This is a genomic window from Nonomuraea sp. NPDC050310 (assembly GCF_040655795.1).
Taxonomy (GTDB): Bacteria; Actinomycetota; Actinomycetes; order Streptosporangiales; family Streptosporangiaceae; genus Nonomuraea.
This window is the reverse complement of the sequence record NZ_JBFAKP010000013.1, coordinates 163,755-220,063: the sequence shown is the minus strand read 5'-3', so window position 1 is coordinate 220,063 and position 56,309 is coordinate 163,755. Positions and strand designations below refer to the sequence as shown.

The window sequence follows — 56,309 nt, the reverse complement described above, 5'->3', positions numbered from 1 at the left end:
CGTCCTCGGCGGTCGCCCGATCGCCGACCATCATCAGCGCGAGCCGTACGAGACCCAGCTGATGCTCGGCGAACAGGCTCGCCACGTCCACGGGCTCCTGGCGCTCGGCACGGGAGAGTAGTGCTTCGGCTTCCACAGGACAGAGACGTCCGGCGGCGTCATCTGCTGCTTCCCCCGGCAAGAAAAGACGAGAGATGCTTCCGGTCAGCGCGGGGCGCGCAGGGACAGGGTCATGGCCTCGACCGCGATCTGCGGGTTGACGTTCGCCTCCAGGCGCTCGCGGCACTGCATGATCGCCTCGATCCGCAGCAGCGTCTCGTCGGGTGTGGAGGCACGGGCCAGCCGGTCGAGGTCGAAGCGGTGGTCGTCGTTGGCCAGCTCGACGGGCGCGCCGAACTGCATGGCCAGCACGTCACGGTAGAACCCGGCCAGCTCCAGCAACGCGGCGTCCAAGGTGTCGCGCTTGATGCGCGTGGCCCGGGACTTCTGCCGGTCCTCCAACTCCTTGAGCGCGCCCGCGCCGCCCCGCACGAGCCCGCGGTTGAGGCCCTTGCCGGTGGAACCCTCGCCGTACAGCCGGCGCAGGTCGGAGGTCTCCGACTCGTTGAGCGTGGTGGTGGCCGCCGTGGCCTCCTCCTCGGCCGTCTTGACCAGGCGTTCGGCGGCGGTGACGCACTCGCCCACGCCGGTGAGCGTGGCGGGGATGCTCAGCACGGCCTCACGACGCTGCCGTACCCCCTCGTCGAGCGCGAGCTGGCGGGCACGGTCGAGGTCGCCCTGCGAGGCCCGCGCGGCGAAGCGGGCGGTGGCCTCGGGGACGTTGTCCCGGGTGGCCAGCTCGTGGGCGACGGCCTCGGTGGACGGGATGACCAGGGTGACCACGCGGCAGCGGGAGCGGATGGTGATCAGCAGGTCGTCGGCGGAGGGCGCGCACAGCAGCCAGACCGTGCGCGGCGGCGGCTCCTCGATGGCCTTGAGCAGCGCGTTGGCCGCGGCCTCGGTGAGGCGATCGCCGCCCTCGAACAACATCACCCGCCAGCGGCCCTGGGTCGGGGCTCCGGCCGCGCGCAGGATGAGCTCGCGGGCCTGCTTGATGCCGTAGGACAGGCCGGACGGGCGCACGTGCTCCAGGTCGGGGTGGGAGCCGACGAAGACCTGGTGGCACTGGTCGCAGTGGCCGCAACCGCCCTGCGCGCACATCAGCGCGGCGGCGAAGGCCCGCGCCGCGTTCTCGCGGCCCGCACCGGGCGGGCCGGTGAACAACCAGGCATGGGTCATGCCCGCGCCCCGCCCGCCGGCGACGACCTCCGCGGCGGCCGCGGAGGCGCGTTGCAGCACGGCTGTCGCGCGATCCTGGCCGACGAGATCATCGAATACGCCCACGCGACAAGGCTAGCCGCCCGCTCCGACGCTTTGGCCCAGGTGACCGGATAACCCGGAGGGCTCTAGTCGCGGATCGCGGGCATCGTGCCGGTGGCGTCCTCGGACTCCTCCGGCACCGGGTCGGGCAGGATCTCCCGGATGCGGTCCTGGATGGCCCGGGTGATGTCGTCCGGCGCCCACGTGCCGTCCACGACCAGGTAGCGCTCGGGGGCGGCCGCCGCCAGCGCCCGGAACTCGCGCCGCACCTTCTCGTGGAACTCCAGCGGCTCGGCCTCGATGCGGTCGGCGGCTCCGCCGAGCCGGCGCAGTCCGACCTCGGGCGGGGTGTCGATCAGCACGGTGAGGTGCGGCACCAGCCCGCCGGTCGCCCAGGCGTTGACCTTGGAGACGTCGGCGGGGTCGAGCGCCCGCCCGGCGCCCTGGTAGGCCAGCGAGGAGTCGACATACCGGTCGGTGACCACGACGGCGCCGCGGTGCAGTGCCGGCCGGATGACCTTCTCGACGTGCTCGGCCCGGTCGGCGGCGTAGAGCAGGGCCTCGGCCCGCGCCGACAGCCCCTTCTCCGCGGCGTCGAGCAGGATCGCGCGAAGCCGCATGCCGACCTTGGTCGCGCCGGGCTCGCGGGTCTGCACGACGTCGAAGCCCTGGTCACGCAGCCAGATCGCGATCATGCGGGACTGCGTGGTCTTCCCCGAGCCCTCGCCGCCCTCGAAGGCCACGAAGAGCCCGGGCACCTGCTCCTCGGGCTCGTCGGAGTACGCCTCGCCGCGCACCGCCGCGATCAGGTCGGCGGACAGCGAAACGCCGCGCCGGTCATCCATGTGCCGCAATCCGACTATCCCCACAACAATCGCGAGTGCCCCGCCGAGGGACAGGACCAGGTTCGCACCGTCGAACTCGTAGCTCAGCGCGCCGGCCTGGATCGCATGCGAGCCGAACAGCGCGGCGAGCGGGCTGGCCACGGCCACCACGAGCAACAACGTCACCCGAGCGGTGGACTGCAGGAAGGAGAAGGTGCGCCCCCGGATCGAGTCCTCGACCTCCAGACCGATAAGGGTATACCCGATGGTCCAGGCGATCCCCGCGCACGCGCCGAGCGCCACGGTCAGCATGACCACGATGACCAGGTTGTGGATGAGCGCGATGGCGACCAGCACGACGCCGGCGGCGATGATCGACAGCCCGAAGAGCCGCCGCCGCGACAGCTCGCGCAGGAAGCGCGGCCCGAAGAACATGCCCAGGGCCATGCCGACGAAGACCGCGCCGAAGACCACGCCGTAGGCCGCGTCGCCGCCGTCGAGCGCGGTCACGTAGGTCTTGGCGACGCCCACCACCGCGCCGCCCGCGGCGAAGGCGCCGAGCATGCCGATGATCAGACCGCGCACCAGCCGGTTGCCGCCGACGAAGCGCCAGCCCTCGACGATCTGCTTGAGCACCGAGGGCGGGGCGAGCGAGCCGGCCAGCCGCGGGATGTCGTGGAGCCCGAAGATCAGGAAGGCCGAGACCAGGAAGGCGAGCGCGTTGATCAGCAGCGCGAGCTCGCCCGAGACCAGCCGCGAGCCGTCGCCGAAGAAGTCGCCGAGCAGCGAGAGCGCGGCGAACAGCGCCGCGGCCAGCGGAGCGGTGCCGTAGGTGACCAGGAGGTTGAGCTGGTTGGCCTGCTCCAGTTGCTCCTTGCCCACCAGGTTGGGCACGGTCGCTTCCTTGGCCGGCACCCAGAACAGGTTGACGCACTCGATCAGCAACGTCGCGACGATCATCCACTGGTAGGCCGCGCCGGGAGCCAGCCAGACCACGGCCGCGATCGACAGCACCAGCGCGGCCCGGGTCAGGTCGGCGACGACCATCGTGGTGCGCCGGTCGAACCGGTCGGCGAAAGCGCCCGCCACCGGGCCGAGGACGATCGCGGGCAACATCTTGGCGATGAAGACGCCGCCCACCGCCAGCGACTGCGCGCGGAAGTCGCCGGGGGCCATCAGGTTTCCGGCCAGCGCGGTCAGCGCCAGAATGTTGAGCCAGTCGCCCAGGCTGCAGACCGACATGGCCAGCCACAGCCTGCGGTAGGGGGCGTTCGCCAGCACGTGCGCCGGCTTCCGGGCGGTCATGGTGTCAGCGTATCCAGATGCTCACAGGGCCAGATGTCAAATGAACGCGCCGGATATGCCCGGCTTGACGCTGAGGCTAATACGTCCGCTATCCGCCCGCCCCTATTTCGAGCAGGGTGATCTCAGGCGGTGCGCCGACCCGGACCGGAGGTCCCCAGAAGCCTGCCCCTCGGGTGACATAGACCTGGACGCCGTCGACAGCCTCCAGGCCGGAGACGACCGGTTGCTGCATCGGCACCACCAGGTTGAAGGGCACCATCTGGCCGCCGTGCGTGTGCCCGGACAACTGCAGGTCCACGCCGTACTGCGCGGCCTGCCGTACCTGCACGGGCTGGTGGGCCAGGAGCACGGTCGAGCGGCCCGGCGCGCGCCCGCCCAGGGCGGCCTCGAAGTCGGGCCCGTCGTCGTACTCGGTGCCGTTGACGTCGTTGACCCCGGCCAGGTCGAGGACGGCCCCGCCGTGCCGGATCTCCACGCGGGAGTTGCGCAGCGAGCGCACCCCCAGGCTGTCGAGCTCGTCGATCCACTCCTGCGGGCCGTTGGCGGTGTAGTACTCGTGGTTGCCGGTGACGAAGTAGGAGCCGTAGCGCGACTCCAGCCGCGACAGCGGCTTGGCCAGCCGGCCCAGCTCCGCCACGCTGCCGTCGACCAGGTCGCCCACGATCGCCACGACGTCGGCCTCGAGCTCGTTGATCATGCGCACGATGCGCTCGGAGTGGCCGATGCCGGTGAGCGGGCCGAGATGGATGTCGCTCACGACCGCGAAGCGCAGGCCGTTGAGCCGGGGGTCGAGCTTGGGCAGCAGCACCTTGACCGGCTCGATCACCGGGTCGCCGAGCGCGGTCCGCACGCCGTACCCGACGGTGCTCAGCGCGCCGGCCCCGGCGACCAGGGCGGCGGTGCGGCCGATGAGCAGCCTGCGGGTCATCGGCACCGGTTCGGGAGCGGGAGCAGGCGCCTCGACGGGGGTCTCGGGGACGGTCACGGGCACCGCCACCGGCGCGGGGTCACGCAGCAGGCGCCCGGCCACGAAACGCGGGATCTCCAGCACCACCAGGAAGACGACCAGGTAGAACATGATCGCCACCCACATGTACCCCGGCCAGGCCACCCAGTGCCCGCCCTCGGTGCGCGACGCGACGAAGGTCACCGGCACGAGCACGGCGAGCCCGGCCATCGTCCAGGTCAGGACCCGCCGGGCGCGGCCCGGCCGGGTGGTGTTCCTGACCAGGCGCAGCCAGAGGTAGAAGTGCACGCCAGCGACCACGACGAGGATCGTCGCGAAGAAACCGAGAATCACGGGCACATGCTACGAGGCGGGTGCTGAGAAGCCGCTCAGGAAGGTCCCTCCTGTGGACAACCCCGCACCCGCCCGCCCAGCCTGAGGACGACCGCTACGACTTGGCGGCCGGCGCCTTCTTGGCCGCGGTCGTGGTCTTCTTCGCGGTCGTGGCCTTCTTGGCCGCGGGAGCCTTCTTGGCCGGGGCCTTCTTCGGCGGCGGCGCCTTCTCGCGCCGCTCCGCCAGCAGCTCGGCCGCCCGCTCGATGGTGATGTCCTCCACCGTGTCGCCCTTGCGGAGCGAGGCGTTGGTCTCCCCGTCGGTCACGTAGGGGCCGAAACGCCCCTCCTTGACGACCACCGGCTTCTTCGAGTTGGGGTCGTCGCCCAGCTCACGCAGCGGCGCCGCGGCCGCGGCCCGCCGTCCACGCGTCTTGGGCTGCGCGAACAACGCCTGCGCCTGCTCGATGGTGACGGTGAACAGCTCCTCCTCCGAGGCCAGCGAGCGCGAGTCGGTGCCCTTCTTGATGTAGGGCCCGAACTTGCCGTTGAACGCCTGGACCTCCTCGCCGTCGAGCACGCCGACCACCCGCGGGATGGACAGCAGCTTGAGCGCGTCCTCCAGCGTGACCGTGTCGAGGGCCATCGTCTTGAACAGCGACGCGGTGCGGGGCTTGGCCGCATCGGCCTTGCGCGTCCGCTTCTTCGGCGTCTCCTCGGCGGGCGGCTCCGGCAGGATCTCCGTGACATACGGGCCGTACCGCCCGTCCTTGGCCACGATGGTGTTGCCGCTGACCGGGTCGGTGCCGAGCACGTGGTCGCCGCTGGGCCGGGAGAACAGCTCCTCGGCCTTCTCCGCGGTCAGCTCGTCGGGCGCCATGTCCTCGGGCACGTTGACCCGCGCGCCGTCGCGGTCGAGGTAGGGGCCGTAGCGGCCCACCCGCAGCACGATGTCGGTGCCGCGGATCGGGAAGGAGCTGATCTCCTTGGCGTCGATCTCGCCTAGGTCGGTGACCATCTCCTTGAGGCCCTCTTCGCCCTCGGAGTCGCCGTAGTAGAACTTCCGCAGCTCGGGCACCCGCTCGGCGCGGTCGTTGGCGATGTCGTCGAGGACCTTCTCCATGGTCGCGGTGAAGTCGTAGTCGACCAGGTTGCCGAAGTGCTGCTCCAGCAGGTTGACCACCGCGAAGGCCAGGAACGAGGGCACCAGCGCGGTGCCCTTCTTGAAGACGTAGCCCCGGTCGAGGATGGTGCCGATGATCGAGGCGTACGTCGACGGCCGGCCGATCTCGCGGTCTTCGAGCTCCTTGACCAGCGACGCCTCGGTGTAGCGCGCCGGCGGCTTGGTCGCGTGCGCCGCGACGTCCAGCCGGGAGAGGTCGAGCGGGTCGCCCTCGACCAGGTTGGGCAGCCGCTTCTCGGAGTCGTCGCGGTCGGTCGCCGGGTCGTCGGCGCCCTCGACGTAGGCCTTGAGGAAGCCGTAGAAGGTGATCGTGCGGCCGGACGCGGCGAACTCGACGTCGTCCCCGGCCACTCGCACGCTGACCGACTCGCCGACCGCGTCCTTCATCTGCGAGGAGACGGTGCGCTGCCAGATCAGCTCGTAGAGGCGGAACATGTCGCCGGACAGGCCGGTCTCGCCCGGCGTGCGGAACTCCTCGCCGGACGGGCGGATCGCCTCGTGGGCCTCCTGCGCGTTCTTCACCTTCGAGGCGTAGACGCGCGGCTTGTCGGGCACGTAGGCCGCGCCGTACAGCTTGATCGCCTGGGAGCGCGCGGCGGCGACGGCGGTCTCCGACAGCGTGATGCTGTCGGTACGCATGTAGGTGATGAAGCCGTTCTCGTAGAGCCGCTGCGCCACCTGCATCGTGTACTTCGCGGAGAAGCCCAGCTTCCGGCTGGCCTCCTGCTGCAGCGTGGTCGTCCGGAACGGGGCGTACGGCTTGCGCGTGTACGGCTTGCGCTCGACGGACTTGACGCGGAAGGCGGTGCTGCCCAGCCGGGCCTTGAGCGCCTGGGCGGCGTCCTCCGACAGGTGCAGCACGTCGCTCTTGAGCCGGCCGTCCGCGCCGAAGTCACGGCCCTGGGCGACCCGCTTGCCGCCCACGCTGACCAGCGTGGCGGTGAAGTCGCGCGGCGACTCCTCGGGCTTGTTGGTGTCGAACAGCGCCTGCAGGTCCCAGTAGGACGCGGCGGTGAACGCCAGCCGGTCGCGCTCGCGCTCGACCACCAGGCGCGTGGCCACGGACTGCACGCGGCCCGCGGACAGACGCGGCTTGACCTTCTTCCACAGCACCGGGCTGACCTCGTAGCCGACCAGGCGGTCGAGGATGCGGCGCGTCTCCTGGGCGTCGACCAGGCGCAGGTTGAGGCTGCGCGGGTTGGCGACGGCGTCCTGGATGGCCTGCGGGGTGATCTCGTGGAAGACCATGCGGTGCACGGGCACCTTGGGCTTGAGGACCTCCTGGAGGTGCCAGGCGATCGCCTCGCCCTCCCGGTCCTCGTCAGTGGCGAGGTAGAGCTCGTCGGCGTCCTTGAGGAGCTGCTTGAGCTTGGCCACCTGCGAGCGCTTGTCGGCGTTGACGACGTAGAGCGGCTCGAAGTCGTGGTCGACGTTCACGCCAAGCCGCGCCCACGGCTCCCCCTTGAACTTCTCGGGGATGTCGTCGGCCCGCTCCGGCAGGTCACGGATATGACCGATGCTGGACTCGACGGTGAACCCGCGCCCGAGGTACTCGGCGATCTTCTTCGCCTTGGTCGGCGACTCGACGATCACCAGGCGGGTTCCGCTGCCGTTCTTGGCTGGCACGCTGCTTCCTACCTCGCTGTTCGCTTCGTTCTACATCCCCACCCGATTTGGGCACAGATTTGAAAGGTAACCCGGATCCCCCCGAATTGCCTTCCCCCCGGGGCTACCCACTCGCTTTCGGGTCCACCCACAAGCACGCAGAATAAGGCCCACGGAGCGGCGTCTCGCCCTGACTCACCCAGGAGACTAATCGTTGTGCCCGACTACACCTACATGGATGTGTACATCCCCCGTGGTGTCTCGCGCGAAGCAGCACGTCAACTGCTGACCGAGCATGCCGAACACGGACACTGGGAACTGGCCCGGGTCAGGATCTATTCCGACGGAAGCCGCCGCGTACGGCTGCGCAGAAGGATCATCAGGGTCAGGAGCACGCTGTAAACAGGGCTTTGCCCGCCCCGGGCCATCGCCCCCGGAACGGGCAAAGCGTCTGTCAGCGCACTGCTTACTTCTTGCCGAAGCGCAGGCGGCGGGTGGTGGCGAAGAGCGTCGCGGAAGCGGCGAACATCGCGCCCAGCACCAGCGCCAGCAGCGAGCTGGAGTTCATCCCGGTGACACCGGCCGGCTGAGCGGCGCTCATCAGGCCGAGGTCGCCGACGGGCAGCGTGCCCGCGGCCTGGCCGACGGCGCCGCCGACCGGGGTAGCGGAGACGAGCGAGGTCGCCGGGCCGAGCGCCGAGAGCGGGCTGGACGACTTGGTGGTGGCGGCGGCCCTGCCCTGCTGACCGGGTACGGCAGGCGCACCGGGCAGCCCGGGCAGCCCCGGCAGCGCGGGCAGGCCCAGCATGCCGGGCACGTCACCCACGACCGGCACGGCCGGCAGCCCCGCGCCGCGCATGGGCTGGGTCATGTTGCCGACGTCCTTGAGGCTGGAGACCGCGGGAACGACGGGAAGCGCGGGCAGCAGGCCGCTGGCCTGGGCCTTCTTGCCGGTGCTGGCCTGAGCCCAGTGGTCGTAGCCGTCGGGGTGCTCGTCGACCGGCTTGCCGACGCGCGAGCCGCCGAGGCAGCCGGCGGCGGCGTCGCCCAGGACGGCCACCGCGTTGCCGCAGACGTTGACCGGCGCGGTGATCGGCGCGATCACCTGGTTACCGGCCAGGACGCCGGAGCGACCCGAGGTACGGTTGCCGCCGGCCTTGAGCCCGTCGTGCGGCGAGACGCTGGCACCGCCCTTGCAGTGGGCCTCGGACAGGCCCAGCGCCGCGATGGCGTTGCCGCAGGCGTTGATCGGAGCCGTGATCGGAGCGACGACCTGGTTGCCGGCGCCGACGCCCGACTGGCCGGAGGTGTGGTTGCCGCCGGCGCCCTTGCCGCCGTTGCGGACCGAGGCGCCGCCCTTGCACCCGGCGAAGGCCTGGCCGAAGACGGCCACGGCGTTGCCGCAGACGTTGACCGGCGCGGTGATCGGCGCGACCACCTGGTTACCCGCGAGGACACCGGAACGACCGGACGTGGTGTTGCCGCCGGCACCGGAGCCGGCCGTGGTGTTCTCGACCGAGCTGCCGCCCTTGCATCCGGCGGGGGCGTTGCCGACCGCGTTGCCGCAGGCGGTGATCGGCAGGCTGATCGGCGCGATCACCTGGTTGCCCGAGCCGGCGCCGAAGCGGCCGTCGGTGTCGTTGCCCTTGGAGCCGTGCGGCCACCCACCGGCGTGGTAGTCGTGGGCGGGCTTGCCCCCGCCGCCGGCGTTGGTGACCGACGAGCCGCCCTTGCAGCCGGCGAAGGCGTCGCCGAAGACCGCCACGGCGTTGCCGCAGATGTTGACCGGGCCGCTGATCGGCGCGATGACCTGGTTGCCGCCCAGGACCGAGCTGCGACCGGAGGTGGTGTTGCCGCCGGCGCCGGTGCCGATGTTCTTGACCGACGAGCCGCCCTTGCAGCCCGCGGTGGCGTCGCCGAAGATGGCCAGCGCGTTGCCGCAGGCGTTGATCGGCGCGCTGATCGGCGCGGTGACCTGGTTGCCGCCCAGCACGCTGCTGTCGCCGCTGGTCTTGTTGCCGCCCGCGCCGCCCTTGCCCGAGGACTTGACGCTCGCGCCGCCCTTGCAGCCGGCGTCGGAGTTGCCGAAGAGCGAGACGGCGTTGCCACAGGCGTTGATCGGGGCGCTGATCGGGGCGTTGACCTGGTTGCCGCCCAGGACGCTGCTGTTGCCCGAGGTCTTGTTCTGGATCCCGGACGGGCCGGTGTTCTCCACCGACGCGCCGCCCTGGGAGGAGGCGTTGGACTCGCCGGCGATGCCGGCCGAGTTGCCGCTGATGTCGATCGGCAGCGAGATCGGCAGGTTGACCTGGTTGCCGCCGCCGACGGAGGAGTCGCCGGAGGTGTCGGCGACAGCCGTACCGCTGCCGAACGACATGACCGCGGCGGCGAGCAGAGCCGCCGGGGCGGATGCCTTGGCCCACGTACGCATGAAGATGCTCCTAGTGGTTCTTGGGGGGATACCTGACGGTTCGCGGGCATGCCGAGGCCGATCAGCCGACTTTTCGGGTACGGCACAGCGGGACCTCGGACGCGGGACGCGAACCAGGAAGACTGACCTGCGGGGGGCCTTGAGCCTCGCTCCGCGTTCCGGCTGGTTCGCCCAGGTTCTGACTTGCCTGGGGGACGTGCCGGGCACTGACGCGCACGGTCATCGGGACCGGCGCTCGCCGCTGAGGTGAACTCAGGCGGGCTCGGTCATGCTCGGTCAGTCAGGTGAGAAAGAAGGGTCGTCCGCCGCTGTGCGGACGACGGGGGGCAGCACGCACGCCAGGGGGGCGCGCTGTGCCAGCAGCCGCGGGTCGAAAGCGAACCTCGCGACGTCCCCCATGCCAGGCCCGAACGGGCCGCTGCCACCGCCGTTGGGCACCAGGCCGTTGGGGCCCGAGGTGTCGCCGGCGGTGGAAGGTGTTGGGAGGCCGGGCTTCGACTGGCTGGTCAGCCCGTCGACATGGAGCCCGGCCATCGCCTCGGTGTTGTCCGGCACCGACGCGGTTGTGGTGTCGACCGTGGGGAATCCGGTGACCCCCTGAGAGGCTTCGTGCGTCCGAGCCTGGGTCTGAGCGGCTTCGGCGTTGGCCGGAGCCGCTCCGAAGAGCAGTGCGAGCAACCAACCGGCGACCATCAGGCCGCCTACCGTGAGTGCTCTAGAGAGGACCGTGCGGGCGCCGGCCGCGAACCGCGCCATCCGGACTGCCTGGGCGGTCCTCTCCCGGTGGTCGGCTCGCTCGGGGAAAGCAGCCACGGGCACGCGCCGAGCAGCGAGGGAAGACTCCCTCACCTGCTGCTGCGGCATGCGTGCCACGTGACCTCCCGAGCTCCAGAACCGGCCCCTTGACGGGGCCGGTCCTCGGACTCACCCCTCAACGGTCCGTAACCGTAGCAGCACCCAACGTGCTCGCAAAGGGTTTTCAGGCGAGATCCAGGAATCGGTCAAGAACTCTGGTCCCAAACCGGAGCGAATCGACCGGGACCCGCTCGTCCACCCCATGGAACATCCCCGAGAAGTCCAGGTCCGCCGGCAGCTTCAGGGGCGCGAAACCGTAGCCCCTGATCCCCAGCGTGCTGAACGCCTTGAGGTCGGTCCCGCCACTCAGCGTGTACGGCAGCGCCGTACCCTCCGGGTCCTCCTGGGCCAGCGACTCGACCATCGCGCTCACCAGCCCGCCCTGGAAGGCGAACTCCAGCGCGGCCTGGTTCTGAATGAACTCCCGCTGCACGTTCGGCCCGAGCAGCTCGTCGATCGTGGCGAAGAACTCCTCCTCGTACCCCGGCAGGAACCGCCCGTCGATGACCGCCTCGGCCGACTGCGGGATCACGTTGGCCTTGTAGCCCGAGCTGAACATGGTCGGGTTGGCGGTGTTGCGCAGCACCGCGCCGATCATCTTCGACAGCGAGCCGAGCTCCTTGACGATCTCCTCCGGGTCCTTGCCCGGGCCGATCTCGTCGAACAGCGCCTTCATCGTCGGCGTCAGCCGTACCGGCCACTCGTGCCGGCCGATCCGCGCCACCGCCTCCGCCAGCTCGGTCACCGCGTTCTCGTTGTTGAGCATGCTCCCGTGCCCGGCGCGGCCCTTGGCCGTCAGCCGCATCCAGGCCATGCCCTTCTCCGCGGCCTCGATCAGGTACAGCCGGCGGTTGTCGTGGGTCACGCTGAACCCGCCGACCTCCCCGATCGCCTCCGTGACGCCCTCGAACACCTCGGGATGCTTGTCGACCAGGAACTTCGCCCCGTAGTCGCCGCCCGCCTCCTCGTCCGCGGTGAAAATCAGGACCACGTCACGCGGCGGCTTCCGCTTCTCCGCCACCCGCTGCCTGGCCACCGCCAGGATCATCGCGTCCATGTCCTTCATGTCGACCGCGCCGCGGCCCCACACGCACCCCTCGGCCACCTCGCCCGACAGCGGATGCACCTTCCAGTCGCCCGCGTCGAACGGGACCACGTCCAGGTGCCCGTGCAGCAGGAGCGCCTCCCTGGACGGGTCGCTGCCCTCGATCCTCGCGACGACGTTCGCCCGCTTCGTGTCGCTCTCCAGGATCCGCGCCTCCAGCCCCACCTCCGCGAGCTTCCCCGCCACGTACTCCGCGGCCTCGCGCTCACCTGGACCCGCGTTGTCGCCGGCGTTCCTCGAGTCGATCCGGATCAGGTCACGGCACAGGTCTACGACCTCGTCCTCGCCCATCATCGCTCCTTGGTTTCTCACGATTTGTGACCTCCATCCTGCCGCTGCGGGAATCTCGGTATGACTCACCCCCGAGAGTTTGCTAACCTAGCTTTCGCCGACGCGGGATGACGGTCCCGCGTGCAGGCACCAAGTCCGGGTGGCGGAATAGGCAGACGCGCTAGCTTGAGGTGCTAGTGCCCGTTAAGGGCATGGGGGTTCAAGTCCCCCCTCGGACACGCATCCTTTCACTATGTGAGGGCTGAGGATCACCTCGGCCCTCACTTTTGTTTCCTGGGGCAGGTAGGTGAGCTTGAGCCCGAGGCGCTGGTAGACCGGCGCTTTCAGGTCTGACGGGCGCCCCCGATGGCCCTGGCCATGTCGCCGATCTCGGTCACGGCGGTGGCGATCTCTTCTCTGGTCATCTTCGCTCTCCTTGTGGCGGTGCAGAGCTCAGCTTCAAGCCCGAGGCGCTCGGCCTTGGCTTCGGCTATCCATTTACTGATCTCTTCGAGGTCGCCACCCGCTTCGATGGCGGCTCGGTAACGGGCCATCTTGGACTCGACCTGCGCCACCTTGACCCGGATGATCTCGGTCCTGGCGTCGTGGGTCTCATCGAGCTGGTCGGCGTACATCTCGTCGATTGTCTGGGCAACCCGGTGCGGCGCCAACGCCTTGCACAGCCATCGGTCAACCTTCGGGAGGATGGCGTCCTCGCGCAGGTAGACGTTGCGGGGGTGGTCGAGCTTGTTGCTGATCGCGTACTCGCGAGGGAAGGTGCAGCGGTAGTACGGGGCGTTGCTGACCCACTGGCTCTGCATCTTGCGCTCGCAGATTCCACAGAACATCCGCCCTTTGAACGCGTAGGGATGCTGCGTCCGGTGCTCCTTGCCCTGGGTGGTAGCACCGCGGCCGGCGAGGATGCTCTGGACGTCGTGGAAGGTCTCGTCGTCCACAAGCTGGGGATAGACGATCTGCTCCGAGAAGATCCACTTGTCGTTGTCGTTCCAGCGGAGCTTGGTCGTGTGGCCGAGGGTCACGTCTTCGACGTCGAGCAGGACCTCATCCTTTCGCTGGCGATTCCAGACCTGGCGGCCGGTGTAGCGGGGTTCGTGAAGATGGCACGGACTGCGCTCTTGGACCAGGCGATACCGGACCTGTGCCGGTTGCGCTTCGGATCGTGGGCCGAAGGGCTGGGGATTCCGTCGCGGGTCAGCCCTTCTGCGATGGCGAACAGGCCCATGCCTTCCAAGAACTCCTGGAAGATCCGCTGGACGACGGGGGCGGCGTACGGGTCGAGATCCAGGCCCCGCAGCCGTTTACCGTCTGCGGCTTTCGCAGGGTTGGGGTGCGGTCCGAGATCGATCACAAGGTATCCGTACGGCGGGCGTCCACCGAGGTAGCGGCCCTCAATCTCGGCCATGGCCGCCATCGCGGTCTTCACGCGAACCTTGATGCGGTTGCGCGCCCTTACTGACCCCGCCGAACATGAGCATGATCAGCTCGTGGGCCTCGTTGCTCGGATCGATGGGGCCACCGACTTCGGGCACCCACAGTGGCACTCGGTAGTGATTGAACAGCTCGAAGGTGTTCCCGAACTGGTTGCCGTAGAAGGCGCGCTGGGGTTCGCCCACCGCAACGGCTTCGAAGTCGCGGTTCGGGGATTTCAGTTGTTGGGTCAGTAGCGCGCTCGCCTCTGGACGACGCTGGGGCGGGATCGAGCGGGACTTCTCCACGTCGAAGAACTCGGACACGATCTCGTCGCCCCGTGGTTCGATGAGCATCCGGGCGCGCGTAGCTGCCAGGCCCGAGATGCTCCGGGATCTTGCCTGTCCTCTGTCGAAACCCCGCCCCAGAAGGCGAACGCCGTCACCCTGACCTCCCGTCCTCCGGAATGCGAACCCCTATGTCCGCGAAGATACGGAGGTCACAGCCTCTTGGAAGGTCCAGGAAGGTCGGGTGTGGCCTAAAGGGAGGCCACACCCGCCTCGGACATACTCTCTAATTTCGCAATGTTTCCCGAAAGTGTGTCGGGCGGCGCATGTAGCCTTCTGCCAACACGCGAGAGGAAGGCCCAGTATGGCCAACGCGAAATTCTCTGAGCTGCACGAGCCGCTGGTGGAGTGGGTCTACGACCAGACGATCAACACTCCTCTGCTCGACGCGGAGATACGCCCGTTCTGCGCCGAGCGGGGGCTGAACCCGAACGATGATTGGGGACTGCTCGGTTACGCCAAGTCCATGGGGCTCCTGGACGACAAACACAGCGGGATGGGTGCACCCTCAGCGAACATCACCTCAGCGGGCATTCGATGGGTCGAAGAGCGTCGGCGGCGACGCGCCGACCCCAGGTTGAGAGCCGCAGCCGCCAGGACTGGCCTGCTGACCTGGTTGTGGAACCAGAAGCAGCAGGGTGACCACATGCCGGTCGTTACTCAGTTCCTGGCAGCCGGCGAAGCCTCATTCGAAGGCGGACCGTTCCACGAGGACGAGATCCAGCGTGCTGCCGAGTATCTTCACCGCGCTGGTCTGATCGACGGACCCACCGTCGCCCAGGAGCGAGGTCCTGTTCGAGCCGAACCCACCAAGGAGGGTGACTACTGCGTGGAACACCACGGAGGCGACGTGAGCGAGTACGAGCGTCAACGAAGGGCAGGGAGCGGCTCCGTCTTCCACATCGGGACGAACACCGGCAACATCGCCGCCAACAGCCGCGACTTCACGATGAATGCCACCACCACCAACGGCGTGAATCCGGCCGACCTCGTCCTGCTCGCCCGCGCCTTGCGCCAGGCGATCCCTGTTCTCGATCTTCCGGTCCCGGATGCCGAGGAGTTGGAGTCCATTGCGGACCGGATCGAGGAGGAGGCCGCCGGGGGCCAGCCCGACCAGGGGCGCATTCGACGGTGGGGGAACGCCGTGGTCGGCATCTTGAACGCTCCAGTCGTCAGCGGAGCTCTCGGCCCCGTCTTGGCTGCGTCTGCCCAGACCATGTTGGGGCTTCCTCCCTCCAGCGGCTGATCACACGACCCCGCTAAGACGCAGTTCGATCCGGCTCTTTGCAATCCGTCCTGGCCGTCTGCTCGCTCTGCGACGCGGCCGACTCGTCCACGCTGCGACCGTTAGAGCGAAGGCGCCTGACGAGCGCAGCGCTGTGCTGAATCCTCGCCTTCAATGCGGTCTTGCCATCGGACCGTGCTTGGTTCAGGGACCGCTGAAGACTGCCCTCTACCAGTTCAGGACGGCTGTCGCGGATCCTCCAGCCAGTCGTACACCTTGCTCAACCACTTCGAGCGTCGAGGCTTCGGCGTGGGTCCACCTGTACCCTGCCGCATCACGGGGTCTGGTACAGGAGGCGAGAGCGGCGTCATGGCAGAGGCCGACGACGGGGGAGCGTCAGACTCGCGAGCGCGCGCTTCGGTCAGCCGTTGGCTGGCCAGCCCGCTCCGCTCATGCCACTCAGGTGGCGGTGCCAAGGTGACGCCAGTCTTGGTGAGGATGTTCAGGTCCAGACTCCACTTAATCGCCGAGCGCGTGCGCCATAGCGAAAACGCTGAGTCGATGTGTGCACGAGCCTGGCTGGTCGTCATACCGGTGACATCACACAGGTGCGCGGTGGCTCGTGAGCTCTTACCTTGGATCTGGGCAAGGCCCATGTGGGTCGCGGTGTGGCAATCGGTGCATAGGCACACGAGCCGCTTGAGGATCTGGACCCGCGCCGTTTGGTCATAGTCCCAGCGTTCGTGGGCCTCCAGCCAGCGCTGCTCGTCTCGGTCTTCGCCCCGGCCACACGCTTCGCACCGGCGACCGGCCCGATTGGTGATCATACGTCGAAGCCGTTCCCAGTCGCGCTGGTCGACGCAGGAACGGACATTGGTGAACCAGCACGAGGAGGGCACCAAGTCGACGAACAAGCCTGAGCCGAAAGTACGGTCCTCGCCGGGTAGCAGGTCGGGGATGTCAGGCAGAGGTGCCCAGGGTGCCAGAGCGGCCATGCCAGCACGCGGCGCGTACCAGCGTTTCACAGAGGGGTCCCAGCGCGCGCCGAGCGCCTTGGCCCGACCTTTCTCCGCATACGGCACATCCAGCCACAGCCGATCGGCCATTGTCAGCTCTCCTATCCAAGCGGGGGGTTGCAGGAGGTGGAGCTCTAGCCATCGTGCCCCAAGCCACTGACATTCAGCCCCTCACTAAGGACGCAATGGCCCCATGGCTGTGGCAGCCCAGTTCTCCGGCAAGAACCGCCTTCTTGATCCATCGCCCCAGCGGGCGCTACGCGCGAACTGGCCCGCGATCGCCTTTCCGGACGGTAGAGCGCCATCCGGAAGACGGTTCGCCTGCGCCCAGCGCCATGCGGTCCGGTGAAGATCCACGACATCGTGATCACGTGATCTTGCGCGATCCGCAGGCGGGTCGAGGTCATCAACGCCTTCGTTCTCGTCCGTCGTGGGTGCCTCCGCCTCCGCTGAGGGCGGGACTCGGCGGATCTGCGCCATGAGCAACTCGTAGCTGTCGATCAGTGCGGCCGAAGGCCACGCGGCGATGAGGCGGCAGATCGCGCTGAGCTCGGCAACCGCGACGTTCACACCAAGGCTGGTGGCCTTGTAGCCCCTTTAGCTTGCGGTCGCACTCAGTTACCCGGCTCCGAGCTTCAGCAGCCAGGACTGGGTCCTGGCTCTGCTTGGAAGCCGCCTGAGCGAGAGCGTCGAGTGTTTGGTCGATCCTCGTGGGGCCGTACTCGCCGGCGAGCCAGCGGTCCAGGCGGGGCAGCACGGCGTCTTCCCTGATACAGACGTTGCGGGGATGCCCAGCCACGGCGTAGGTCTGGGGCAGATGGCAACGGTAGTACGGCATCTGATTGGCCCAATCCTGCATTGGAAGCCGACGGGCACGAGCCATTGGCCGGAGCGTTCGACCACCTCGATGATCTTCTTATGAGCGCCGAGTCAGGAGCCGGTCAGGCGTAGCTCGCCTCGACTCGCCTTGAGGTAGTTTTCGACGTCTACAAGTCCTCGACTCGCTGGCCTTCGCCGACGCCAGTGTTGGTGACACCAGGGACGGCCGAATGCTCGGTAGTGAGCACGATCGTGTTGCGTGTGGTCACGAGCTCGGGAGGAACATCATTGTCGGCCACGATCAGTTGGACCCGCCCCTTGTATGCCTCCACGAGGGTGGCCAGACGAGCATAGATACGACGGCCGAGTTCACGGTCCCGATCCACGGTTCCGATCGCTTTGCGCGGAGAGTCGATGATCAGCAAGCTCGGTAGCAGAACGTTAGGGTCGTTGAGCGCGGTGATGAGTAGGGTCAGGTGGTAGGCGATGTTGAGTGCAGTGCTGGCACCGCCGCCACTGGCCTGCAGGTCTTCGAAAGCGGTGTCCCCCACCAACGGCAGGAATGTGTCCGGGTCGATGCGGGCGGTGCCGTCGGTGGGGATGCCGATCAGGTTGACCTCATCGGTGAACGCCGCGCTGATTTCATCCAGCTGAGCACCTCGGGCGCGGAGGGCTCTCTCTCTTTCGGTGATATCGACCTTGAGCTGCCGATCGGTCTTCCGATAGGCAGCGGCCTGGGCGCGAACCTCTTCGAGCCGCCGCCACATCTCTATGTGCTGGCCAGCCTCGTCGATGCCGTGCCGCAGGGATTCCGCGTACCGACTCAGCTGGGCAACCGCCTCTATCCGCGGGGAGGTCGTATTGGCCGTTGCCTGGTCGTACTCGCGATGCAGGGTGTCTAGGCGCAGGTCCATGTGACGGGCCGACAGCCGGGCGTGTTCGAGCGCAGCCGTGTCGGCGCGAAGCAGGGCTTCGGTTTCGACGATTTGTTCCTGGATCCGATCGGCGTTCTGGTCGGAGGCGCGGACATCTTCAACGTCGACCGGAGCCAGCGGCTGGCAGCACAGGCGGCAGGTTGTCCCCTCGACCTCGCGATCGTCGAGGTCCTGCATACACCGTGGGCAGGTGACGAACTCGAAGGGCGCGAGCAGCCCGATTGCTGTACTGCGGCGTTCGGCTTTGGCCAGGTCAAGGCGCAACTGAGCGAGAGTGGCCTCGCGACCGCGAACGGTGACCGCGAGCAGGTCGGCTTCCTCGTGCCGCTTCTTCGATGCGGTCAGGGCTTCGGACAATTCAGCGCGGCGGTCCTCTTCAGCGCCAATCAGCGCAGCGACTTCGTCTCGGGTTGCCTGCAGCTTGTCCTCGGCAGCCGCGAGCTGCTGTGCCAGATCCATGCGCCGAGTCCGAAGCTGCTCGACATCAGCGATACCGGCGTCACGGATGAACCGGTCGATCGCAGCAGCATCCTTGTCCAGCTGTTTGGCGCGGTCACGGGCGATCCCTCGCTGGCGTTTCAGTTCAACAAGTTCCGGGTCGGTGAGGCCGAACATCAACTCAAACGCGGCGATGCGTTTCGGGTTGGTGCTCGCGAGATCGAGATGCCCAACGACCGATCGGTCGATCTCCTTGGCCTGCAGGAAGCAGTACCGGAAGATGTCGTTGAAGGTCAGCGCGACGGTGCGGGAATTGATGCCAGCCCGGGACGTCGGCACCCGTTCGACCGGGATGCCCAGCTCCTCTAGCATGAACCGGGAGATGGACGGCCCATCGGCGGGCTTGGGGGTGACCGCCCAGGTGTGTTGTACCAGGTTCGAGCCCGGTTCGATCACCTCTACCACGCCCGAGTCGGCACCGATTCTGCGGCGCAGGATCAGCGACGACTCCCCCGCCCGGATGGCGAGGTCGACATGAGTAACATGCTGGACCACTGCGGGAGTTAGGGCAGCGTTACCGCCGAACGCGTGCTTGATCAGCATCAGCAGCGTCGATTTTCCCTTTGTCGTCGTGCCGGTCACGAACGTCAACGGGGCGCTGAAGTCAAACGCGTGCGACGCGCGGTTGGTAGACACGGTCAGGGACCGGATACGCAGGTTCGTGGCCATCTAAATCTCGCTTCTGAGCGGGAGCGCAACGACGTCCGGCAACCGTTCGTAGATCAAGGCTTTGAGATCCCGGCCGGGCAGGTCGAAGTGTCCGCGTAGGAATCTGGCCCGCTCGGCCACGACCGCCCACGGGTTGGTACTTTCCAAGGCCATGCCGAGGTTGCGTCCGTCTTCGGTCAGGGTGATTTCGGTGGAGCCGTCGACCCGGGCGAACGTCGCGAGGCGTTTGCCGACGAGCGCGCCCAGGATGGGGTAGTAGCGGTCGTCCCACGGTCCATACTTGTAGCGGATCATGCGGCTCTCCACTGCCTGTCGCTCGTCGTCGGTCGGCGCAACGCCCGGCCACGCGGCACCGGCCGGAAGAAGGCGTTCGGTCATGACGGGATACCGGAGCAGGAAATCGATCTTTGCTAATTTGGTCAGGCCGCGGAATGGTTCGCCCGGCCGGGTGAACTGGCAGAGGAGAATGAGGACTCGGGCCTCGTGATAGAGGCTCTCCTGGCGGATCGCCAGGACAGCGGCAGCGGGCAGCGGAGCGGCCATCATCCGCCCGCCGGTCGCGAGAACCCGAACTTGCAGATGTCACTCAACTCGTACGCATAACCGAGGATGTGGAAGTCGTCGAGTGGCACGCCGATCTTCTGGCTGAGCTCTGCCTTGCGCAGCTCAGCATGGAGCAGTGCCTGGAATTGGATGCCATAGTGGCCGTCTTTGCCGGCCAGCTGAGCACGGACCCGGCGGACGATGTCGAGGATCTCCATCTCCAGTCGGAACTGTGCCTCGATGTCCTCCGGGAATCCTGTCCTGATCTGTGGCCAGATGTGCAGCCACAGGTCTCGCAAGCTCAGGGCGTTGTCCCTTTCGTCATCACCCATCAGGGCATCGCGCATCTTCTCGGTGAGGCGGTGGCCACCAGGGGCGCGTGGCGGCGTATGGCCAGACCGCAATAGCGGCACTGGGTCGCCAATGGCGCGCCGCGCGCCTAGCCGGATCGCGTCCAGGACTGCGTCCCGGGAAACGGTACGCCGCTGGACCGTCAATGCGATCTCCGACTGCGGGTCGTAGGCGCCGGGGTTAGTCAGATATTGGGCCAAGTCGATGGGACGGCCACTGTCATCCCGGCTCGCCTCCGCGACGAGATCGACGACTGCCTTGTAGACGTCAGCGGCTGCCGATAGCGCGAAGCCAAGCCTGTTGGCCGCCGGTTCCACAATCTGCCGGATGTTGACGTCGCGGATGTCCCGCTTTGCTGGTCGCTCGCAGTCGAACCTGCAGTTGCGCACGAACCGCAGGAGCATCTCGAACAGCCCTGTCGGCAGGCCAGCTGGGTCGTGTCGGTTCGGTTTCGGTGGGACCGGTGCAGTGGGTTTGGGGATGTTGGTCAGAGTGGTGGACTTCGCCGCCATTTCCATCAAGGCCCACGCCAGGTGCGCGATCAGCGCGGTCCCCCTTTGCGTTTCCAACTCACCCGCCCTGCACACATCCAGGAGAGCCCGCGGCGTGTAGTCACTTGGTCTACCGCCCAGACGCGTGTTGCTGGCCAGCCGTACAACCGGCCGACTGGTGTAGCCGAGCCATCGGTCGAACAGGTGCGCAATTCCGCCGTGGTCGCACAGCGACTTCATCGTGGTGTACAGCATCTGGTCGTGGTGCTTAACCGACACCAGCTCCAGGGCCGGGGGGCGGTCTCGCACGATGATGAAGTCTTCCTGCCACTCACAGATGATTTTCACAATGGACGTGTCGGTGTGCAGGCTCAGGCAGTACGAGGCGATGATCTCGGTCTGGTAGTGGTAATTGCCCTGGGTCGGCGCGCCCGCGTCCTCGGCTGGCCGCCGAAAGAGGTCAAGCTCGACCTGACCGCTCGGGTCGACGTCTGCGAAGAGCCCGTATTCCTGCCCGACTCCTGGAGCAGCGTCGCCTCCCACGACAAGGGTCCACCTTCCTTGCGATTGATAAGCGCATACTCACGGAGAGTGAACCCGATCACGATGCGGTAATCAATAGCCCTCTCGGCTCAAAGATGACTTGTCGTGCGAACCGCCACACGTTGCGCTGCAGCAATAGCGATTCGGCAGTTCGTTTGTAATCCCTGCGAGGGCCGAGAACGACGCCCAGGCATCGTGGAGATGCCGGCGAACTCTGACCGCCATCTGGCAACGTCACCCAAGCTCACCGGCAAGGCCCGCCTTCTTGATCCGCGCCCCAACCGAGCGCTACGTTCGAACCGCTCGGCGATCGCCTTGCCCGCAGGAAGGGCCCCGTCGGGGTAACGGTTCACCTGGGCCCATCTCCACGCGGCTCGATGCAGATCGACGACCTCATCGTCACGAGAGCGAGTCGGGGTATCGATGAGAGCGGCATCTATCTGCTGCCGGCCGGGGGGAGCTCCTCAGTCTTCTGTCCCTCCTGCGCTGTGGGGGCAAGCGCTTCGGTCGACTGTCGCGTAGCGACGCGACGGACTTGGGACATCAGGAGTTCGTAACTGCCGATCAGAGCCGCTGAGGGCCAGGCAGCGGTGATGCGGCCGATCAAGCTGGGTTCGGCAACAGCAACGTTGGTGCCGAGGCTGGCCAGGCTTCCGACGATCAGCAGGGTCCAGGCGAGCGCACCGCTGCGGGAGCCGTACCGGTTGGCGAGGAGGATCGACATTGAGGCGACCACAATGGTGCCATCGACGGCGAGCGGGATGAGGATGGCCGCGAGATGGCCTTCACCATGTCTCAGACGGAGCTCGTGCATGTGGCGGAAGGAAACGACAGCGGCGATCCCTGCCAGGATCGCAACCCCTGCGATGGTTGTCGCCTGGATGTGCCTGACAGATGCTGGACTAGGAAGCATGCTCACTCTCCGTCCAGACCGATGTCTTCACAGGTCAAGCGGCCATAGTGTTTAGGTTCAAGTCCCCCTCGGACACCAACGAAGTGCACATGTGGAGGTTCGGGGAGATCCGGGCCTCCACAAGTCGTTTCTGGGGCCTTTAGAGCAGGCTGAGCCCGATGTTCGCGTAGACCTCGGCCGTGTCGGCTGGGTCAGCGTGCTTGATGACCTGGGCGATGTCGCCGAGAGCATCGATCATGCGGTGAATCTCCTCCTCTGTCATGAGCCGTCCTCCTTCGGATTGGCGGAGCTGGGCCATGGCGGCTACGTGTTGTGTCTGGGTCTTGGACATCCACTGGGTGACCAGGACGGCATCGGGAGATGCTCGATCCTCGGTGCGTCTCCGCCACCTGCGCTTCAGGCCCGCTGCTGAGCAGGCCGCTGACCAGCTCCGCCCCTTCGGGTGTGTGCGCTACGCGTCGGCGAGCACGCCGCATTTTCGCGACGGCTAGGAGCTGTTCGAGGTTCCGTGGCGGCGATCGGGCTGCTGCGCCGGCGGGCGCGGGATCAGTTCAAAGGGATCCTGTGGTGCTTTCGCACCGTCTCGGGGTGGAGCGATGTGCCGGGATGGACGATGGGGGCCCTGGTCCACGCTCTACTCCCGGTTCAACGGCAGGGCCAGAGCGAGTCCCGCGAAGGGTTCGTCTACGTCTCAGCTGACCGCAAGAGCATCACCGTGTGCACCTGAGCGACGACAACAGGCGTGTCGACGCCGAGTACGCCACCTCCATGTTCGGCATCTACAAAGGTGCCCGACGAATCAGACCCAGGTCCGGATGCGGAACCGACAGCACACTCGTCTCCCGCATCGATGTCTTCAAGATGTAGGTCACCGCCGGCCTGAACCGGACGTGCCACAACCCCCGTATGGATCAACGGCGGGAGGTGAGCTCCCAGGCCGAGGTCTACGCAGCCCCCTCTCCGGCTGTGCGGCACAGATCAGGAAGTCCCGGCCCATGGTGAGTACCGAAAGGCTTCTCGCGTTCGCCGCCTTGCGCCGAGATGAGATCACCTCCGCGGATGGACAGGCGAGGCCCCGTCTTCCGCCGAGGGCCTCGCCTTCCAGCCGAGGGCCCTCACCGTGCCGGGTGAGGGCCCTCGGCCGGGGCGAGCCTGCCTTGCTAACTGGTGGAGGCGTTGGAGTTGCCGGCGAGCTTGGTGCTGGCCAGGTCTCTGGCCAGGATCGCCGTCTCCACCGCTGCCACCGAGGACGACGAGCTCACCCCGGGCAGGGTGGCGGTGTCCAGGGCATACAGGGTGAACTCGTACTTGTGGGTGGACCCTCCAGGGCATGGGCCGAAGTACTGCAGCGACTTGTTCCCGCTGCTCATCGCCTTCTGCTTGGCCGGTGACTGGTTCGGCACGCTGTACCCCAGGCCGAGCCCCTCAGGAAGGCTGAGCTTGGACGCCGGGATGTCCCAGATCGCCCAGTGCTTGCCGCTGTTGGCGGTGTCGATGAAGGTGATCGCGTAGCTCTGGGTGCCCGTGGGCGGGTTGGCCCAGGCCAGCGGGGGCGAGATGTCGTTGCCCGACACCTTGTCCTGGGCACAGGTGTACTTGATGGGAATCGTGGCGTTGTTGGCGAAAGCCGTACTGGACAGCGAGAACGGCGGCGCCGCGAACTTCAGCCGCACGATCACGTTGTCACGGACGGTCGGCGTGCCTCCGCTCTTGTCGTTGTTGGTCGAGGTCAGCCAGAGGCCGCCGTCGGGGGTCTTGACGACGGTGCGCAGCCGGCCCCAGCGGGTGTTGAAGAACGCGCGCGGAGTGTCGACGGTGCTGCCGTTGATCTTCATGACCCACAGGCGCTGGCCGCGGACGGCCGCCATGTAGATCCAGTCGTTGACGATCTCCAGGCCGCTGGGTGAGGCATCGGCGACCGGCCAGGTGCGGATCGGCTTGGTGTAGGCGGCGTTGCCGCAGCCGGTGCCCGTGGTGCCCTCGCACTCGGGCCAGCCGTAGTTCTTGCCCGACTGGATGATGTTGAGCTCGTCCAGTGCGCCGTCGCCGAACTCCGAGGCCCACAGCCGGCCCTGGGAGTCCCAGGCCAGGCCCTGCGGGTTGCGGTGGCCCAGGCTGTAGACGAGGGGGGCGCTGGGGAAGGGGTTGCCGGGCGCGCCCGCGCCGGTCGGGGGAGGACCCGCAGGATCTTTCCGTTGAGCGAGGTGAGGCTCTGCGCCCGTTCGGGGACGTAGGCGTCTCCGGTGGTGATGTAGAGCATCCCGTCGGGGCCGAACTTGATCCGGCCGCCGTTGTGGAAGCGGTTCTTGGAGATGCCGGTGACGATCGCCTCGCGGGCGCCGATCGCGCCGTTCTCGTACTTGAAGCGGACGACCCGGTTGTCGGTGGAGGAGGTGTGGTAGGCGTAGACGTAGTGGTCGGTGGCGAAGTTCGGCGAGACGGCCAGGCCGAGCAGGCCGCCCTCGCCGCCGGTGGTGACGGCCTCGGTGACCTTGCCCACCAGCGTCTGCTGTCCGGTGGCGGTCACGCGGTAGATCTCGAACCGGTCGCGCTCGGCCACCAGGGAGCTGCCGTCGGGCAGGAAGCCGATGCCCCACGGAAGGTCGAACTGGGTGGTGATGTCCTTGTCGTAGACGGGGTCTCCGCCGCCCGCCGTACCGTTGGTCCTGACGGTCAGCGGCGCGCTCTTGGCCGAGGTGTTGCCGTTGGCGTCGAAGGCCTCGATGGTGAAGGAGTAGTCCTGGTTGGCGGTCAGGCCGTCGGCGGTGGCCGTCAGGTCCGGCACGGTGGCGAACTTGGCGCCGTCGCGGTAGAGGTTGTAGCCGGAGACGGCGATGTTGTCGGTGGCAGCGTTCCACACCAGCGTGATGCTGGAGGATGTGACCGTGGTGGCGCGCAGCCCGGCGGGGACGGTCGGCGGCTGGGTGTCGTCGCTCGGCGGGGTGGTGATCGAGAGACTGTTGCTGCCCTGGGAGGCGTTGCCGGCCAGGTCGAAGGCGGCGACGCTCAGCACGTAGCCGGTGTTCGGCGTCAGGCCGCCGACCACGAAGGTGGTGATGCTGCCGCTGACGGTCTCCAGGACGTTGCCGCCGTTGAAGATCTTGTAGGAGCCGACACCGACGTTGTCGGTGGAGGCGTCCCAGGACAGCTCCACCAAGTTCGGCTTGACCTCGCCCACGACGCGCAGGTTGGCCGGCGCGGTGGGCGGCTCGCTGTCGGAGGGGGCGGTGGTGGCCAGCTGGTCGAGGTTGGGCCCGCCGTTGACCGTGGTGGCCTGGGCGCGCACCTTGTTGGTCCCCGCGCGCAGGGTGGCGGTGACGGACTTGGTCACCCATGTGCTCCATGCCCCGGTGCCGGGGAAGGCCAGTTCGTCGGCGACCAGGGTGCCGTTGACGGAGATGTCCATCGGGCGGTTGGTGGTCGTGCCGTTGGCGAAGCGGAAGCTCAGCTCGTAGTTGCCGGCCGCGGGGGCGATGACGTCGAATTCGACGGCCGAACCGGCCACGTTGTCGTAGTTGACGAACCCAGTGCCCTGGAAGCCCGCGTGGTTGCTCTCGACGACGCCCTGGACGATCGTGGCGTTCTCGGCCTGCAGCGCCGTGGGGGCGGCGGCCACCTCGACGTCCACGTAGTCCAGGTTGGGGTTGCCGTTCACGGTGGTGGAGGTGAGGCGGATCTTGTTGGCGCCCGCGTTGACCGGAGCCGTCAGCGTGGTGGTCGCCCACGTGCTCCACGCGCCGGTGCCGTTGAAGGGCCGGTTGGCCGAGACGACGGCGCCGTTGACCGCGATGTCGGAGGCCCTGTTGGCGGTGGTGCCGTTGGCGTACCCGATGGTCAGCGTCGCCTGGCCCGCGGCGGCGGCCTGGACGGTGAACTCGACGTAGCTTCCCACGACGTTGTCGCCGTTGACGAAGCCGGTGCCGGAGTAGCCGGCGTGGTTGCTCTCGACGGCGCCCTCGGACAGGGCGGCGTTCTCTGCTTCGTACCGGGTCGGCGCGGCCTGGGCCGGCAGCGCCGTCACCAGGCTGAGCAGCAGCCCTGTCATGAGCATGCCCGCTAAGGAGCGCACCGTTCTGACGGATGGCATGAATCCTCCTGCTGTCTGGGGGAAGAGACCAGGGAGGTCGTTAGGAAGGTTTACTAACTTTCTTGCCAAGGCGCAGGACTGTCAAGGGAGGAGACATACCTCGAGAAATCTGGCAATAGGCAGTGTCCAGAAGATCAGCGCGGATCCAGAGCAGTGTGCTGGCCAAGGTGATGGCTGCCTGGTAGTTGCGAGCGAGCCTGTCGTGGCGGGTGGGCGGCCGCCGCGGGTGCCTCGCCACGAGCGGGCGGCCTGCTGGTCGGCGCGTTCGGGAATGGTGGCCTTGATCCCTCGCGACCGCGGATGGCGCGGGAGCTGTAGGCCTTGCGTCGCGCAGGGGCGCTAGGAGCGTCTCTTCGGCGGCTCCCCGGTTCTCTGGACGGGTGTGGGTTTCAGGGTCGGGTGACGGTTCTGGCAGATGGCGTTCAAGCGCTTGGGACGACACCTCATCGAGAGACGGTCTTACTGGAGAGTGTTCTTCGACGGTGTGGGCGACGCGTTCGTCGTCGAGGAGGTAGGTGCGGGCGCGGGCGGTGTTCCGGGGATGAGATGAGGAGTTTTCCGGAGACTTCGAGTTTATGGGCGTGCCAGCCGGCAGCCGCGGTATCGCCGGTTGGCTCAAACTCGCTGTCAAGTACGACGGAGCCAGCCAGGTCCGGCTCAGCGTGGCAACCGGCATCAGCCAGCCACGCATCAGTGCCATGGTTCGCGGTTCAGCCGGCCCCATCACCGAGCTTGCCGTCTTCGAGCGGGTCGCCGACGGCTTGGGCCTGCCCGACCATGCGCGCATGATTCTGGGCCTCGCCCCACGAGACGTCGCCGCCCCGACTCATGACGTCGACGAAGAAGGCCGAGAGCAGATCGCCGAGCTCACCAGTCGGCTGGACGCCGCGGCGGTCATCGACGCCACCATGGTCATGATCCTCTCGACCGACACGAACAACTTGCGATTTCTCGACCGCAAGCTGGGCGCGACCCACCAACCACGGGATCATGCAGTGGGGCAGCAGGACCTGCGGCCCTAGCGGGCACCTCGGCCGCTCCACCTACACCTGCCTGATGAATGCCTTCGCTCATGCCAGCTCTCGCAACCACCAGGTCGCCTTCACGTTCAGTTGGAAGCCTGTCAACGAGAGGCACCCGAACAGCCCCGGCGGATACTGGCACACGAGCGAGGTGGCGGGCCGCATCGAGTACCGGTCCGGACGGACGATCACGTGTCAGTTCCCGCTCTTAGGAGGTGTCCAATGATGGACTACACCAGCGGCGGGACCGCCCACCTCTACCTGGAGCTCTCCGACCGCGACGATCCGTCCAGCCGCTGGGTCTGGACCGGCTACATCGACAACGAGGATGGCACTCCCGATCGTGAGCCGGGACTCGCCGCCCAAGTCCCCCCGTTCGATACTGATCAGGAGGCCATCGCCTGGGCGCTCGAACGCACCGGACGCGTGGTCATCTACGATCCCGACAAGAACAATCCGTTCTGGGCGGGTTCAGACCCAGCTCCGGATGATGTTCCCGTCCTTCGGTCCGAACGACCATGACATGCCTGTGACGTGCTGGTTCATACTGCCGTGCCGCCGACGACGGACAGCCGTCCACCGCCGGCGATGCTGGCGTTCCACCCGCTGCCGTGCCGCCACTCGCCCGTGTCGCCCGTGATCTTCACTTTGGTCTCAGCGATATGGCAATTGCTCTTCCAGCCGGTGTTTGGCCAGGTCGAAGGCCCACTCAGCTTGTCCCGTGTGGTTCACGATAGGGCTGGACCACGGGGGACGACTCCAGTGATGGGTTGAGACGTCCTGCGACGTCTCACGCCATCACCGGGTAGACCCCAGCTGCGAGAGCATCACCGCCGGGGTCGGCATCCCTGTCAGTCCCCCTTCTTGCACCCCTTCGGCGGAGAAGCCGGCGGTCCGGTCCAGCCCGACTCGGGGCCGCGGGCCTGGTAGCTCATGACCTCATCCTTGGTCGCCCCGAAAGCGGTGCGGGCCGCATAGGAGACGCGCGCGAGGGTCGCCCCTGTCCCCGGGTCGAGGATTTGCCTGTCATAGACCGGCATCTCCTTGTGCGGCTGGTCGGAGATCACCACCGAGCCGCCCGCCACGCCGAAGTCCACCGACATGCCCGTTCGGCCCAGCGGATCCGTCACGGTGCCCACGACCCTGGTGGTCGGCAAGTCGGCCAGGACGCGGATGATCGCGGCACGCTGGGCGGGGCTAAGTGGCATGCCCAGGAGGTTCACGGTGGTGGGCAGGAACTTCTCGAAAGGCTCGGTGAAGCCGCGGCTGTTCCAAGCCTCGTGGTAGGCGCGCAGTCGCTTCATGAGCGCGGCCGGATCGGTGGGGAGGGCCGCCAGGTCCGCCATGGTGAACTCGCTGACCGTGGTGTCGGGATAGGTTCCCCGGGGTTCCAACTTCACGGTGTACCGGCAGTCCGTCGGCTCGTCGGCGACCGGCACCGGATCGCACGGCCCGCTGGTCTCGCAGTACCCCTTGACCTGAGCAGGAGCGCCCGCGGCCCGCCAGGCGCGCTCGTCCTCGGCCGTGGCCGGGCGGGCACTGTCCTGCCGCCACACCTGGGTGTGCACCAGGTCAGCGGAGTTACGCGGCTGCCAGGTCTCGCGGCGGCCGACGACCACGAGCCGGTAGCCGTCGGCAGACAGCGAGTTGCCGTCGATTCTCACCTCGCGCCAGTAAGCGCCGGTCTGCGCGGGCAGCTTCTCGATCCTGTCGGCCAGGTCGAACAACTCCTGGTTGGTCTTCACCGGGCTGAGTACGGCAGGCGCCGGGGACAGCTTCGGCACCAGCGCGAACACCATGGCCACAACCGCGGCCGTTGCCAGCGGCGCCAGAAGGAACCACAGGCGCGACCGAATCCGCGAAACCGGGGCCTCCAGCAAAGCCGCTCTCGCGGGCGCCTCGGTGCCGGCCATGGACAACATGTCGTCAGCGGACAGGCGTGATCCGCGCTCGAGCGAAGCCGGGCGGGCCATGGCGAGCAGGTCGGTCGCATCGGGCTTGCGGCTCATCGCAATTCCCTTCCTGGAACAGTCACGGGCTTTCGAAAGGTGGCGGTAGAGGTGGCGTCGACCGCCGACTGCAGGCGGCGGCGCGCCCGGTGCAGGCGGACGAAGAAGGTGGTCTTGCTGCAGCCGAGGACCTCGGCCGCCTCCGTGCTGGACAGGCCGTGCCAGGTGGTCAGGGTGAGGATCTCTTTGTCGGCGTCGGACAGACCGGCCAGGGCACGCAGTACGGCGACGCGTTCGGTGGCGTGTTCGCCCACGTCGGCGGCTGCCTCGTCGATCCACATCCGCAGTTCGGCTTCCAGGGATTGACGCCGGGCGGCCTGCCGGAAGTTGTCGCGCAGGATGTTGCGGGCGACGCGGAGAAGCCATGGCAGCTGCGCGTGGTCGGGGATGCTGTCCAGACGCCGCCAGGCCACGAGGAAGGTCTCGCTGACCACTTCCTCCGCGAGTTGATGTCCGGCGCGACTTGCCGCGTAGCCGTACACCCGCGCTTGGTAGGTGTTGTAGAGCGCGGTGAAGCGCTCATGGGGGTTTGGCAAGCCGGTTCCTTCGGTCGGGGACAGACACTCAGAGAGCAAGTGGTCCGAAGGAGGACTTTCTTACATCCCGATTTCCGCATCCTCCCAACAGCCCGACCTCGGGCCCCTACACGGACCCACGCGAACCAGTCCTCTGCCCATGGCAACCGCCTCGGCAGTTCGGAACGGCGTAGCCCGTCCGACTGCAGATCCTCGACGAGTGCGAACAGACCCTCCGCGGCCATGACCGCCGGCAGACGGCTGACCCATCCACGCGATCAAAACCGAGCACCTCCTGGTCGGTCTCTTGTTCGGTGAGGTCCTTTGGGACCGCAGTGGTTGCCTGGCCCAGGCGCATCCGTCCGACCTTCGGCAGCGCTTCGTCTCAGCGATCCAGTCCGCCGCCACGGGCGAGTCGGTCGCCGAGTTCCAGCGCAGCTTGGACATGGACGATTGACTGACGTTCATTGCGTGTGTTGCCCCTGCGGAATGCCCGCCGGGGCAACAACGCTTCGCGCGCCCTTGGCGTCGCAGCTTCGGTACGACCTCAACCTTGTGTCCGCGAGGACCATGAGCAGCACTCTGCAGCGTTCCCTCGCTAGGTGCCTCTTCGAGCCTTCCGTCACTGTTCGTGAACGTCTAATGATTGTCTAATCCCGCGAGAACGTCCGCCTACGTGCAGACGCGCGCGAGACATTGGACATTGGACGATTACGCAACGTCATCGCAGGTGGCTCGCCAGCGCCCATGCCGGACCTGCTGCACTCCGCCGGATTCTTGGAGTCGGGCCAGTCGCCAGTACACCCATTGGCGGCTCTTGCCCGAGCCTTCCACCAGAGCGGGTACCGAGGTCCCTTCCGGAGGCGCGGCGCGCAGGAGTGTCAGGAGCGTCTCCTCGGCGGCTCCCCCGTTCTCTGGACGGGTGTGGGGTTCAGGGTTGGCTGCCGGTTCTGGCAGATGGCGTTCGAGCGCTTGGGACGACACCGCATCGAGGGCCGGTCTGTGGGGCACGTGGCCCTCAACGGTGAACGCGACTCGTTCGTCGTTGAGGAGGTAGGTGCGGGCGCGGCGGGCGGTGTCGTGCTCAGGGCACGAGATGAGGAATTTGCCGGGGGCGTCGAGTTTGTGGGCGTGCCAGCCGGCTTTGAGCATGCCTTGGCCCATGATCAGGTCGACGTCGCGTTGTTCGCGGACGCGGAAGGCGATCCGGATGTCCATCTGGGAGCGGACGGCTCCCTGGCCCATGGCCTTTTGGGAGGGGCGTTGGGTGGCGGCGATGAGTTGGACGGCTACGGCTCGGCCGCGGCGGGCGATGGAGTCAGCGTGCCGTACCGCCTGAGGGGCTTCGTCGACGAGTTCGGCGTACTCGTCGGCCAGGATGATCAGGGCGGGGGCGTGTGGGGTGGGGTGCCAGGTGCGTTCGGTGTGGCGGGCCAGGTGGTCGGCGCGGGCGTCGAGGACGGTGACGGCGTCGGCGAGCAGGGCGGCTGCCTCCTCGGGGGTGGTGGCCAGCCGGTCCAGGCAGGACGCCCACGGCAGCAGTTCCATGCCGCGTTTGAGGTCGATGCCCCAGATGAGGGCGTCGGGGCAGGCGGTCAGTTCGCCGAGCAGGACGTTGACGCCGCCGCTTTTGCCGGCTCCGGCGACGCCGCCGATGAGGGCGTGGCGGTGCAGCAGCGGCACGCGTACGGGGCTGCCGTCTTCGAACAGGCCGAGTTTGGCGGGCTGGGTGATGGAGGTGATCGACGGTCCCGGCCAGGTGATGGCGCTGGCGTGCGGGTCGGTTTCGATGACGCGGACGTCGGCGCGGTGGGCGTGCTTGGTCGGGACGGGTTGGATGCGGACGGCGCCGTGGCGGGAGCCGAGCGCTGATTCCATGGCGGGGATGCGGCTGACGGCGTCTTCGACGGTCTGGCCGCGCGCCAGGGCCAGGCGGAAGCGGTAGCCCCACAGGTCGACCACCGCTGATTGGATGCGGGAGCCGGTCAGGCCGATGCTGTCGGCGATGTCGGGCCAGGCGGCCAGGGTGCGTTCGACGCGGACGCGGGCGCGGCGGCGGCGGTGTGCCCACCACGGCACCGCCAGCACCGTCGCGCCGACGGCCAGCAGCGCGGGCAGGGGTGTGGTGAGGGGGCCGGCGAGCATGGCGGAGGCCAGCCACCCGCCGAGGAACGCCACCACGGTGATCGCGTAGCCGCGCTCCACCGGACGGGTCAGATTCCCCCACCTTCCGAACAGCGCGATTCCTGCCGCTGCGGCGGCGGTGAGGAGCAAGACGGTGGGCCACCAGGTGGGGCTGTGGCGGCGCAGGAGCGCGCCGGCTGCGAGGGTGAGGGCGGCCAGGGTGAATGGTGCGAGTTCTGAGCGGTAGCGCCAGGCGGCGCGGGTGATGCCGGTGATGATGAGCGGGGCGAGGTTGAGGTCGTCGCTGATGGAGGCGGTGGGCAGGATGCCGTAGCGGCGCATCCGGCGGGCGTTGCGCCGCAGTTGGTGGCGGGTGGTGCGGCTTCTAGGCATCGGCGCCTGCGGTTTGGGCGGCGATCTCGTCGCGCAGGTACCAGCACGGGTCGGGCTCGCCGTCCTGGTGGGCGGCGAGGGTGGCGCGGGCGGCGGCCAGGAGGTTGGCGTGCTTCATACGGGCGGCGCGGATGCCAGCTCGTAGGTGAAGGAGCTCGCGGATCAGCGGGTGGGGGTCGTCGAGTGCGGTAGTCGTTTGCCGCCGTCTGGTCAGGGCGTTGAGCTGGGTGGTGCGGGGGTTGAGATCCTCCTGCGGGTCTATGGGTTCTGCGCTGGCGGGTTGGGTCATTAGGCATCCCTCCTTCGCGTGGGGGTCGGGGTCGGGTTCGGTGCGGGGGTTGCGTTCATCAGGTCTCCGTCTTGTGGTCAGCGGTCGGCGAGCCAGGACAGGGCGGCGTCGATGGCCTGCTGGATATCGGGGGCGAGGGTGGTGGCGGCGAGCAGGAACCCGCAGGTGAGCGCGGTGAGGGCGTGCCATAGGCGCAGGCCGAGGTGGCGCCAGGCGACGAAGACGATCGCGGCCAGGATGGCTACCAGGGGGACGGTCACGGTCATGGGTCGATCACCTCCCTTTCAGAGGCCGTCGTGCAGGGCCTTGCGGCGGTGCCAGCGGGCGCGGTTGCGGCACTTGACGCATCGCTTCGCCTGGGTGTCGGTGGCGGCGCCGCAGGGGCAGCCGCCGATCATGGTGCGGGGGATGTCACGGGTCATCGAGTTCACCTCCTCTGGCGGGTGTCGTGGTCGTGGTGGGTGTGGGTGCCGAGCAGGAGACGGGTGAGTTGCTCGTCCATGCGGGTGGGGGCGGGGTCGAGGTGCCGGCGGCTGTCTTCGCGGCGGATCGAGATGACCAGCACGGTGAAGAGCAGCAACGTGGCAGCGGCCATGACCAGCGCGAGCAGCACGATCAAGAGCGGGATGTTCATCGATTACCGCCGATGATTAAGCGGTCGTAGTCAGCGTGCGACATGGATGATCAGCTCCTTCCTGGTCAGCGCCTTGAGCAGGGTGGGAAGGTGCGGGCAGGCGTCCAGGGCGTCGGCGGCGACTCGGGCGCTAATCACGACCACCACGCAGATGGCGGCGAGCGACGGGTGCGGGAGCAGTCCGTCAGGCCAGTTGTCCAGAGCGTCCGCTACTGCGCGAAGCGCGGTGATCGCTGCTTTGAAGCCTCTGAGCTGGTTCATCGCGGCTACTCCCTTCCATCTCTCGCGTCCCACTGGTGCGAAAGTAGGCGTCGAGGAAGGGGTGGCCCCAGCTCATGATGTGATCTTGCAGTGAGATCATCCGGATCTTGCGACGAGATACTCGCGATCACGCGGTGAGATGAATCCCTGGTCACAGCGCATGGAAAGACCCCCGGCAGGACCGTGGGAACGCGCGCTCTGGGGAACGCGGCCAGTCCTGCCGGGGGCGTTAGTGATCAGGTACGGCAGCGCGGAGGGGGTGGACACTTCCAGCGGCCCCGGAGAGCCGGAAGGTGCCGCGCTGCCGTACCCGCGAGGGGTCTGGTGATGCGTTGACGGGATGCCTCTCCCCCTGCGCCAGGAGAGGGTCAGGTCGCATCACCAGACCCGGTCGGTGGAGGCTCGAAACCGGCGGGCAGGTAAAGCTCGATCACGGCCTGCCCGTCGGCGCACTTGAGCGCCTCATCCCAGGACCCGTAGAACCAAATGATCAGGTCGAGAACATAGTCCGGACTGAGACGCTGGGATCGGGGCGAGACGTACATGGCTACGTCCTCACCTTGATCGTCTCGGACGCTGATGGGATACCCGGCGTCGTGGTGGACTGGCGAGCGAGGCGTACGGCGGCGCGCTCGTGGTCGGTGGCTGCCTGCCATGCCCAGGTCGGCCGTTCGTGGCGGCTCTCGCGAGTGCACAACCACCAGTACGTGACTCCGTCGGTCCAGACGTTCAGACCAGTCCTCAACATGACGACGGCGAGCCCGAATCCATCATTCACCCGACTGGCGAGGCCGTGGCCCCGCAGTTCACGGGAGAGCGCCTCTGCCGAATGGCGTGGACCCGCGAGGACCATCCGACGTACGCCACTACATGAATCCATCTCGCCGCCTCCCAGAGCTCAGGCACGTTGTGAGCGAATGCCATGCCCGTCGTCCTGACAGGCTCGTTGCGCTGGTGTGAGGTTTCCAAGCAAAATCGTCTGCGCTAATCTCGCCGTGATATCTCACGGTGTGATGGACTAGAGACGCTTTACCTTTGCCTTGCAGGCGCGCAATCACGGGAACGGAACGCCGCCATGGTGATGGATCACGGCCATATCCGACAGGTATTAGAAGGCGTTTTCACACGTCAGGACATGTCCGACGTATGTCAACGCCGCGACCTCGGAGGCGATCCGCATCCTCAACAAGTACGGCATCACGCAGGGCCAGATTGCCGGTCTTACCGGGATCACCCAGGGACGCATCAGCGAGTACAAAACGGGCAAGCGCGTAGCGAGCGCCAAGTCTACATTTGAAGCATTCGCTGACGGTTTGGGCATGCCTGCGCATCTGCGTAGGGCTCTGGGGCTAGCGTCCAGTGGCAGCGATGATGCCCAACGCGTCAGGGATGGGCTGCAAGTCCCGACTGACACGTTCGATTTGCAGCTCCTGGCTGAAGCGATCGGCAAAAGGGGCGAAGCGTTGAACCGCCGTGAACTGCTGGGCATGGTCGCCCAACTGGGCGCAACCACCACACTGGCGCAGAGTGAAGCGTGGGAGAAAGTCTCCTTCGCACTGGCCAAACCATCCGCACTCGATGAGTCAATCGTCCGGGAGATGGAGTCGAGGTCCGCAGGATTCCATCGACTAGAAGAGATGCTCCCCGCTCATTCGATCTTCAAGGGGCTCGCGGCCCACCTCCGGGAGGTTGGGACGATCCTCAACGGGACACCCTTCGGACCCCAAGGATCAGCTACGGCGACGATTGATCGTCGTAGCGGGTGAGAGCAGCGTTCTGGCCGGCTGGCTCGCCTCGGACCTGGGGAGCCCGTCAACAGCTCGCAACTTCTACGACACCGCTGAGAAAGCGGCCAAGGAAGCCGACGATCCGGGGATCATCGCCTGCGCCTACGGATACCGGAGCTACATTCCGAGCTCCAAGGGTGTACATGGGCGAGCGCGGGCGCTGTTGGCAAACGCCCTGGAACTGCTTCCCCAGGCGGCATCCCCCGGAACTACGTCATGGCTGGCGGCCCGCCATGCCGAGGAGAGCGCAGCCCTAGGCGACAAGGAATCGGCTGTCCGGTCCTGGACTGCCGCGGAAGACGCGTTCAACATCGCGATCCGGAAGAGGACCGAGTCTGGACCCGATTCCTGGACCAAGACCGCTTCGACTCCTTCCGGATCGCGACGTTCTCCCGCGTGGGCCGGCTAGGTGAAGCCGAAGACCTGGCACGAGCGGTCATCTCCCGACTTCCCGAAGTCGACCGGAAACGTGCGGGCATCATCCTCGGCGATATCGCGACAGCGCACATCGTTCACGGGTCAATCAACGAAGCCGCCCGAGCGGCGCGCGAAGGATTGACCATCGTCCGGGAGACGGAATCGGTGATCTGGCTGCCACGCTTCGAGGTACTGGCCAAGTCCTTGGAACAATGGCGGACGCAGCAGCCGGTTAGGCTGTTCCTTGAGGATCTAGGTTTGACTAAGCGCCAGTTCTCTGCGTCTCGTCACTGATCCATCGCAGGTATTCCGCGCTGCCTTGGACGATTTCCATAGCCACGATCTGCGGGGTTTCGTAGCTGTGCTGCGATTTGATGTGACTCTCAAGCTCACCAAGCAGAGCGGTGGTGGTCATGATGACTAGTTGCCACTCCTCTTCATCGCGTAGAGCACCTTTCCACCAGTAGAACGACCTGATCGGTCCCACAAGTTGAACGCCGGCGGCCAGGCGCTGCTCCGTGATGCTTCGAGCCAGGGCGGTGCCTTGCTCCATGTCGGGCACGGTCGTGACGACCTGCATGCAACCCTTCAACTCAGTTCCCCTTGAGTCGTAAGGCGTAGGTTTCCCGTACACGATCCCATGTCCCAGCCTCTATCCCTCTGCGCATTCGATCGCTCAGATCCGAGGAACGTCGAGTGGCTGAGGTGCGCTTAATCTTCCCGCCCGCCACTTCCAGACAGCCCCGAGCAGACCGAGGGCCATGGGCCAAGGTTGCTCTTCTGGGAGGGCGCTCCAGCCTGGCCCTTTGCCCGCTTGCCCTCCGAATGGGACGAGGCAGACGGGAGAAGATGTGCAGGAAGTGGATCACTTCCCGAGCGACCAGGCGACATGGGATGCTCTCGGTCGTGTCTGAGCCAGACGAGCCCGTACTTCAGCGTCCTCCCAAGCCCCACCCAGAGGGCAAGGTCGCGCGTGAGTGGGGAAGCGCCTTCATCGTCTTCGGGTGCGGCCTCTCCTTCTTGACCTTGCTGGTGGCTGGAGGAGCTATGCCATGGTCGTGGCACGCGACGCTCCTGGTCACCGCATTGATCGGCGTGGGACTCCGCATCGAGGGCGCCCTCCGAGACCAAAGACGTCCGTAGAGCGGGCGTGCCCGTTGCGTGCCCGACAGGGCAAGGAGCAAGGGTGACTCACGAGGGGTCACAGTCCCAAGGCGTCTCTAGGGCGCTGCCCATCTGCCGGCAATTGCCTCAGCTCGAACCGGGCGCTCCGGTTCTGTCAGTGCGTTCTGTTGTAGTGAGGCGACTCTGTCGGACCGACCTGGAGCACATCGAGTGGACCGCGCCACCTGGAGCTCATTCCTCCACCGCTGGAACGAGGATTGCCTCGCCTGCCCCGACTACGCGGACATCATCCCGGACGGGTGGGCGGGTTTCCCGCCCGCCACCGAGGAGCAAGTGACCGTGGTGGAAGGCCGTCTGGGTGTACGGCTTCCGCCGTCATTACGGGAGTTTCTCCTGTTCTCCAACGGCTGGGGCCACACGATGAACTTCGTGGAAGGGATCCGCAGTGCGGAGGAGCTGGGCTGGGTGCGCGATTTGGACCCGATGTGGTGTGAGCACCTTGAGGGGGCGGAAGAAGAGGCTGCGATCTTCCAGAGGGGGTTGCTGATCTGCACCGAGGCGGACGCGGGATGCTTGTTCCTCGACCCGGGCGATGTGGACGAGCGTGGTGAGTGGGCGGCTTACGAGGTGTTCTCGTGGATGGCCGAAGCCCCGCGGCGGCATGACTCCTTCTACGACCTGATGTACAGCATGTTCGCGGCCTTTCACCATCTTGAGCGCCCGCAGTGCGCGACCCAGCGGGAGTGGGACTCGAAGGTTGAGCAGGCGCGACGGGCGGCTCTCGCCGGTGCTCTTGACGAGGCGGAGCCTGTGCTCAGGGAGGCCGCGGCGTTCGGTCGGGACCGCGCACGGGTTCTGCTCTTCCAGATCGACGCCTTGGTTGGCGGCCAGGACACCGGGCTGGTGGTGTCGGCGCTCTCTCGCGGAGGGCGACCAGCCGGAACCTGGGAGCTCGACGGCTCACTCGTCGCCGCCGAGATACTGCCCGTCCTCCATCTTGAGCACCTTCGAACCAATCATCATCTCCAGAGTTCCACATTCTCCCACCTGCGGAAGTACGGCACGGAGCCGATCAAGCAGCTCGTCGGCGACTACCTCGCCAAGGCGGGCGAGGCTGGGTTTCGGGTCGTCGTGGGCAACGCCGAGTTCGACGCGGCTGTGCAGGCCGCGATTGCCGATCCGGACACGGCTTGGCCGCGTATTCGGGAGGCGCTCGCGCTCTGGCGTCCGTTGAGCGAGGACCACATCGCCCCTGCGAGCCTGATGGCCGATCCACGGCTTGCCGGGCTGATCACTCCTGAGCGTGGGAGGGAGATTTTGATGACGCGTCGGGGCTGAGGGGTGTTCCTTCACGCTGTCCTCAGGCTCGGCCAGCCCGGGCGCACCAGCTTGGGGGCAGTTCGCGTGGACCGCAAGCAGCAGCGGCACTTGTTCGCCGCCGGGTTTGCCGGCCCATTCCGCCCGGTGAGCGACATGGTGCTCGGGCTGCCGGGCCGTACGCGTGATGAAGGCAAGCCCGGCTGCGGGACAGAGCTCCAGGATTACCGGATCGCTCACCGGTGTGCGCGCCAGCAGTCTGATACGGGACGCAGCGACTGCTGCATTGAGCCTGTCCCCCTGGTTGTCGAGGCCCCGAACGCCTCGATTTTCCGTGTACGGTCGCCAGCTTCGTGGGTCACCAGGTGAGTGTGATCTCGTCGTTGAGTACCTTCGCGGCGTTGGTGAGGCGGGCGTCGTTGAGGAGCTTGATCGTGTTCAGCCGGCCTCGGCGCGTTTCGATGATCTTGTTTTGGTACTCCGTGTGCACCGCCTGGCGGATGCCGTAGTAGTTGACGTCTCGGCGGCAGGTGGAGTCTGCGAGCGCGGTACGGGTCTCCTCCGGTGTGCCTCGGGGCAGTTTTAGGTGGTCGTTCGCCGCGGTCGTCATCCAGCGCGGGTCGCTTATCGCGTCGGATGTGGTCCGGTAGTGGAAGCCCGCTCGCTTCATGCAGTCGCTCCAGGAGCGCTCAGCCGTCGCGATCCGCTCGTCCCGAACGGCCGCCTCGGCGGCGGCGGACGCCAGCTCGACGATCTCGTCTTGGTTGAACCGCTTTGCGATCTCGGCGGCGGGGACATCCTTTGCTCCTTGGTTGAGCACTCCGTCGACCTTCGCGTCGCATCCGCCGGGCGGCACTGCCTTGCCGCGGAATCGTTCGACCTTTCCGGACAGGACGCGGAACTGGTCATCCGTCACCAGGTACGGCTCGAAGCCGTCCATCGCCTTTGACGACTTGTAACCGGGTGGTCCGGCGTAGCCGTACTGCCCGACCTGCTGTCCTTCGAGCCATCCCAGGTAACCGGCGTTCCGGGGGTAGATCGGTGGTTCGACGGCCGGCGGCTGGAAATCGAGCTGATAGTGCCGCAGGCATTCGGTTATCAATCTGAACCGGGCGCGCAGCACCTGTGCGTGATCGGCCGGGGCGAGCTCGTAGGCATCTAACGGCAGCATCAGATCGGCTGACGACTTGGGGGTGGCGATGTCGTCCCCGAACAGGCCACCGACCAGGCCGCAATCCGTCAGCGTGGCTCCGCACAGCGCAACCAGCGCACTCCTGATGCTTCTCTGCACCGTCGTGAAGATCATGAGTTCTTTGTAGCCGACCGGCGGGTGTTCCGTCGGTGGCGCATCGAGGCCGCCGGCGCGCCCGCTGCCGGACGCTACGGAGCCGAGGGAACGAGCAGCGGTCTCGGCTCGGCCGCGTACACAGGACCCGCAGGGCGGTCGACTTGCCCGTGCCCGACATCCCGTGACCAAGTCCGGCCAGCCCCCGGTTCAGGCGCCGCGCAGCGGGGCGACGGAGGAGCGCACGACGAGGCGGGAGCTCAGCGTGTGCATCTCCCTGCGCGGCTCGGCTCCCGCGATGGTGTCGAGCAGCACCTCGGCCGCCTTCGCGCCCAGCTCGTGCACGGGCTGCTCGATCATCGTGAGGGGCGGCTCCATGACCGCCGCCCACGAGCTGTCGTCGAAGCCGATCAGCGCCACGTCACGCGGGCAGGACAGGCCTGCCGTCCTGAAGGCGCGGAGCGCGCCGGTTACCGCGTCGGTCTCGGTGCAGAACACCGCGGTGATCCGGTCGGGAAGGGCCAGCATTCTGGCGACCTCCCCCGGCACCCGCTCCTCCGTCTTGCGTCCGACCATCACGAGGTCGGGGTCGAAGGGGATGCGGGCGTCGTCGAGGGCGTCGAGGTAGCCGCGCAGGCGCTCGCCGTCCGTCCACAGGTTGCGGGAGGCGGCGGTGAGCAGCCCGCGCCTGGTGGCGGGGGCCTGCGCCACCGGCGGCCCCCAGACGAAGCCGATGCGGCGGTGACCTGCTGCTATGAGGGTCTCCACGGCCTCCCTCGCCGCTGCGCGGTTGTCGATGACGACCGCGTCGAGGTCGAGCGAGGCGACCGCGCGGTCGACGAGGACGACGGGGATGCCCCGGTCCATCGCCGCCTTGATGTGGGCGACCTCCGTACGGTCGACGGCGGCCGAGGCGATGATGACGCCGTCGACCCGCTTGTCGATGAGCACGTTCGTCGCCGCGACCTCCTCCTCGAGTTCCTCGTAGGTGCTCAGCACGATCGTGTCGAAGCCCCTGGCACGTGAGGTGTCGGAGATCCCGCGCACGACACCGGCGAAGAACGGGTTGCCGATGTCGGCGACGATCACGCCGAGGGTGTGGCTCACCCCTGTCGACATGCTGCGGGCCAGCGCGTTGGCCCGGTAACCGAGCTTCTCGGCCGCCGCGAGCACCCGTTCACGCAGTTCGGGGCTGACATACCCATACCCGCCGAGCGTCCTGGCCGCCGTGGCGCGGCCGACCCCCGCCTCGGCGGCCACCTCGGAGATCGTCGGCGACCCCGCCACACGGCCCCGGTCAGCTGGCATGGATGACGTCCCTCATCTCTCGTGTTCGGCGGCTGCCCACATGCTAGCCACGGTCGCCCTGTCCGGGGCTCTGCCGTGGCCGAAGGCCCCTTCGACGAAGCACTGCTCGTAGGCGGCCGCGGCGCCGTCGTGCAGAGCGCGCTCGATCGCGTCCGGCTCGGGAGCGGCCCCTTCGGCCTTCGCCGACCAGCCGCCACGCAGCAGGGAGACGGCGAATCCGGCCAGGAAGGCGTCACCGCAGCCCATGGTGTCGACCACCTGCTCCTGCTCCACCGGGCGCGCGGGGGCCGCCACCGTGACGCGGCCGTCGTGAGCGATCGCCCCCCGCACGCCGCGGGTGGCGAGCGCCATCCGCGCGCCCCGCCGTACGGCGTCGGCCAGCAGGGCGCGCGTCGCGGCCTCGCCGAGGTGGGAGCACGACAGCAGCACCAGGTCGGCGTGCGGGCAGACGCGGTCGAGATAGGAGGGGGTGCGGTACTCCTCCTCGCTCGAGAGGTCGAAGCTCACGAGCGGGCCGCGCCCTGCCAGCTTGGGCAACTCGCTCTCGCTGCGCGAGTAGACGCTCGAGTGGACGAGGTCGAAGGACGACGCGTAGTCGAGCAGGTCGCCTTCGAGCACGAGCGGCTCGCTGACCGTGACGCCGCCGCCGTTCCACCCGAGGAAGATCCGGTCGCCGTCGTCCACCCGCAGGGTGGAGACGCCGCTCTCCCCCTGTCTGACCACGCAGCGGTCGACGGCGACCCCCTGGGCAGCGATCGATTCGCGCAGGAAGGCGCCGAGGTCGTCGTCGCCGAACACCCCGAGATAGGCCGCTTCCAGGCCGAGCCTGCGCGCGTAGACGGCGACGTTGACGCTGTTGCCGCCCGGATAGTCGATGCCGCGGTCGACGAACCGGTCGACGATGTTGTCACCGAAGCCGAGGACTCTCATGGTTCTCCTGTGCGCGGGCGAGTGAGGGCGAGGGAGCGCGCCCCGCCCAGGTGGTGCGGACGGGGCGCAGGGGTGCTCAGTACTCCATGACCCGGTAGTAGCGGCGCAGGTCGAGCGAGTGGTCGCGGACGCGCTCCAGGTGCTTGCTGACCCTGCTCAGCACGGTGTCGAGGACCAGTGGCGCGAGCAGGCCGCGGAACTCGGGGCTGATCCCCTCGAGCGGGTAGTCACGGGTGTCGAAGACGGTGACGTCGTCCGAGACCCGCCTGGCGAAGGCCTCGACCCGGTCGGTGAGGGCGCGCGTCTCGTCCTCGCCCTGGAAGATGACCACGCTGGTGTCCTTCTCGATCAGCTCGAGCGAGCCGTGGAAGAACTCGGCGCTGTGCACCCTGGTGGTGCGCAGCCACTGCATCTCCTCGAGGATGCACATCGAGTAGAGGTAGGTGAAGCCCCAGAGGTTTCCGCCGCCGACGAGGAAGTGGTAGTCGGTGTCCTGGTGTGCCTCGGCGAAGCCGGCGGCCACGGGCTCGGCCTGTTTCGCGACCTCGACGAGGACGCCGGGGATGCCCGCGAGCTCGTCGGCGAGCTTCTCGTAGCCGTCGAACTCGCCCCTGCGGGCCAGCAGCCGTCCCATGAACAGCAGCATCTGCAGGTCGAAGGGCCAGGTCTTCGGCTCGGAGACGAGCGCCACGTCGACGCTCTGGGCGACGGGCGAGTCGGCGTAGCCGGTGAAACCGACCGTGTAGGCGCCCTTGGCCTTGCAGTACTCGATGGCGCGGATGCTGTCGTCGGTCGTGCCCGAGACCGAGGTGAAGATCACCACGGAGCGCTCACCCAGGGTGGCGTCACCGGAGACGATCAGCTCCGCCGCGATCGCCGAGCGCACGGGCAGGCTGGAGGCCCGCCTGGCGAGGTGCTCGTACGGCCACATCTGGGCGTATGTCCCGCCCGCGCCGACGAGGAAGAGGTTGTCGAACCCCTCGTCCACGAGGCGGTCGACGAGCTTCTCGATCTGGGGGCGCAGTGCCACCGCGCTCGCCGTCTGAGAGAGGAATTCGGGCTCGTTGAATCCGAGCATCATCGCGTCCTTTCGGGAGTGTGCGGCCAACCTGAGACCGGTATCACGCGGCCATCACGCTGACACAGCGCCGCTATCGACGTCAATACAGCAGCTCAACGCCACAACATTAAAGATCTTGCGCTTGAGTCTGGTACCGGTATCAGTTCGTCTGTACAGTCAGCCCTCACCAAGCGGATCTGAGGTGCCACTGCACCGGCGGTCCCCTCTCCCCCCGAGAGAAAGGAAGCCCATGCGCCCACTGACGACGTTCGCGGCACTGCTCGGAACGCTCGCCCTCACCGGCTGTGCCGGTGGCTCGGGCGAGGCTCCCGCAGCCGACGTCACGGCGAAGCCGGAGTTCTCCGGCACGCTCAGCATCCTCACCAAGTTCGCCGGCGAACCGCTGAGCCCGTACTTCGAGAAGCTCGCGGCCGCCTACGAGAAGAACCATCCGGGGGTGAAGGTCGAGCTCATCCAGGAGACCGACCAGAGCATCAAGGACAAGTCGAAGACGCTGACCGCCTCCGGCGCGCTGCCTGACATCTACTTCTCATGGACCGGCAACTGGGCGGAGAACTACGTCCGCGGCGGTCGCGCGGCCGACCTCACCAAGGTGATCGGCCCCGACACCGAGTGGGGCAAGTCCTTCAGCAAGGCCTCCCTGTCGGCCTTCGCCTATGACGGCCGCTACTACGGGATCCCGCTCTACAACAACGGCAAGTTCATGGGCTACAACAAGGCCGCCTTCACCAAGGCGGGCGTCAAGCCGCCCACCAGCTTCGAGGAGCTCATCAGCAGCTGCGCCACCCTGCGCAAGGCCGGCTACGAGCCCATCGCCTTCGGCAACAAGGACGGCTGGCCCGCGCTGCACTACCTCCAGCAGCTGTTCGCCTACAACGTGCCGAACGCCACCCTGCGCGCCGACTTCCACCCCTCGACGGCCAAGCTGGACGACCCCGGCTACGTCGCCGCGCTCAAGCAGTTCAAGACCCTCGTCGACACCTGCACCGACACGGGCAGCGGCACCAACGGCGTGCTCTACACCTCCGCACAGGAGGCCTTCTCCAACGGCAAGGCCGCCATGTACTACCAGGAGATCCTGGAGTTCGACAACGCGACGGCCGGCCGCGGGCTGACCCCCGAGGAGTTCGGCATCTTCCCGCTGCCGGTTCCCTCCGGCGCCGCGGGCAACCCCAAGGCGATCGAAGGGGCGCCCGAGGGCTACCTGGTCAACGCCAAGTCGCCGCGTGCCGCGCTCGCCGTCGACTTCATGAAGTTCGTCACCGAGCAGGAGAACGCGAAGACCCTCTCCGCTCCCCCGTACGGCCAGCCCAGCACGGTCGTCGGCGCCGTCACCCCCGACACCTCGAGCAAGGCCGTCTTCGAGGGCATCGAGCTGGTCAACCAGGCACCCGAGCTGGTCAGCTGGCTGGACATGGTGACGGTTCCCGAGGTGGCCGACGCATGGCTGGCGGGCGGCGAGGCGCTCATCACCGGCGCCAAGCGGCCCGAGCAGGTGCTCGAGAGCGTCCGCCAGGCCTCAGAGTCTGCCCAGTAGTCCGGTGCGCGCCATCGTCCAGCGGACGCTCGGGCTCGCGTGGGTCGTCCCCGCCCTCGTGCTCGTCGGGGTGTTCGTCTACCTGCCGCTCGTGCAGAACTTCGGGTTCAGCGCGCTCAAGTGGGACATCTACAGCGGGGACCAGGAGTTCGTCGGGCTCGACAACTACACCAAGCTCCTCGACGACCCGATCTTCTGGTCCTCGTTCGGGAACAACCTGCTCTACGCGGTGGTCTCGATCGTCTTCCAGGTCTTCGGCGCGCTGCTGCTGGCCGCGCTCATCGAGAGCGTCCGCAGCGACCGGTGGCGGCGCAGCCTCAGGGCGATCTACTTCCTCCCGTCGGCGATCTCGCTGACGGTCGCCGGCCTGCTCTTCTACTTCATCTACGAGCCGAACCTCGGCCCGCTCAACCACGCGCTCGAGGCGGTGGGGCTCGGGCTGTTCGACCAGTCGTGGCTGGGCCAGGAGAGCACCGCGATGTTCGCGATCATCGCGATGAGCCAGTGGCAGGGCTTCGGCTACTCCACCCTGCTGTTCGCCGTCGCGATCCAGCGCATCCCCTCCGAGCTGTACGGCGCCGCCGCCATCGACGGCACCGGGCCGATCCGCCGTTTCGTCCACGTCACCGTGCCCCTGGTGCGCGAGATGACCGGGCTCATGACGATGGTGACCATCTCAGGGGCTTTCCAGGTGTTCAACGAGGTCATGGTCATGACCAGCGGAGGGCCGAACAACTCGACGCAGGTCATGGGCACGTGGCTCTACCGCAGCGGGTTCGTCCGCAACAACTTCGGCTACGCCGCGGCCATCGCGACGGTGATCTTCGTGGTCACGCTCGGCATCGCCATGGCGCAGCTGTGGGTCACTCGCAGACGAAGGGTGGAATGGTGAAGCGCCTGAGCTTCCTCGGCGTGATCGCACGCGTTTTCCTGTGGGCCTTCCTCCTCGGCCTCGCGGTGATCGTGCTCTACCCGCTGCTGTGGATGGCGCTCAACGGGTTCAAGACCAACGCCGAGCTGTTCGGCAACCCGTTCGCCCTGCCCGTCGACTGGAGCTTCACGAACTACCAGAAGGCATGGAACAGGGGGGTGAACGACTACCTCACCACCAGCGTGCTCGTCACGGTGACCTCCACGATCGCCACGGTCTTCATCAGCGCGTGGGCCGCCTACGGCCTCACCAGGGTCACCATCCCCTTCAACAAGACGATCACCGCGCTGATCCTCGGCGGGCTCATGCTCGCCCCGACCGTGGCGCTCGTGCCGCTGGTGAAGATGTTCCAGGCGATGGGGCTGTACAACAGCTTCTGGGCGCTGCTCATCCTGTACACCGCCTTCCGCGTGCCGTTCACCACCTTCCTCATCCGCGCCTACATGATCGATCTCCCGCGCGAGGTCGACGAGGCCGCCGAGATGGACGGTGCGGGCCGGTGGACCGCCTTCTGGCGCATCATCCTGCCGATGAGCAAACCGATCATCACCTCGACGGTCCTGCTGCACGTCCTGTTCGCCTGGAACGAGTACCTCTTCGCGATGGTGTTCACCAGCGGCAGCGGTGTGCAGACCCTTCCCGTGGGTCTGACCAGCCTGATGAGCAAGCACGGCACGGAGTATCCCGTCGTCTTCGCCGGCATGGTGATCGCGGCCGTCCCCGTGGTGCTGCTCTTCATCTTCGGCCAGCGTTACATCGTCAAAGGTCTCGCCGACGGCATCGGCAAGTGACGGAGCTCGCCATGACACTCTCACTCCAGCGGCTCACCGGCTCGAACTTCGCCTACCACCTGCTGCCGTTCGAGCGCTTCCTCGACGACGCCGCCGAGCTGGGCCGCGAGAAGCTGGAGCTGTGGGGCATCGCGCCGCAGTTCCACATCCCGCAGGTGAGCGACGCCGAGGCGCGGGCCGTACGGCGAAGCGCGCAGGCGCGCGGGCTCAGCGTGCACTGCCTCACGCCCGAGCAGGTGATGTACCCGGTCAACGTGGCCTCGCCCGTCACCTGGCTGCGCGCGGCGAGCATCGCCATGTTCCGCCGCGCCGCCGAACTGGCCGCGGAGCTCGGAGCGGAGCTGCTCCTGCTGACCCCGGGCCGCGGCTTCGAGGACGAGCCGCCGCAGGCGGCATGGCGCCGCTCCGTGGACGCGATCGGCGAGATCGCCGCCTACGCGGGGAGCCTCGGGGTGACCTGCGTGGTGGAGCCGCTGCAGCGGGTGGAGTCGAACCTCGTCAACGACTCGCGGACACTGGCCAGGATGCTCGACGAGATCGGCTCGGCGAACGTCGGCGCCGTGCTCGACACGGTCGGCATGGCGGTGGCCGGCGAGAGCGTCGACGACTACTTCGACTCTCTCGGCGACAGGGTGCGCCACGTGCACCTCATCGACGGCAGCCCCGCGGGCCACCTGGCGTGGGGCGACGGCGAGCTCCCGCTCGCCGACTACCTGGCCGCGCTGGAGCGCAGAGGGTACGGCGGGAGCATGACCTTCGAGCTCTTCGGCGACGGCACCTACGCGTTCGACCCCCGGCCCGTCGTGGAGCGCTGCCTGTCGGCGGTGACCTCCGCACTGCCGGCATAGGGCAGGAGGCTGCCGGAGGCGGGACCGCGCCCTGACAGGTCGATCGGCAGGGCCATTGGACAGCCCGTCACCGGGCCCACGATGCTGAGGGCATGGAGCAGCGGATCATCGGCAGGACCGGCCGGCGGGTGTCGGTCATCGGGCTGGGCACGTGGCAGCTCGGCGCGGACTGGGGCCAGGTGGAGGAGAAGGACGCGCTGGCGCTCCTCGACACGGCCGTCGAGGAGGGAGTGACCTTCTTCGACACCGCCGACGTGTACGGCGACGGCCGCAGCGAGCAGTTGATCGGCGCCTACCTGCGCGAGCGCCCCGACGCCGACGTCGTGGTCGCCACCAAGATGGGCCGCAGGGCGGCGCTCGACCCCGCCCACTACACCCTCGACAACTTCCGCGCCTGGACCGACAGGTCCCGCGCCAACCTCGGGACGGACCGTCTCGACCTGGTGCAGCTGCACTGCCCGCCCACACCGGTCTACTCCTCCGACGCGGTCTTCGACGCGCTGGACACCCTGGTCGAGGAGGGCAGGATCGCCGCCTACGGGGTGAGCGTGGAGAGCTGTGAGGAGGCGCTGACCGCGATCGCGCGGCCGGGCACGGCCAGCGTGCAGATCATCTTCAACGTGTTCAGGCTCAAGCCGCTCGAGCGGGTACTGCCCGCCGCGGCCGAGGCGGGGGTGGGGATCATCGCCCGCGTGCCGCTGGCCTCGGGGCTGCTGTCCGGCGCGTACACCAAGGACACCGTCTTCGCCGCCGACGACCACCGCACCTACAACCGGCACGGCGAGTCGTTCGACCAGGGCGAGACGTTCTCCGGCGTGGACTTCGCGACCGGCGTCGAGGCGGCCGTGGAGTTCTCCGCGCTGGCCCCCGAAGGCGCCACGCCCGCGCAGACCGCGCTGCGCTGGATCATCCAGCAGCCTGGCGTGACCACGGTCATCCCTGGCGCCCGTTCACCCGAGCAGGCCAGGGCCAACGCGGCGGCCGCCGCACTGGCTCCTCTGCCCGAGGCGACGCTGCGGGCCGTACGGGAGATCTATGACGGGCGGATCCGCGCACAGGTGCACCACCGCTGGTAGCCGCTCACGCCCGCCGGGGTTCGGTAGTTCTTCCGCCTCCCCGGAGCTGAGGGGCGGTGCTCTGCTTGGGGGCCGGCCGAGGAGGGGGTTGTGGTGACACGGGTGCCGGGGGCGCGGGAGGAGTTGGATCGGGCTCGGGATTGGCTCTGCGGGCAGGTGCGGGGGCTGGTTGCGGAGGTTTCGGGCGATCCGGGGGCGCGGGTTCGGGTGCCGGAGCAGCCGGAGATCGGGGCCTGGGAGGAGAGCGGGGAGGCGCTTCGGTTCCAGTACTCGCTGCATGTGCAGGGGGTGGAGGCCAGGGCCGGAGTTGGGGATCTGGTCGCCGCGGTCGAGGGGTGGCTGGGGGCGGCGGGGTGGGTGGTTTCGCGGGTGGTGCCTGAGCGGCCGCCGCATCCGTGGAGCGTGGAGGCCGAGGCCGGCACGGGGGACACGGGGTGGCGGCTGCGGGTGAGTGGGCGGGGAGAGTCCGTGGCGGTGTGGGGGTGTACGCCGGTGGTGGCGCTGCATGAGCCGCGGAGTGAGGAGCCGGCGCCGCCAGGGTGCCCGGGGTGTGGGCAGGGGTTGCGGTGGGTGCCGCTGGCGAACGGGCGGGCGCGGCGGCGGGGTGGGACGGCGCGGCGGCTCAGGCCTGAGGTGTGGTGGGTTTGTTCGGGGTGCGGGTGGGTTGGGGTTCAGGCGCATGAGGGTGAAGAGCTGCGGGTGATGCGGTACCTGCAGGAGGACGGGGACTGCTACCGGTGCGGGGAAGAGCAGGTTCTTGTCGCCGGCGAGGCCGTCATGGATGAGGAGGGGATGCTTCGGGACTGGGTGGTGTGCATGAGCTGCGGGGTGAGTAACGGCCGGCGGTGGGATCCCCGGCGAGGGGTGGGCTGAGGGTCGGGGAGCGCCGGTATTTGGTGTTGCTAGGTACTGGTAGTCGGTGTTACTTTGTAGTGGTACCTAGCGACACCGAATAGGCGGGTGCCCTCGTGGGTAAGCAGTTGACCGAGATGCTCAAGGGCACGCTGGAAGGCATCGTGCTGGCGATCCTGGCCGTCCGGCCCGCGTATGGGTACGAGATCACGGCCCGGTTGCGGGAGCAGGGGTTCGTCGAGATCGCGGAGGGGACGATCTACGCCCTCCTTGTCCGGATCGAGCAGCGCGGGCTGGTGGACGTGGAGAGGGTGACCTCCGAGAAGGGGCCGCCGCGGAAGGTGTACTCGCTCAACACCGAGGGGCGGGCGGCACTGGATGAGTTCTGGGCGAACTGGGACTTCCTTGCCGAACGCATCGGACAGCTTCATGAAGGGGACAGCCGGAGATGACCACCGAGCCGAACGAGAAGAAGAGCTCGTTGCGCCACTACCTGGAGAAGGTCACGGGGCCGCTGGAGGACAAGAAGCGGTACCGGAACTACCGGGCGCGGGTGCAGCGGTTGCCGGCGGAGTACCGGGCCGCGGTCGAGGCGCTGCAGCGGTACATGACGCAGTTCGGGCCGACCGACGACGCCGAGAGCCTGCTGCAGATGCTGGACGACCTTGTGGAGTTGTTCGAGCAGAGTGCGGCGGATCGGACGCCGCTGCGGGTTGTGGTCGGGCATGACCCGGCGGAGTTCGCCGAGGCGTTCCTGAACAACTACGCGGGCGGGGGCTGGGTCAGTCGCGAGCGGGACCGGCTCAACCAGGCGATCGAGGAAGCAGCAGGCGATCAGTAAGCCGTACAGCCAAGACAGACAGCACGGATGAGAGAGACGGGACTCCCCCATGACCACCCTCCAAGCGCACGCCCCGGCGATTCACGTCAAGGGGCTGCGCAAGTCGTACAAAGACCTGCAAGTACTGCGCGGCGTCGACTTCGACGTGGCGCGGGGCAGCATCTTCGCCCTGCTCGGCTCCAACGGGGCCGGCAAGACCACGGCGGTGAAGATCCTGTCCACCCTGCTCAAGGCCGACGCGGGTACGGCCAGCGTCAACGGGTTCGACGTCGCGAAGAAGGCGGCGGACGTGCGTGAGTCGATCAGCCTGACCGGCCAGTTCGCGGCGGTGGACGAGGTGCTGAGCGGGCGGGAGAACCTGATGCTGGTGGCTCGGCTGCGGCACCTGAAGGATCCGGGCCGGATCGCGGACGACCTGCTCGCGCGCTTCTCGCTGACCGAGGCGGGCGGGCGGCGGGTGGGGACGTACTCGGGCGGCATGCGCCGCCGGCTCGACATCGCGATGAGCCTGATCGGCGACCCGCCGGTGATCTTCCTCGACGAGCCGACCACCGGCCTCGACCCCCAGGCCCGCATCGAGGTCTGGGACGCGGTCAAGGAGCTCGCCGGACGCGGCACCACCGTGCTGCTGACCACGCAGTACCTCGACGAGGCCGAGCAGCTCGCGGATCGCATCGCGATCCTGCACGAGGGCCGGATCATCGTCAACGGCACCCTCGCCGAACTGAAGCAGCTCCTCCCCCCGGCCAAGGTCGAGTACGTGGAGAAGCAGCCCACCCTCGAAGACGTCTTCCTCTCCCTCGTCGGCACCCCCGGAAAGGCCTCCTGATGTCCAGGCACTTCTTCAGCGACACGACCGCCCTGCTGGGCCGGTCGTTGCGGCACATCATGCGCAGCCCCGACACGATCATCACGACGACGATCATGCCGATCGCGTTCCTGCTGCTGTTCGTGTACGTGTTCGGCGGGGCGATCAAGACCGGCTCGGGGGCGTACGTCGACTACCTGCTGCCGGGCATCCTGCTCATCACGGTCGCCTCGGGCGTGGCCTACACGGCCTACCGGCTCTTCCTCGACATGAAGGGCGGCATCTTCGAGCGGTTCCAGTCGATGCCGATCGCCCGCTCGTCGGTGTTGTGGGCCCACGTGCTGACCTCGGTGGTCGCGAACGTGATCTCGCTGGTGGTGGTCGTGCTGGTCGCGCTGCTGATGGGGTTCCGCTCGGGGGCGGGCGTGCTGGCCTGGCTGGCGGTCGCGGGGATCATGTTGCTGTTCACGCTGGCGCTGACCTGGTTGGCGATCATTCCGGGGCTGACCGCTAAGACGGTCGAGGGGGCGAGCGCGTTCTCCTACCCGCTCATCTTCCTGCCCTTCCTGAGCTCGGCCTTCGTCCCCACCGACAGCATGTCCGGACCGGTGCGCTTCTTCGCCGAGCACCAGCCGGTGACCGCGATCGTGAACGCGATCCGGGCGCTGTTCGACCAGCAGCCGGTCGGCACCGACATCTGGATCGCGCTCGCGTGGTGTGTCGGGCTCCTGGTCGTGGTGTTCGGCTTCGCGATGCGGATCTACCGCCGCAAGGTGTCCTGACCCCCTGCCTTTTCGGAAAAGCGGATCCCTGGATCCCATCGAGTAATATCGCGATTGGAGCACGCTCGTGAGCGAAGCCGTCCACACCCTCGCCGCCATGCCGACCGCGCGCCGCGCCGGCTGTCCCTTCGACCCGCCCGCTGAGCTTCTCGAAGCCCGTGAGCACAGCCCGATCAGCCGCCTGAGGTTCCCCGACGGGCACGAGGGCTGGGTGGTCACCGGGTACGACCTGATCAGGTCCGTCCTGGTGGACACGCGGTTCAGCTCGCGCAAGGAGCTCATGCGGCACCACCCGCTCATCGACTACGGCGACATCGAGGTACCGCCCGCGCCGCCCGGCGAGTTCCTGCTGATGGACGACCCCAGGCACAGCAGGTACCGCAAGCCGCTGGCGGGCCGGTTCACCGCCCGGCGGATGCGGCTGCTGGCCGAGCGCATCGAGGAGATCACCACCCAGCACCTCGACGCCCTGGAGCAGGCCGGGCCGGGCTCCGACCTGGTGGCCGCCTTCGCCAAGCCGATCCCGGCCATGGTCATCTGCGAACTGCTCGGCGTGCCGTACGAGGATCGGGGACGGTTCCAGAGCCAGGTCGAGTCCTTCCTGAGCGGGGAGACCGACGACGAGACGTTGATCGCGGCCTACGTCGCGACCCAGGAGTACCTCGCCGAACTGGTCGCGGCCAAGCGCGCCAACCCCACCGACGACATCCTCAGCGAGCTCACCGAGACAGACCTCGACGACGAGGAACTGCGCGGGGTCGCGCTGATCCTGCTCGCGGCCGGGTTCGACACCACCGCCAACACGCTCGCGCTCGGCACGTACGCGCTGCTGCGCAACCCGGAGCAGTTGGCCGCGCTGCGCGCCGAGCCTGAGCTGGCCGACACGGCTGTGGAGGAGTTGCTGCGCTTCCTGACCGTCGCCAGGTCCTCTCAGCGGGTGGCTCTGGAGGATGTCGAGCTCGGCGGTCAGCTCATCGAGGCGGGGACGATGGTCATCCTGTCCTACAACACCGCGAACCGGGACCCTGAGCGGTTCAGCGATCCGCACCGGCTGGACGTGCGGCGGCAGGAGGGCGGGCATCTGGCCTTCGGGCACGGGATCCACCTGTGCCTGGGGGCGCAGCTCGCCCGGGTGGAGATGCGGATCGCGCTGCCGGCGTTGTTCGACCGGTTTCCGACGTTGCGGCTGGCCGTACCGGAGGAGGAGATCGTGCTTCGGCCGGAGTTCGCGGACATCTACGGGGTCAAGAGCCTGCCGGTGGCCTGGGACGTCTGAGGTCAGAGGGTCTGCTGACGGCGGAAGGCGGTCGGGGTGACGCCGGTCCAGCGGGTGAAGGCCCTGGTGAAGTAGGACGGGTCGGGGTAGCCGACCGCGCCGGCCACCTGGGCGATGGGGAGGTCGGTTCCGGCCAAGAGGGACTTGGCGCGGTCGAGCCGGAGCCGGGTGAGGTAGTCGGTGGGGGTCGAGCCGGTGAGGCGGCGGACCGCGGTGGCTAGGGTGTCGCGGGAGACCGAGAGCTCGCGGGCTACGGCGGCCATGCTGACGGGGCGGGCGGCGTCGCGGGCGAGGATCTCCAGAGCGCGCCGCCCGATGTCCCGCCGGGTATGGGAAAGCACCGACAAACCGGCGGACGCGGCGGAGCCGGGGTAGGTCTCGATGCCGACGGTGGTGATCAGGGTGTGCAGGGCGGCGACCCCGGACACGTGGCGGGCGAGGGTGTCGGGCTGTCCGGCCAGGTCGAGGAGCCGGTCGAAGGCGGCCTCCGTCTCCCGCCGGTCGACCGGGACGACCAGGGCGGGGCCGCCGCCGAGGTAACCGAGGTCCTCGTAGCGGCCCGCGGCGGGTCCCTCGAACAGCACCCAGCGCTCCGACCAGCCCGACGGCCCGGGGCCGTAGGTGTGCGGGATGCCGGGCGGCAGCCAGAAGAACGAGCCCGCCGTCACCGGCTGCCCGGGCCGTCCCCGGAGGGCGACCCGCCCGGACCCCTCGGTGACGAACACCCCGGCGTACCCGGTCAGCACGCGTCCGGTCTGGCTCGCACGCTGGCCGGTGATCCAGCCGACGCCGGTGACGGCCAGGCCCAGGGCGAGGACCTCGGTGGGTGGGGTGAGGTAGTGGGCGACGGCGGCCACGAGTTGTGCTCCCCTGGTCGACAGGAGTCCTGATTCCAGCGGATCCAGTCCATGGCCTGGTGATCGGTCCAGGCTGAAGGATGATTCGCATGCACGATAGCCGACTTGCCACTTCGACAGGAGTCCTGACCTCCAACGGGTACCGGCTCGATCCGCGCCGGCTGGGCCGCTTGGAGCCGGTGGCCGACCGCACTGACCTCACCGCCCTGCGCGCCCGGTTCCGGCGCGACGGGTACCTGTTCCTGCCGGGGTTCTTCGACCGGGAGACCGTCCTCGGGTTCCGGCGGCACTACTTCACCCGGCTGGCGTCCAGCGGGCTGACCAGGCCGGGGACCGACCCGGGTGAGGGGATCGCGGCGGCGTCCGGGGCGGTCGACCGGGAGGTGCTGCGGCGGGTGCTGTTCGGGGAGCTCGTTCCGGGGCCGGAGTACGAGGCGCTGTGCCGCGATCCCCGGCTGGTGGCCTTTCACCGGTGGTTTCTGGGCGCCGACGAGCTGCATCTGCACCGGCGGAAGATCATCCGGCACGTCGGTCCCGGCGAGTCGGGGATCGGCACCGCGACGCAGGCCCACTACGACCTGGTCTACCTGCGCGAGGGCAGTGACCAGGTGCTGTCGTCGTGGATCCCGCTGGGTGACATCCCGGTCAGTCGCGGGCCGCTGATCTACCTGGAGGGCAGCCATCACCGCGTGCTGGCGGAGGAGGCCGCCGGGACGTTGAAGCGCCCGGCCGCGTCCATGACCGCGGACCTGCCGGCCCTGGCTGAGCAGTACGACAGCAGGTGGCTTGTCACCGGCTTCGCGGCCGGGGATCTGATGATCCACAACGCGCACGTCATCCATGCCTCGCTGGACAACCACGACGCGGGCGGGGTGTTCCGCCTGTCCACCGACATCCGCTACCAGTCCGCCGCCGAGGCCATCGACCGGCGCTGGCAGCAGCACTGGCACGACCGGGACGGGCTGTGAACTCACTCGTCGAGCAGGCGGGCGAGCCGGTCCCAGGCCGGAGAGGAGGCGCCGGGCTGGGTCTGGGCGGCCAGGCGGGCGACGGCCTCGTTGTGGACCGGCTGGGTCTCGGACTCGGAGGCGTGGCCGGTGAACCAGGCGCGGGTGCGGGCGGCGAGTTCGGGGAGCCGGGGGTCGTCCGGGTGCCAGTGGAAGGCGGCGTCGTGGTCGAGGTAGAGGGCGCGGAAGTCGGGGTCGTCGATCAGCCGGCGCTTCTCGGTGACCCAGCGGGCCGCGTCCTCGGGTGAGGCGTTCTGCATGAGGATCCAGCCGTCGCGTTCGACCTGGATGGCGCGTTCGCTGACGCCGAGGGCGCGGAGCTGGTCGAGGTAGTCGGCGACCTCGGGGGTGACGAAGAGGCGGTCGCCGCCGCGCAGCCGGGCCAGTTGCTCGCGGGCCCGGGCCAGCTCGGCCATGCGGTGCTGGATCTGCGCGTCGATCTCGGTGATGGCGGCGGCGAGGGTGTCGGGGTCGGCGTCGAGCAGTTCCTTGGCGCGGGCCAGGGGCACGCCGGCGTCGGCCAGGATCCTGATCTTGACGAGGGTGACGGCGTCCTGGGCGGTGTAGCGGCGGTAGCCGGAGGCGTCGCGCTCCGGCTCGGCGAACAGGCCGCGGTCGTGGTAGTGGCGGATCGCCTTGGCGGTCACTCCGGCGTAGTCCGCCAACTGGCCGATCGTGAACATGAGGGACATCCTTCCACCGGCGGAGGAGCGGGGGTCAGGCGCGGCGGGTGAGGCGGCCGCCGCCGTTGCGGAAGCGGGCCTGCCCGTCGCGGACGTCGTGGAAGGAGACCAGCAGCAGCCGCAGGTACCCGTCGAAGGACTCCAGCGGGTAGTCCGCCGGCGCGAACAGCCCCGGCCGGATGGGGACGTACCGCTGCGGCGGCCCGGAGATCGCGCCCCCGGCGAACTGGGTGAAGATGTGCTCCTGCGACGCGTCCGCCGGCTCGTAGACCGTCCGCTCCTCGAGCTGCCCGTCCACGATGCTCACCTCGATGCGGAGCTGGTCGGAGCGGTAGGTGCCGGCGTACGGGGTGAGGTCGACGTCCTGCTCGACCTCGGTGATCAGCCTGGGGATCGCGACGCCCAGGTGCTCGGTCAGCAGCCACTGCAGGAGCTGGTCCTGGAGCAGCAGCGCCGCCGGGTTGTTGCCGAAGGCGACGAAGACCAGGTCGTGTTCGGGCAGCACGCACAGGATGGAGACCCCGCCGGGCGAGGCGCCCGACATGGCCAGGACGGTGGTCTCGCCGAACGGGTACAGGACCCAGCCCAGGCCCATGGGCGGCGAGTTGGGGGTGTCCAGGTCGAAGGAGACCTGCTGCATCAGGGCCGTCGACTCGGCCGACAGGATGCGGGCGCCGGTCGGGGCCACGCCGCCGGCGAGGTGGGTGCGGCCGAAGGCGAGCAGGTCGGCGACGGTGCCGATCGGGGTGCCGCCCGCCGGTCCCCAGGTGTCGGGCAGGGTGAACATGCCGGTCGGCCGGGCCGACATCGTCTCGACGTCCAGGAAGTGGCCGATCGCGGTGCTGCGCAGGATGGCCTCCTCCGCCGAGGTGCTGGAGTCCGTCATGCCGACCGGGCGGTAGATGTCGCGGGCGAGCAGTTCGGGGAAGGACAGGCCGGTCACCACTTCGAGCACGCGGCCGGCGACGATCATGCCGCCGTTGGAGTAGCTGAGCTGCTCGCCGGGCTCGAACAGGGCGCCGCTGGTACGGGCCAGGCCGTGGACGTAGGTCTTGAGGGCGTCGCGGCCCTTGTCGGCCGGGAAGTAGAGGTCGGCGTCGATGCCGTTGGTGTGCCCGATCAGGTGGCGCAGGAGGATCTTGTCCGCGACGCCCGGCTCGGTGAGCGCGAAGTCCGGCAGGTAGCGCACGACCGGCGCGTCCAGGTCGAGCACGCCGCGCTCGACCTGCTGGAGGACGAGCGTGGTGGTGAGGACCTTGGTGACCGAGCCGAGCAGGAAGCCGGTGTCCTGGAGCATCGGGGCGCCGGTGGTGACGTTGGCCAGGCCGTGGGCCACGACGACCTGCTCGCCGGCGTGGTAGAGGCCGGCGGCGAAGCCGGGGATGGCGTTGGCCTCGCAGCCGGCGGCGATCTGGTCCTGGAGGCGGGTGGCGGCGGTGTGG

General features: G+C 68.0%; 52 protein-coding genes, 1 tRNA gene and 2 pseudogenes (2 of these 55 cut by a window edge). 19 read left to right on the top strand and 36 right to left on the bottom strand.

Going from position 1 to position 56,309, the window contains the following annotated elements; genetic code table 11:
- The 5 genes from AB0I67_RS27820 to topA all read right to left on the bottom strand — a co-directional run.
- Positions 1–91, bottom strand: the start of a protein-coding gene (locus tag AB0I67_RS27820; RefSeq protein ID WP_357928932.1) for a SigE family RNA polymerase sigma factor. Its footprint begins 389 nt before the window's first position; the window shows 91 of its 480 coding nt (coding positions 1–91); it begins with the start codon at positions 89–91; its stop codon lies off the left edge, out of view.
- Between the two features lie 113 nt (positions 92–204).
- A complete protein-coding gene (locus tag AB0I67_RS27815; RefSeq protein ID WP_357928930.1) occupies positions 205–1,383 on the bottom strand; it encodes a DNA polymerase III subunit delta' in 1,179 nt (392 codons plus the stop codon).
- A gap of 62 nt (positions 1,384–1,445) precedes the next feature.
- Positions 1,446–3,488 (bottom strand): dTMP kinase, encoded by a 2,043-nt coding sequence (gene tmk, locus AB0I67_RS27810; RefSeq protein WP_357928927.1) that lies wholly within the window; start codon positions 3,486–3,488, stop codon positions 1,446–1,448.
- Between the two features lie 88 nt (positions 3,489–3,576).
- Positions 3,577–4,788, bottom strand: coding sequence for a metallophosphoesterase (locus tag AB0I67_RS27805; protein WP_357928924.1), 1,212 nt, complete (start codon positions 4,786–4,788; stop codon positions 3,577–3,579).
- Positions 4,789–4,882: 94 nt separating this feature from the next.
- Positions 4,883–7,576, bottom strand: coding sequence for a type I DNA topoisomerase (gene topA, locus AB0I67_RS27800; RefSeq protein ID WP_357928921.1), 2,694 nt, complete (start codon positions 7,574–7,576; stop codon positions 4,883–4,885).
- 195 nt (positions 7,577–7,771) lie between these two features.
- Between topA and AB0I67_RS27795 the strand changes: the two genes are divergently transcribed.
- Positions 7,772–7,957, top strand: coding sequence for a DUF5703 family protein (locus AB0I67_RS27795; RefSeq protein WP_357928919.1), 186 nt, complete (start codon positions 7,772–7,774; stop codon positions 7,955–7,957).
- 64 nt (positions 7,958–8,021) lie between these two features.
- Here the strand turns inward: AB0I67_RS27795 and AB0I67_RS27790 are convergent, their stop codons facing one another.
- The 3 genes from AB0I67_RS27790 to AB0I67_RS27780 all read right to left on the bottom strand — a co-directional run bounded on the left by AB0I67_RS27790 (position 8,022) and on the right by AB0I67_RS27780 (position 12,240).
- The gene (locus AB0I67_RS27790) at positions 8,022–9,986 is read right to left on the bottom strand and encodes a chaplin family protein (protein ID WP_357928918.1); all 1,965 of its coding nucleotides are present in this window, start codon (positions 9,984–9,986) and stop codon (positions 8,022–8,024) included.
- A 276-nt stretch (positions 9,987–10,262) separates the two neighbouring features.
- Positions 10,263–10,742: a hypothetical protein gene (locus tag AB0I67_RS27785; protein WP_357928915.1), complete on the bottom strand. Its 480-nt coding sequence runs from the start codon at positions 10,740–10,742 to the stop codon at positions 10,263–10,265.
- 223 nt (positions 10,743–10,965) lie between these two features.
- Positions 10,966–12,240, bottom strand: a complete 1,275-nt coding sequence (locus AB0I67_RS27780) for a M20/M25/M40 family metallo-hydrolase (RefSeq protein ID WP_357928962.1) — start codon at positions 12,238–12,240, stop codon at positions 10,966–10,968.
- Between the two features lie 130 nt (positions 12,241–12,370).
- Between AB0I67_RS27780 and AB0I67_RS27775 the strand changes: the two genes are divergently transcribed.
- Positions 12,371–12,455 (top strand) — tRNA-Leu (locus AB0I67_RS27775).
- A gap of 105 nt (positions 12,456–12,560) precedes the next feature.
- Here AB0I67_RS27775 and AB0I67_RS27770 read toward each other — a convergent pair.
- The 3 genes and pseudogenes from AB0I67_RS27770 to AB0I67_RS27760 form a co-directional block, all read right to left on the bottom strand.
- Positions 12,561–13,064 (bottom strand): hypothetical protein, encoded by a 504-nt coding sequence (locus tag AB0I67_RS27770; protein WP_357928959.1) that lies wholly within the window; start codon positions 13,062–13,064, stop codon positions 12,561–12,563.
- A 120-nt stretch (positions 13,065–13,184) separates the two neighbouring features.
- Positions 13,185–13,459, bottom strand: a pseudogene (locus tag AB0I67_RS27765) (recombinase family protein); the annotation flags it as partial.
- Positions 13,460–13,625: 166 nt separating this feature from the next.
- Complete coding sequence (locus tag AB0I67_RS27760) at positions 13,626–14,000, bottom strand: hypothetical protein (RefSeq protein ID WP_357928914.1); 375 nt, start codon at positions 13,998–14,000, stop codon at positions 13,626–13,628.
- Positions 14,001–14,295: 295 nt separating this feature from the next.
- On the opposite strand from AB0I67_RS27760, the gene AB0I67_RS27755 reads away from it, so the two are divergent.
- On the top strand, positions 14,296–15,237 hold the full coding sequence (locus AB0I67_RS27755; RefSeq protein ID WP_357928911.1) for a hypothetical protein: 942 nt from the start codon (positions 14,296–14,298) through the stop codon (positions 15,235–15,237).
- Positions 15,238–15,452: 215 nt separating this feature from the next.
- Here the strand turns inward: AB0I67_RS27755 and AB0I67_RS27750 are convergent, their stop codons facing one another.
- The 8 genes and pseudogenes from AB0I67_RS27750 to AB0I67_RS27715 form a co-directional block, all read right to left on the bottom strand.
- Entirely contained in the window at positions 15,453–16,322 is an 870-nt protein-coding gene (locus AB0I67_RS27750; protein WP_357928908.1) for a DUF5710 domain-containing protein, read from the bottom strand.
- Between the two features lie 84 nt (positions 16,323–16,406).
- Positions 16,407–16,802, bottom strand: coding sequence for a hypothetical protein (locus AB0I67_RS27745; RefSeq protein ID WP_357928906.1), 396 nt, complete (start codon positions 16,800–16,802; stop codon positions 16,407–16,409).
- 416 nt (positions 16,803–17,218) lie between these two features.
- Positions 17,219–19,153 (bottom strand): hypothetical protein, encoded by a 1,935-nt coding sequence (locus AB0I67_RS27740; RefSeq protein ID WP_357928904.1) that lies wholly within the window; start codon positions 19,151–19,153, stop codon positions 17,219–17,221.
- Positions 19,154–19,699, bottom strand: coding sequence for a hypothetical protein (locus tag AB0I67_RS27735; protein ID WP_357928901.1), 546 nt, complete (start codon positions 19,697–19,699; stop codon positions 19,154–19,156).
- Positions 19,696–21,081, bottom strand: a complete 1,386-nt coding sequence (locus AB0I67_RS27730) for a dsDNA nuclease domain-containing protein (protein ID WP_357928899.1) — start codon at positions 21,079–21,081, stop codon at positions 19,696–19,698. The genes AB0I67_RS27735 and AB0I67_RS27730 overlap by 4 nt, the downstream gene beginning before the upstream one ends.
- A gap of 436 nt (positions 21,082–21,517) precedes the next feature.
- A complete protein-coding gene (locus AB0I67_RS27725; RefSeq protein WP_357928957.1) occupies positions 21,518–21,994 on the bottom strand; it encodes a DUF2637 domain-containing protein in 477 nt (158 codons plus the stop codon).
- Between the two features lie 1,160 nt (positions 21,995–23,154).
- Positions 23,155–24,108, bottom strand: a complete 954-nt coding sequence (locus tag AB0I67_RS27720) for a YbhB/YbcL family Raf kinase inhibitor-like protein (protein ID WP_357928954.1) — start codon at positions 24,106–24,108, stop codon at positions 23,155–23,157.
- A gap of 116 nt (positions 24,109–24,224) precedes the next feature.
- Positions 24,225–26,039, bottom strand: a pseudogene (locus tag AB0I67_RS27715) (PQQ-dependent sugar dehydrogenase); the annotation flags it as partial.
- A 617-nt stretch (positions 26,040–26,656) separates the two neighbouring features.
- Between AB0I67_RS27715 and AB0I67_RS27710 the strand changes: the two are divergent.
- A complete protein-coding gene (locus AB0I67_RS27710) occupies positions 26,657–27,103 on the top strand; it encodes a helix-turn-helix transcriptional regulator (protein ID WP_357928897.1) in 447 nt (148 codons plus the stop codon).
- 222 nt (positions 27,104–27,325) lie between these two features.
- Positions 27,326–27,625, top strand: a complete 300-nt coding sequence (locus AB0I67_RS27705; RefSeq protein WP_357928895.1) for a hypothetical protein — start codon at positions 27,326–27,328, stop codon at positions 27,623–27,625.
- Positions 27,626–27,954: 329 nt separating this feature from the next.
- Here AB0I67_RS27705 and AB0I67_RS27700 read toward each other — a convergent pair whose 3' ends face one another.
- The 9 genes from AB0I67_RS27700 to AB0I67_RS27660 form a co-directional block, all read right to left on the bottom strand.
- Complete coding sequence (locus tag AB0I67_RS27700) at positions 27,955–29,112, bottom strand: CU044_5270 family protein (protein ID WP_357928893.1); 1,158 nt, start codon at positions 29,110–29,112, stop codon at positions 27,955–27,957.
- Complete coding sequence (locus tag AB0I67_RS27695) at positions 29,109–29,648, bottom strand: RNA polymerase sigma factor (protein ID WP_357928890.1); 540 nt, start codon at positions 29,646–29,648, stop codon at positions 29,109–29,111. Before AB0I67_RS27695 ends, AB0I67_RS27700 begins: the two co-directional genes overlap by 4 nt.
- A gap of 690 nt (positions 29,649–30,338) precedes the next feature.
- Positions 30,339–32,144 (bottom strand): cell division protein FtsK, encoded by a 1,806-nt coding sequence (locus AB0I67_RS27690; RefSeq protein WP_357928887.1) that lies wholly within the window; start codon positions 32,142–32,144, stop codon positions 30,339–30,341.
- Positions 32,137–32,433 (bottom strand): hypothetical protein, encoded by a 297-nt coding sequence (locus AB0I67_RS27685; protein WP_357928884.1) that lies wholly within the window; start codon positions 32,431–32,433, stop codon positions 32,137–32,139. The genes AB0I67_RS27690 and AB0I67_RS27685 overlap by 8 nt, the downstream gene beginning before the upstream one ends.
- Positions 32,434–32,510: 77 nt before the next feature.
- On the bottom strand, positions 32,511–32,699 hold the full coding sequence (locus tag AB0I67_RS27680) for a hypothetical protein (protein ID WP_357928881.1): 189 nt from the start codon (positions 32,697–32,699) through the stop codon (positions 32,511–32,513).
- Positions 32,700–32,717: 18 nt separating this feature from the next.
- The gene (locus tag AB0I67_RS27675; protein WP_357928878.1) at positions 32,718–32,855 is read right to left on the bottom strand and encodes a hypothetical protein; all 138 of its coding nucleotides are present in this window, start codon (positions 32,853–32,855) and stop codon (positions 32,718–32,720) included.
- Between the two features lie 5 nt (positions 32,856–32,860).
- Positions 32,861–33,067, bottom strand: a complete 207-nt coding sequence (locus AB0I67_RS27670) for a hypothetical protein (RefSeq protein WP_357928875.1) — start codon at positions 33,065–33,067, stop codon at positions 32,861–32,863.
- Between the two features lie 30 nt (positions 33,068–33,097).
- Positions 33,098–33,328, bottom strand: coding sequence for a hypothetical protein (locus AB0I67_RS27665; protein ID WP_357928872.1), 231 nt, complete (start codon positions 33,326–33,328; stop codon positions 33,098–33,100).
- Positions 33,329–33,696: 368 nt separating this feature from the next.
- The gene (locus AB0I67_RS27660; RefSeq protein ID WP_357928870.1) at positions 33,697–33,873 is read right to left on the bottom strand and encodes a hypothetical protein; all 177 of its coding nucleotides are present in this window, start codon (positions 33,871–33,873) and stop codon (positions 33,697–33,699) included.
- A gap of 627 nt (positions 33,874–34,500) precedes the next feature.
- On the opposite strand from AB0I67_RS27660, the gene AB0I67_RS27655 reads away from it, so the two are divergent.
- Both AB0I67_RS27655 and AB0I67_RS27650 read left to right on the top strand, forming a co-directional pair.
- Positions 34,501–35,094, top strand: a complete 594-nt coding sequence (locus tag AB0I67_RS27655) for a helix-turn-helix transcriptional regulator (RefSeq protein WP_357928952.1) — start codon at positions 34,501–34,503, stop codon at positions 35,092–35,094.
- Positions 35,095–35,511: 417 nt separating this feature from the next.
- Positions 35,512–35,826 carry a hypothetical protein gene (locus AB0I67_RS27650; RefSeq protein ID WP_357928867.1) on the top strand — a complete coding sequence of 105 codons (315 nt, stop codon included), beginning with the start codon at positions 35,512–35,514 and terminating at the stop codon, positions 35,824–35,826.
- Here the strand turns inward: AB0I67_RS27650 and cutA are convergent.
- The gene (cutA, locus tag AB0I67_RS27645) at positions 35,795–36,112 is read right to left on the bottom strand and encodes a divalent-cation tolerance protein CutA (RefSeq protein ID WP_357928865.1); all 318 of its coding nucleotides are present in this window, start codon (positions 36,110–36,112) and stop codon (positions 35,795–35,797) included. The genes AB0I67_RS27650 and cutA overlap by 32 nt on opposite strands.
- Positions 36,113–36,867: 755 nt before the next feature.
- Between cutA and AB0I67_RS27640 the strand changes: the two genes are divergently transcribed.
- Positions 36,868–37,995, top strand: a complete 1,128-nt coding sequence (locus AB0I67_RS27640; RefSeq protein WP_357928862.1) for an SMI1/KNR4 family protein — start codon at positions 36,868–36,870, stop codon at positions 37,993–37,995.
- Between the two features lie 337 nt (positions 37,996–38,332).
- Here the strand turns inward: AB0I67_RS27640 and AB0I67_RS27635 are convergent, their stop codons facing one another.
- The 4 genes from AB0I67_RS27635 to AB0I67_RS27620 form a co-directional block, all read right to left on the bottom strand.
- Positions 38,333–39,280 carry a hypothetical protein gene (locus tag AB0I67_RS27635; RefSeq protein WP_357928860.1) on the bottom strand — a complete coding sequence of 316 codons (948 nt, stop codon included), beginning with the start codon at positions 39,278–39,280 and terminating at the stop codon, positions 38,333–38,335.
- A gap of 189 nt (positions 39,281–39,469) precedes the next feature.
- A complete protein-coding gene (locus tag AB0I67_RS27630; RefSeq protein ID WP_357928857.1) occupies positions 39,470–40,567 on the bottom strand; it encodes a LacI family DNA-binding transcriptional regulator in 1,098 nt (365 codons plus the stop codon).
- Positions 40,568–40,579: 12 nt separating this feature from the next.
- On the bottom strand, positions 40,580–41,497 hold the full coding sequence (locus tag AB0I67_RS27625) for a PfkB family carbohydrate kinase (RefSeq protein ID WP_357928854.1): 918 nt from the start codon (positions 41,495–41,497) through the stop codon (positions 40,580–40,582).
- A gap of 76 nt (positions 41,498–41,573) precedes the next feature.
- Positions 41,574–42,578 (bottom strand): SIS domain-containing protein, encoded by a 1,005-nt coding sequence (locus AB0I67_RS27620; protein ID WP_357928852.1) that lies wholly within the window; start codon positions 42,576–42,578, stop codon positions 41,574–41,576.
- Positions 42,579–42,807: 229 nt separating this feature from the next.
- On the opposite strand from AB0I67_RS27620, the gene AB0I67_RS27615 reads away from it, so the two are divergent.
- The 10 genes from AB0I67_RS27615 to AB0I67_RS27570 all read left to right on the top strand — a co-directional run bounded on the left by AB0I67_RS27615 (position 42,808) and on the right by AB0I67_RS27570 (position 52,320).
- Entirely contained in the window at positions 42,808–44,115 is a 1,308-nt protein-coding gene (locus AB0I67_RS27615) for an ABC transporter substrate-binding protein (protein WP_357928849.1), read from the top strand.
- Between the two features lie 4 nt (positions 44,116–44,119).
- Complete coding sequence (locus tag AB0I67_RS27610) at positions 44,120–45,007, top strand: sugar ABC transporter permease (protein ID WP_357928847.1); 888 nt, start codon at positions 44,120–44,122, stop codon at positions 45,005–45,007.
- A 20-nt stretch (positions 45,008–45,027) separates the two neighbouring features.
- Positions 45,028–45,837, top strand: coding sequence for a carbohydrate ABC transporter permease (locus AB0I67_RS27605; RefSeq protein ID WP_357928844.1), 810 nt, complete (start codon positions 45,028–45,030; stop codon positions 45,835–45,837).
- An 11-nt stretch (positions 45,838–45,848) separates the two neighbouring features.
- A complete protein-coding gene (locus AB0I67_RS27600) occupies positions 45,849–46,685 on the top strand; it encodes a TIM barrel protein (protein WP_357928841.1) in 837 nt (278 codons plus the stop codon).
- A gap of 92 nt (positions 46,686–46,777) precedes the next feature.
- A complete protein-coding gene (locus AB0I67_RS27595) occupies positions 46,778–47,761 on the top strand; it encodes an aldo/keto reductase (RefSeq protein WP_357928839.1) in 984 nt (327 codons plus the stop codon).
- Between the two features lie 968 nt (positions 47,762–48,729).
- Positions 48,730–49,065: a PadR family transcriptional regulator gene (locus tag AB0I67_RS27590; protein ID WP_357928836.1), complete on the top strand. Its 336-nt coding sequence runs from the start codon at positions 48,730–48,732 to the stop codon at positions 49,063–49,065.
- The gene (locus tag AB0I67_RS27585) at positions 49,062–49,454 is read left to right on the top strand and encodes a DUF1048 domain-containing protein (protein ID WP_357928833.1); all 393 of its coding nucleotides are present in this window, start codon (positions 49,062–49,064) and stop codon (positions 49,452–49,454) included. The genes AB0I67_RS27590 and AB0I67_RS27585 overlap by 4 nt, the downstream gene beginning before the upstream one ends.
- Positions 49,455–49,503: 49 nt before the next feature.
- Positions 49,504–50,283: an ATP-binding cassette domain-containing protein gene (locus AB0I67_RS27580; protein ID WP_357928830.1), complete on the top strand. Its 780-nt coding sequence runs from the start codon at positions 49,504–49,506 to the stop codon at positions 50,281–50,283.
- Positions 50,283–51,044, top strand: a complete 762-nt coding sequence (locus AB0I67_RS27575; protein WP_357928827.1) for an ABC transporter permease — start codon at positions 50,283–50,285, stop codon at positions 51,042–51,044. The genes AB0I67_RS27580 and AB0I67_RS27575 overlap by 1 nt, the downstream gene beginning before the upstream one ends.
- A gap of 67 nt (positions 51,045–51,111) precedes the next feature.
- A complete protein-coding gene (locus AB0I67_RS27570) occupies positions 51,112–52,320 on the top strand; it encodes a cytochrome P450 (RefSeq protein WP_357928824.1) in 1,209 nt (402 codons plus the stop codon).
- A 2-nt stretch (positions 52,321–52,322) separates the two neighbouring features.
- Here AB0I67_RS27570 and AB0I67_RS27565 read toward each other — a convergent pair whose 3' ends face one another.
- Complete coding sequence (locus AB0I67_RS27565; RefSeq protein WP_357928822.1) at positions 52,323–53,177, bottom strand: AraC family transcriptional regulator; 855 nt, start codon at positions 53,175–53,177, stop codon at positions 52,323–52,325.
- An 89-nt stretch (positions 53,178–53,266) separates the two neighbouring features.
- Between AB0I67_RS27565 and AB0I67_RS27560 the strand changes: the two genes are divergently transcribed.
- Positions 53,267–54,145, top strand: a complete 879-nt coding sequence (locus AB0I67_RS27560; protein WP_357928819.1) for a phytanoyl-CoA dioxygenase family protein — start codon at positions 53,267–53,269, stop codon at positions 54,143–54,145.
- A 2-nt stretch (positions 54,146–54,147) separates the two neighbouring features.
- On the opposite strand, the gene AB0I67_RS27555 is transcribed toward AB0I67_RS27560, so the two are convergent.
- Complete coding sequence (locus AB0I67_RS27555; protein WP_357928816.1) at positions 54,148–54,867, bottom strand: MerR family transcriptional regulator; 720 nt, start codon at positions 54,865–54,867, stop codon at positions 54,148–54,150.
- A 34-nt stretch (positions 54,868–54,901) separates the two neighbouring features.
- Positions 54,902–56,309, bottom strand: partial view of a serine hydrolase domain-containing protein gene (locus tag AB0I67_RS27550; protein ID WP_357928813.1) — the 3' portion only. The gene runs 17 nt beyond the window's last position; the window shows 1,408 of its 1,425 coding nt (coding positions 18–1,425); its start codon lies off the right edge, out of view — the gene reads right to left on this strand; the stop codon is at positions 54,902–54,904.

What these genes read in the sequence shown, in the direction of transcription:
- AB0I67_RS27760 (WP_357928914.1), bottom strand. Translation starts at nt 14,000, where the DNA reads ATGCTCATCGAACCACGGGGCGACGAGATCGTGTCCGAGTTCTTCGAC.
- AB0I67_RS27780 (WP_357928962.1), bottom strand. Translation starts at nt 12,240, where the DNA reads ATGATGGGCGAGGACGAGGTCGTAGACCTGTGCCGTGACCTGATCCGG.
- AB0I67_RS27560 (WP_357928819.1), top strand. Translation starts at nt 53,267, where the DNA reads ATGCACGATAGCCGACTTGCCACTTCGACAGGAGTCCTGACCTCCAAC.
- AB0I67_RS27595 (WP_357928839.1), top strand. Translation starts at nt 46,778, where the DNA reads ATGGAGCAGCGGATCATCGGCAGGACCGGCCGGCGGGTGTCGGTCATC.
- AB0I67_RS27575 (WP_357928827.1), top strand. Translation starts at nt 50,283, where the DNA reads ATGTCCAGGCACTTCTTCAGCGACACGACCGCCCTGCTGGGCCGGTCG.
- AB0I67_RS27790 (WP_357928918.1), bottom strand. Translation starts at nt 9,986, where the DNA reads ATGCGTACGTGGGCCAAGGCATCCGCCCCGGCGGCTCTGCTCGCCGCC.
- AB0I67_RS27585 (WP_357928833.1), top strand. Translation starts at nt 49,062, where the DNA reads ATGACCACCGAGCCGAACGAGAAGAAGAGCTCGTTGCGCCACTACCTG.
- cutA (WP_357928865.1), bottom strand. Translation starts at nt 36,112, where the DNA reads ATGCAGGTCGTCACGACCGTGCCCGACATGGAGCAAGGCACCGCCCTG.
- AB0I67_RS27625 (WP_357928854.1), bottom strand. Translation starts at nt 41,497, where the DNA reads ATGAGAGTCCTCGGCTTCGGTGACAACATCGTCGACCGGTTCGTCGAC.
- AB0I67_RS27615 (WP_357928849.1), top strand. Translation starts at nt 42,808, where the DNA reads ATGCGCCCACTGACGACGTTCGCGGCACTGCTCGGAACGCTCGCCCTC.
- AB0I67_RS27700 (WP_357928893.1), bottom strand. Translation starts at nt 29,112, where the DNA reads ATGAGCCGCAAGCCCGATGCGACCGACCTGCTCGCCATGGCCCGCCCG.
- AB0I67_RS27770 (WP_357928959.1), bottom strand. Translation starts at nt 13,064, where the DNA reads ATGTTCTGTGGAATCTGCGAGCGCAAGATGCAGAGCCAGTGGGTCAGC.
- AB0I67_RS27705 (WP_357928895.1), top strand. Translation starts at nt 27,326, where the DNA reads ATGATGGACTACACCAGCGGCGGGACCGCCCACCTCTACCTGGAGCTC.
- AB0I67_RS27735 (WP_357928901.1), bottom strand. Translation starts at nt 19,699, where the DNA reads ATGATGGCCGCTCCGCTGCCCGCTGCCGCTGTCCTGGCGATCCGCCAG.
- AB0I67_RS27580 (WP_357928830.1), top strand. Translation starts at nt 49,504, where the DNA reads ATGACCACCCTCCAAGCGCACGCCCCGGCGATTCACGTCAAGGGGCTG.
- AB0I67_RS27680 (WP_357928881.1), bottom strand. Translation starts at nt 32,699, where the DNA reads ATGACCGTGACCGTCCCCCTGGTAGCCATCCTGGCCGCGATCGTCTTC.
- AB0I67_RS27690 (WP_357928887.1), bottom strand. Translation starts at nt 32,144, where the DNA reads ATGCCTAGAAGCCGCACCACCCGCCACCAACTGCGGCGCAACGCCCGC.
- AB0I67_RS27600 (WP_357928841.1), top strand. Translation starts at nt 45,849, where the DNA reads ATGACACTCTCACTCCAGCGGCTCACCGGCTCGAACTTCGCCTACCAC.
- AB0I67_RS27630 (WP_357928857.1), bottom strand. Translation starts at nt 40,567, where the DNA reads ATGCCAGCTGACCGGGGCCGTGTGGCGGGGTCGCCGACGATCTCCGAG.
- tmk (WP_357928927.1), bottom strand. Translation starts at nt 3,488, where the DNA reads ATGACCGCCCGGAAGCCGGCGCACGTGCTGGCGAACGCCCCCTACCGC.
- AB0I67_RS27555 (WP_357928816.1), bottom strand. Translation starts at nt 54,867, where the DNA reads ATGTTCACGATCGGCCAGTTGGCGGACTACGCCGGAGTGACCGCCAAG.
- AB0I67_RS27660 (WP_357928870.1), bottom strand. Translation starts at nt 33,873, where the DNA reads ATGTACGTCTCGCCCCGATCCCAGCGTCTCAGTCCGGACTATGTTCTC.
- AB0I67_RS27710 (WP_357928897.1), top strand. Translation starts at nt 26,657, where the DNA reads ATGGGCGTGCCAGCCGGCAGCCGCGGTATCGCCGGTTGGCTCAAACTC.
- AB0I67_RS27785 (WP_357928915.1), bottom strand. Translation starts at nt 10,742, where the DNA reads ATGGCGCGGTTCGCGGCCGGCGCCCGCACGGTCCTCTCTAGAGCACTC.
- AB0I67_RS27675 (WP_357928878.1), bottom strand. Translation starts at nt 32,855, where the DNA reads ATGACCCGTGACATCCCCCGCACCATGATCGGCGGCTGCCCCTGCGGC.
- AB0I67_RS27725 (WP_357928957.1), bottom strand. Translation starts at nt 21,994, where the DNA reads ATGCTTCCTAGTCCAGCATCTGTCAGGCACATCCAGGCGACAACCATC.
- AB0I67_RS27670 (WP_357928875.1), bottom strand. Translation starts at nt 33,067, where the DNA reads ATGAACATCCCGCTCTTGATCGTGCTGCTCGCGCTGGTCATGGCCGCT.
- AB0I67_RS27740 (WP_357928904.1), bottom strand. Translation starts at nt 19,153, where the DNA reads ATGGCCACGAACCTGCGTATCCGGTCCCTGACCGTGTCTACCAACCGC.
- AB0I67_RS27635 (WP_357928860.1), bottom strand. Translation starts at nt 39,280, where the DNA reads ATGATCTTCACGACGGTGCAGAGAAGCATCAGGAGTGCGCTGGTTGCG.
- AB0I67_RS27750 (WP_357928908.1), bottom strand. Translation starts at nt 16,322, where the DNA reads ATGGCCGATCGGCTGTGGCTGGATGTGCCGTATGCGGAGAAAGGTCGG.
- AB0I67_RS27685 (WP_357928884.1), bottom strand. Translation starts at nt 32,433, where the DNA reads ATGACCCAACCCGCCAGCGCAGAACCCATAGACCCGCAGGAGGATCTC.
- AB0I67_RS27665 (WP_357928872.1), bottom strand. Translation starts at nt 33,328, where the DNA reads ATGAACCAGCTCAGAGGCTTCAAAGCAGCGATCACCGCGCTTCGCGCA.
- AB0I67_RS27755 (WP_357928911.1), top strand. Translation starts at nt 14,296, where the DNA reads ATGGCCAACGCGAAATTCTCTGAGCTGCACGAGCCGCTGGTGGAGTGG.
- AB0I67_RS27620 (WP_357928852.1), bottom strand. Translation starts at nt 42,578, where the DNA reads ATGATGCTCGGATTCAACGAGCCCGAATTCCTCTCTCAGACGGCGAGC.